General features: G+C 72.5%; 59 protein-coding genes and 2 pseudogenes (1 of these 61 running past the window's edge). 27 read left to right on the forward strand and 34 right to left on the reverse strand.

Annotated features, from left to right (window positions below; all coding sequences use genetic code 11):
* Nucleotides 1-605: 605 nt before the first annotated feature.
* Nucleotides 606-1,490, reverse strand: coding sequence for a hypothetical protein (locus ACFYUV_RS48715; RefSeq protein WP_387682423.1), 885 nt, complete (start codon nt 1,488-1,490; stop codon nt 606-608).
* A gap of 74 nt (nt 1,491-1,564) precedes the next feature.
* On the opposite strand from ACFYUV_RS48715, the gene ACFYUV_RS48720 reads away from it, so the two are divergent.
* Both ACFYUV_RS48720 and ACFYUV_RS48725 read left to right on the forward strand, forming a co-directional pair.
* Nucleotides 1,565-2,044, forward strand: coding sequence for a SigE family RNA polymerase sigma factor (locus ACFYUV_RS48720; RefSeq protein WP_387682426.1), 480 nt, complete (start codon nt 1,565-1,567; stop codon nt 2,042-2,044).
* Nucleotides 2,041-3,081 (forward strand): hypothetical protein, encoded by a 1,041-nt coding sequence (locus tag ACFYUV_RS48725; protein WP_387682429.1) that lies wholly within the window; start codon nt 2,041-2,043, stop codon nt 3,079-3,081. Before ACFYUV_RS48720 ends, ACFYUV_RS48725 begins: the two co-directional genes overlap by 4 nt.
* Nucleotides 3,082-3,242: 161 nt before the next feature.
* Here the strand turns inward: ACFYUV_RS48725 and ACFYUV_RS48730 are convergent, their stop codons facing one another.
* Entirely contained in the window at nt 3,243-4,757 is a 1,515-nt protein-coding gene (locus ACFYUV_RS48730) for a serine/threonine-protein kinase (protein WP_387682432.1), read from the reverse strand.
* Between the two features lie 238 nt (nt 4,758-4,995).
* Between ACFYUV_RS48730 and ACFYUV_RS48735 the strand changes: the two genes are divergently transcribed.
* Together ACFYUV_RS48735 and ACFYUV_RS48740 are read left to right on the forward strand one after the other, a co-directional pair.
* Entirely contained in the window at nt 4,996-6,198 is a 1,203-nt protein-coding gene (locus ACFYUV_RS48735) for a sensor histidine kinase (RefSeq protein ID WP_387682435.1), read from the forward strand.
* The gene (locus ACFYUV_RS48740; protein ID WP_387682438.1) at nt 6,195-6,857 is read left to right on the forward strand and encodes a response regulator; all 663 of its coding nucleotides are present in this window, start codon (nt 6,195-6,197) and stop codon (nt 6,855-6,857) included. Before ACFYUV_RS48735 ends, ACFYUV_RS48740 begins: the two co-directional genes overlap by 4 nt.
* A 31-nt stretch (nt 6,858-6,888) precedes the next feature.
* Here ACFYUV_RS48740 and ACFYUV_RS48745 read toward each other — a convergent pair whose 3' ends face one another.
* The 5 genes from ACFYUV_RS48745 to ACFYUV_RS48765 all read right to left on the reverse strand — a co-directional run bounded on the left by ACFYUV_RS48745 (nt 6,889) and on the right by ACFYUV_RS48765 (nt 11,195).
* Nucleotides 6,889-7,488 (reverse strand): TetR/AcrR family transcriptional regulator, encoded by a 600-nt coding sequence (locus tag ACFYUV_RS48745; RefSeq protein WP_387682440.1) that lies wholly within the window; start codon nt 7,486-7,488, stop codon nt 6,889-6,891.
* Nucleotides 7,458-8,975, reverse strand: a complete 1,518-nt coding sequence (locus ACFYUV_RS48750; protein WP_387682443.1) for an FAD-dependent monooxygenase — start codon at nt 8,973-8,975, stop codon at nt 7,458-7,460. The genes ACFYUV_RS48745 and ACFYUV_RS48750 overlap by 31 nt, the downstream gene beginning before the upstream one ends.
* 157 nt (nt 8,976-9,132) lie before the next feature.
* Nucleotides 9,133-10,116, reverse strand: coding sequence for a CU044_5270 family protein (locus tag ACFYUV_RS48755; RefSeq protein WP_387682446.1), 984 nt, complete (start codon nt 10,114-10,116; stop codon nt 9,133-9,135).
* A complete protein-coding gene (locus ACFYUV_RS48760; protein ID WP_387682449.1) occupies nt 10,116-10,826 on the reverse strand; it encodes an RNA polymerase sigma factor in 711 nt (236 codons plus the stop codon). Before ACFYUV_RS48760 ends, ACFYUV_RS48755 begins: the two co-directional genes overlap by 1 nt.
* Before the next feature lie 60 nt (nt 10,827-10,886).
* Nucleotides 10,887-11,195 (reverse strand): ArsR/SmtB family transcription factor, encoded by a 309-nt coding sequence (locus tag ACFYUV_RS48765; RefSeq protein WP_387682451.1) that lies wholly within the window; start codon nt 11,193-11,195, stop codon nt 10,887-10,889.
* A 62-nt stretch (nt 11,196-11,257) separates the two neighbouring features.
* On the opposite strand from ACFYUV_RS48765, the gene ACFYUV_RS48770 reads away from it, so the two are divergent.
* The 5 genes and pseudogenes from ACFYUV_RS48770 (at nt 11,258) to ACFYUV_RS48790 (ending at nt 15,998) form a co-directional block, all read left to right on the forward strand.
* Nucleotides 11,258-11,473 carry a hypothetical protein gene (locus ACFYUV_RS48770; RefSeq protein ID WP_387682454.1) on the forward strand — a complete coding sequence of 72 codons (216 nt, stop codon included), beginning with the start codon at nt 11,258-11,260 and terminating at the stop codon, nt 11,471-11,473.
* A gap of 27 nt (nt 11,474-11,500) precedes the next feature.
* Nucleotides 11,501-11,791, forward strand: a complete 291-nt coding sequence (locus ACFYUV_RS48775) for a hypothetical protein (RefSeq protein WP_387682456.1) — start codon at nt 11,501-11,503, stop codon at nt 11,789-11,791.
* Nucleotides 11,792-12,031: 240 nt separating this feature from the next.
* Nucleotides 12,032-12,259, forward strand: coding sequence for a hypothetical protein (locus ACFYUV_RS48780; RefSeq protein WP_387682458.1), 228 nt, complete (start codon nt 12,032-12,034; stop codon nt 12,257-12,259).
* A 91-nt stretch (nt 12,260-12,350) separates the two neighbouring features.
* Nucleotides 12,351-15,429, forward strand: a pseudogene (locus ACFYUV_RS48785) (Tn3 family transposase).
* A gap of 356 nt (nt 15,430-15,785) precedes the next feature.
* Entirely contained in the window at nt 15,786-15,998 is a 213-nt protein-coding gene (locus ACFYUV_RS48790; protein ID WP_387682461.1) for a cold-shock protein, read from the forward strand.
* A 300-nt stretch (nt 15,999-16,298) separates the two neighbouring features.
* Here ACFYUV_RS48790 and ACFYUV_RS48795 read toward each other — a convergent pair whose 3' ends face one another.
* Nucleotides 16,299-16,622, reverse strand: coding sequence for a hypothetical protein (locus ACFYUV_RS48795; protein WP_387682464.1), 324 nt, complete (start codon nt 16,620-16,622; stop codon nt 16,299-16,301).
* Nucleotides 16,623-16,727: 105 nt separating this feature from the next.
* Nucleotides 16,728-17,702: a tyrosine-type recombinase/integrase gene (locus tag ACFYUV_RS48800; protein WP_387682467.1), complete on the reverse strand. Its 975-nt coding sequence runs from the start codon at nt 17,700-17,702 to the stop codon at nt 16,728-16,730.
* A 215-nt stretch (nt 17,703-17,917) separates the two neighbouring features.
* Between ACFYUV_RS48800 and ACFYUV_RS48805 the strand changes: the two genes are divergently transcribed.
* Nucleotides 17,918-18,166 (forward strand): hypothetical protein, encoded by a 249-nt coding sequence (locus ACFYUV_RS48805; protein ID WP_387682470.1) that lies wholly within the window; start codon nt 17,918-17,920, stop codon nt 18,164-18,166.
* Nucleotides 18,167-18,236: 70 nt separating this feature from the next.
* Here ACFYUV_RS48805 and ACFYUV_RS48810 read toward each other — a convergent pair whose 3' ends face one another.
* From ACFYUV_RS48810 to vanY-N, 7 genes and pseudogenes are all read right to left on the reverse strand, one after another.
* Nucleotides 18,237-18,698 (reverse strand): hypothetical protein, encoded by a 462-nt coding sequence (locus tag ACFYUV_RS48810; RefSeq protein ID WP_387682473.1) that lies wholly within the window; start codon nt 18,696-18,698, stop codon nt 18,237-18,239.
* A 70-nt stretch (nt 18,699-18,768) separates the two neighbouring features.
* Entirely contained in the window at nt 18,769-19,233 is a 465-nt protein-coding gene (locus ACFYUV_RS48815; protein ID WP_387682475.1) for a hypothetical protein, read from the reverse strand.
* Nucleotides 19,234-19,359: 126 nt separating this feature from the next.
* On the reverse strand, nt 19,360-20,331 hold the full coding sequence (locus tag ACFYUV_RS48820; RefSeq protein WP_387682478.1) for an ArsR family transcriptional regulator: 972 nt from the start codon (nt 20,329-20,331) through the stop codon (nt 19,360-19,362).
* Between the two features lie 69 nt (nt 20,332-20,400).
* Nucleotides 20,401-20,685: pseudogene (locus ACFYUV_RS48825) on the reverse strand (YybH family protein); the annotation flags it as partial.
* A gap of 98 nt (nt 20,686-20,783) precedes the next feature.
* A complete protein-coding gene (locus tag ACFYUV_RS48830) occupies nt 20,784-21,569 on the reverse strand; it encodes a LuxR C-terminal-related transcriptional regulator (RefSeq protein ID WP_387682481.1) in 786 nt (261 codons plus the stop codon).
* Nucleotides 21,570-21,695: 126 nt separating this feature from the next.
* Complete coding sequence (locus ACFYUV_RS48835) at nt 21,696-24,944, reverse strand: BTAD domain-containing putative transcriptional regulator (protein WP_387682484.1); 3,249 nt, start codon at nt 24,942-24,944, stop codon at nt 21,696-21,698.
* Between the two features lie 234 nt (nt 24,945-25,178).
* Entirely contained in the window at nt 25,179-25,751 is a 573-nt protein-coding gene (gene vanY-N, locus ACFYUV_RS48840; protein ID WP_387682487.1) for a D,D-peptidase/D,D-carboxypeptidase VanY-N, read from the reverse strand.
* Nucleotides 25,752-25,942: 191 nt separating this feature from the next.
* On the opposite strand from vanY-N, the gene ACFYUV_RS48845 reads away from it, so the two are divergent.
* From ACFYUV_RS48845 to ACFYUV_RS48855, 3 genes are read left to right on the forward strand one after another with little or no spacing between them, the layout of a single operon-like run.
* Nucleotides 25,943-26,617, forward strand: coding sequence for a response regulator transcription factor (locus tag ACFYUV_RS48845; protein WP_358302179.1), 675 nt, complete (start codon nt 25,943-25,945; stop codon nt 26,615-26,617).
* A gap of 7 nt (nt 26,618-26,624) precedes the next feature.
* A complete protein-coding gene (locus ACFYUV_RS48850; RefSeq protein ID WP_387682490.1) occupies nt 26,625-28,145 on the forward strand; it encodes an ATP-binding protein in 1,521 nt (506 codons plus the stop codon).
* Nucleotides 28,142-28,618, forward strand: a complete 477-nt coding sequence (locus ACFYUV_RS48855; protein WP_387682493.1) for a hypothetical protein — start codon at nt 28,142-28,144, stop codon at nt 28,616-28,618. The genes ACFYUV_RS48850 and ACFYUV_RS48855 overlap by 4 nt, the downstream gene beginning before the upstream one ends.
* Before the next feature lie 78 nt (nt 28,619-28,696).
* On the opposite strand, the gene ACFYUV_RS48860 is transcribed toward ACFYUV_RS48855, so the two are convergent.
* The 3 genes from ACFYUV_RS48860 to ACFYUV_RS48870 are packed head-to-tail and all read right to left on the reverse strand — an operon-like array spanning nt 28,697 to nt 30,215.
* On the reverse strand, nt 28,697-29,107 hold the full coding sequence (locus ACFYUV_RS48860) for a DUF2871 domain-containing protein (protein WP_387682495.1): 411 nt from the start codon (nt 29,105-29,107) through the stop codon (nt 28,697-28,699).
* 59 nt (nt 29,108-29,166) lie between these two features.
* Complete coding sequence (locus ACFYUV_RS48865) at nt 29,167-29,655, reverse strand: sigma-70 family RNA polymerase sigma factor (protein WP_357986656.1); 489 nt, start codon at nt 29,653-29,655, stop codon at nt 29,167-29,169.
* Nucleotides 29,652-30,215 (reverse strand): hypothetical protein, encoded by a 564-nt coding sequence (locus ACFYUV_RS48870; protein WP_387682499.1) that lies wholly within the window; start codon nt 30,213-30,215, stop codon nt 29,652-29,654. Before ACFYUV_RS48870 ends, ACFYUV_RS48865 begins: the two co-directional genes overlap by 4 nt.
* A 72-nt stretch (nt 30,216-30,287) precedes the next feature.
* Here ACFYUV_RS48870 and ACFYUV_RS48875 point away from each other — a divergent pair, with 72 nt between their 5' ends.
* Entirely contained in the window at nt 30,288-30,722 is a 435-nt protein-coding gene (locus ACFYUV_RS48875; protein WP_387682502.1) for a DUF3995 domain-containing protein, read from the forward strand.
* Here ACFYUV_RS48875 and ACFYUV_RS48880 read toward each other — a convergent pair.
* Nucleotides 30,719-31,351, reverse strand: a complete 633-nt coding sequence (locus ACFYUV_RS48880; RefSeq protein ID WP_387682505.1) for a TetR/AcrR family transcriptional regulator — start codon at nt 31,349-31,351, stop codon at nt 30,719-30,721. The genes ACFYUV_RS48875 and ACFYUV_RS48880 overlap by 4 nt on opposite strands.
* A gap of 60 nt (nt 31,352-31,411) precedes the next feature.
* Here ACFYUV_RS48880 and ACFYUV_RS48885 point away from each other — a divergent pair, with 60 nt between their 5' ends.
* The 4 genes from ACFYUV_RS48885 to ACFYUV_RS48900 all read left to right on the forward strand — a co-directional run bounded on the left by ACFYUV_RS48885 (nt 31,412) and on the right by ACFYUV_RS48900 (nt 34,235).
* Nucleotides 31,412-31,702 carry an antibiotic biosynthesis monooxygenase gene (locus ACFYUV_RS48885; RefSeq protein WP_387682508.1) on the forward strand — a complete coding sequence of 97 codons (291 nt, stop codon included), beginning with the start codon at nt 31,412-31,414 and terminating at the stop codon, nt 31,700-31,702.
* Between the two features lie 64 nt (nt 31,703-31,766).
* Nucleotides 31,767-32,684, forward strand: coding sequence for an ATP-binding cassette domain-containing protein (locus tag ACFYUV_RS48890; RefSeq protein WP_387682511.1), 918 nt, complete (start codon nt 31,767-31,769; stop codon nt 32,682-32,684).
* Entirely contained in the window at nt 32,674-33,441 is a 768-nt protein-coding gene (locus tag ACFYUV_RS48895; RefSeq protein ID WP_387682514.1) for an ABC transporter permease, read from the forward strand. Before ACFYUV_RS48890 ends, ACFYUV_RS48895 begins: the two co-directional genes overlap by 11 nt.
* Nucleotides 33,438-34,235: an ABC transporter permease gene (locus ACFYUV_RS48900; RefSeq protein WP_387682517.1), complete on the forward strand. Its 798-nt coding sequence runs from the start codon at nt 33,438-33,440 to the stop codon at nt 34,233-34,235. Before ACFYUV_RS48895 ends, ACFYUV_RS48900 begins: the two co-directional genes overlap by 4 nt.
* A 44-nt stretch (nt 34,236-34,279) precedes the next feature.
* Here ACFYUV_RS48900 and ACFYUV_RS48905 read toward each other — a convergent pair whose 3' ends face one another.
* Nucleotides 34,280-35,026 carry a hypothetical protein gene (locus ACFYUV_RS48905; RefSeq protein WP_387682520.1) on the reverse strand — a complete coding sequence of 249 codons (747 nt, stop codon included), beginning with the start codon at nt 35,024-35,026 and terminating at the stop codon, nt 34,280-34,282.
* Between the two features lie 144 nt (nt 35,027-35,170).
* Here ACFYUV_RS48905 and ACFYUV_RS48910 point away from each other — a divergent pair, with 144 nt between their 5' ends.
* Nucleotides 35,171-35,998, forward strand: a complete 828-nt coding sequence (locus tag ACFYUV_RS48910; protein WP_387682523.1) for a hypothetical protein — start codon at nt 35,171-35,173, stop codon at nt 35,996-35,998.
* An 8-nt stretch (nt 35,999-36,006) separates the two neighbouring features.
* Here the strand turns inward: ACFYUV_RS48910 and ACFYUV_RS48915 are convergent, their stop codons facing one another.
* The 5 genes from ACFYUV_RS48915 to ACFYUV_RS48935 all read right to left on the reverse strand — a co-directional run bounded on the left by ACFYUV_RS48915 (nt 36,007) and on the right by ACFYUV_RS48935 (nt 40,365).
* Nucleotides 36,007-36,732 carry a hypothetical protein gene (locus ACFYUV_RS48915; protein WP_387682526.1) on the reverse strand — a complete coding sequence of 242 codons (726 nt, stop codon included), beginning with the start codon at nt 36,730-36,732 and terminating at the stop codon, nt 36,007-36,009.
* A 252-nt stretch (nt 36,733-36,984) separates the two neighbouring features.
* Nucleotides 36,985-37,887 carry an alpha/beta fold hydrolase gene (locus ACFYUV_RS48920; RefSeq protein ID WP_387682529.1) on the reverse strand — a complete coding sequence of 301 codons (903 nt, stop codon included), beginning with the start codon at nt 37,885-37,887 and terminating at the stop codon, nt 36,985-36,987.
* Nucleotides 37,888-37,984: 97 nt separating this feature from the next.
* The gene (locus ACFYUV_RS48925; protein ID WP_387682532.1) at nt 37,985-38,947 is read right to left on the reverse strand and encodes an ankyrin repeat domain-containing protein; all 963 of its coding nucleotides are present in this window, start codon (nt 38,945-38,947) and stop codon (nt 37,985-37,987) included.
* Between the two features lie 159 nt (nt 38,948-39,106).
* On the reverse strand, nt 39,107-39,859 hold the full coding sequence (locus ACFYUV_RS48930; RefSeq protein WP_387682535.1) for an SDR family oxidoreductase: 753 nt from the start codon (nt 39,857-39,859) through the stop codon (nt 39,107-39,109).
* Between the two features lie 14 nt (nt 39,860-39,873).
* A complete protein-coding gene (locus ACFYUV_RS48935) occupies nt 39,874-40,365 on the reverse strand; it encodes a carboxymuconolactone decarboxylase family protein (RefSeq protein ID WP_387682538.1) in 492 nt (163 codons plus the stop codon).
* Nucleotides 40,366-40,581: 216 nt separating this feature from the next.
* Between ACFYUV_RS48935 and ACFYUV_RS48940 the strand changes: the two genes are divergently transcribed.
* Nucleotides 40,582-41,490 (forward strand): RNA polymerase sigma-70 factor, encoded by a 909-nt coding sequence (locus ACFYUV_RS48940; protein WP_387682540.1) that lies wholly within the window; start codon nt 40,582-40,584, stop codon nt 41,488-41,490.
* Nucleotides 41,491-41,500: 10 nt separating this feature from the next.
* Here the strand turns inward: ACFYUV_RS48940 and ACFYUV_RS48945 are convergent, their stop codons facing one another.
* Both ACFYUV_RS48945 and ACFYUV_RS48950 read right to left on the reverse strand, forming a co-directional pair.
* Nucleotides 41,501-42,244: a VOC family protein gene (locus ACFYUV_RS48945; protein WP_387682543.1), complete on the reverse strand. Its 744-nt coding sequence runs from the start codon at nt 42,242-42,244 to the stop codon at nt 41,501-41,503.
* Between the two features lie 46 nt (nt 42,245-42,290).
* Nucleotides 42,291-43,064 carry an alpha/beta fold hydrolase gene (locus tag ACFYUV_RS48950; RefSeq protein WP_387682545.1) on the reverse strand — a complete coding sequence of 258 codons (774 nt, stop codon included), beginning with the start codon at nt 43,062-43,064 and terminating at the stop codon, nt 42,291-42,293.
* Between the two features lie 132 nt (nt 43,065-43,196).
* Here ACFYUV_RS48950 and ACFYUV_RS48955 point away from each other — a divergent pair, with 132 nt between their 5' ends.
* A complete protein-coding gene (locus tag ACFYUV_RS48955) occupies nt 43,197-43,448 on the forward strand; it encodes a hypothetical protein (RefSeq protein WP_387682548.1) in 252 nt (83 codons plus the stop codon).
* A 42-nt stretch (nt 43,449-43,490) separates the two neighbouring features.
* Entirely contained in the window at nt 43,491-43,919 is a 429-nt protein-coding gene (locus ACFYUV_RS48960; RefSeq protein WP_387682551.1) for an NUDIX domain-containing protein, read from the forward strand.
* 148 nt (nt 43,920-44,067) lie between these two features.
* Here the strand turns inward: ACFYUV_RS48960 and ACFYUV_RS48965 are convergent, their stop codons facing one another.
* Nucleotides 44,068-45,225 (reverse strand): MFS transporter, encoded by a 1,158-nt coding sequence (locus ACFYUV_RS48965; RefSeq protein ID WP_387682554.1) that lies wholly within the window; start codon nt 45,223-45,225, stop codon nt 44,068-44,070.
* 129 nt (nt 45,226-45,354) lie between these two features.
* Here ACFYUV_RS48965 and ACFYUV_RS48970 point away from each other — a divergent pair, with 129 nt between their 5' ends.
* Nucleotides 45,355-45,723, forward strand: a complete 369-nt coding sequence (locus ACFYUV_RS48970; protein ID WP_387682556.1) for an ArsR/SmtB family transcription factor — start codon at nt 45,355-45,357, stop codon at nt 45,721-45,723.
* Here the strand turns inward: ACFYUV_RS48970 and ACFYUV_RS48975 are convergent.
* The 4 genes from ACFYUV_RS48975 to ACFYUV_RS48990 all read right to left on the reverse strand — a co-directional run bounded on the left by ACFYUV_RS48975 (nt 45,720) and on the right by ACFYUV_RS48990 (nt 49,310).
* Nucleotides 45,720-46,772, reverse strand: a complete 1,053-nt coding sequence (locus ACFYUV_RS48975; RefSeq protein ID WP_387682714.1) for a serine hydrolase domain-containing protein — start codon at nt 46,770-46,772, stop codon at nt 45,720-45,722. The two genes, ACFYUV_RS48970 and ACFYUV_RS48975, sit on opposite strands and share 4 nt — an antisense overlap.
* Nucleotides 46,773-46,986: 214 nt before the next feature.
* Entirely contained in the window at nt 46,987-47,442 is a 456-nt protein-coding gene (locus ACFYUV_RS48980; protein ID WP_387682559.1) for a hypothetical protein, read from the reverse strand.
* Between the two features lie 97 nt (nt 47,443-47,539).
* On the reverse strand, nt 47,540-48,448 hold the full coding sequence (locus tag ACFYUV_RS48985) for an SDR family NAD(P)-dependent oxidoreductase (RefSeq protein ID WP_387682561.1): 909 nt from the start codon (nt 48,446-48,448) through the stop codon (nt 47,540-47,542).
* A gap of 34 nt (nt 48,449-48,482) precedes the next feature.
* Nucleotides 48,483-49,310: an SDR family NAD(P)-dependent oxidoreductase gene (locus ACFYUV_RS48990; protein WP_387682563.1), complete on the reverse strand. Its 828-nt coding sequence runs from the start codon at nt 49,308-49,310 to the stop codon at nt 48,483-48,485.
* Nucleotides 49,311-49,425: 115 nt separating this feature from the next.
* On the opposite strand from ACFYUV_RS48990, the gene ACFYUV_RS48995 reads away from it, so the two are divergent.
* From ACFYUV_RS48995 to ACFYUV_RS49005, 3 genes are all read left to right on the forward strand, one after another.
* Nucleotides 49,426-50,007 (forward strand): TetR/AcrR family transcriptional regulator, encoded by a 582-nt coding sequence (locus ACFYUV_RS48995; protein WP_387682566.1) that lies wholly within the window; start codon nt 49,426-49,428, stop codon nt 50,005-50,007.
* A 109-nt stretch (nt 50,008-50,116) separates the two neighbouring features.
* Nucleotides 50,117-50,356 carry a hypothetical protein gene (locus tag ACFYUV_RS49000; protein ID WP_387682569.1) on the forward strand — a complete coding sequence of 80 codons (240 nt, stop codon included), beginning with the start codon at nt 50,117-50,119 and terminating at the stop codon, nt 50,354-50,356.
* Between the two features lie 93 nt (nt 50,357-50,449).
* Nucleotides 50,450-50,656 carry a hypothetical protein gene (locus ACFYUV_RS49005; protein WP_387682572.1) on the forward strand — a complete coding sequence of 69 codons (207 nt, stop codon included), beginning with the start codon at nt 50,450-50,452 and terminating at the stop codon, nt 50,654-50,656.
* Nucleotides 50,657-50,668: 12 nt separating this feature from the next.
* Here ACFYUV_RS49005 and ACFYUV_RS49010 read toward each other — a convergent pair whose 3' ends face one another.
* On the reverse strand, nt 50,669-54,100 hold the full coding sequence (locus tag ACFYUV_RS49010) for a BTAD domain-containing putative transcriptional regulator (protein ID WP_387682575.1): 3,432 nt from the start codon (nt 54,098-54,100) through the stop codon (nt 50,669-50,671).
* A 157-nt stretch (nt 54,101-54,257) separates the two neighbouring features.
* Between ACFYUV_RS49010 and ACFYUV_RS49015 the strand changes: the two genes are divergently transcribed.
* Nucleotides 54,258-54,473, forward strand: the 5' portion of a protein-coding gene (locus ACFYUV_RS49015; protein WP_387682578.1) for a sensor histidine kinase. 987 nt of this gene lie beyond the right edge of the window; only the first 216 of its 1,203 coding nucleotides appear in the window; the start codon lies at nt 54,258-54,260; the stop codon falls past the right edge of the window.

Genomic DNA, 54,473 nt, shown 5'->3' on the forward strand with positions numbered 1-54,473 from the left:
GGGTGGCTCCGGGCGGGGCGGCACTCGCGGGTGACGCGGGAAGCGTCAGGGTCGCGGCCGTGGCCAGGCCGGCGACCGCCGCGAGTAAGGCTTTGCGTTTCACGCTGTGGTGCTCCTTTCGGCAGGCTCCCTTCGGGCCGTTGCCGCCTTTGGGCGTGCGCGGGTCACCACGCGGTCAGGGGTCTCCTGGATCGCGGGAGGTGAAAGGGGGCATGGGGGGTGATAAAGGGTGACGGATACAGCAAGCGAACCGTTTCGCCTTGTTGCCGCCAGACGCTAAGCGCTGCTTGACTGCTCGAAAATACGTATGTCCATCGGTAGGCATACCGACATTTCTGTTACCGCTGGTCACACCCATCCACGTGCCAGAATCGGCCGTCATGCCGGACAATCGGGCAGGGAAAGTCCGGCATTCCGGGCCCACTGAAGGGCGAATCGGCCGACGGCGACCGGCTCGGCGACGCCCGATGGGGGCGGCGGCGTCACCGCTGTTCGGCGGGACCGGAACCGGCGCCGGCGCATCCGCCCGCGTCCCCGTGACCCCCGCCTAACCGGCACCGGACGGAAACGTCACGCCCAGGATGCATCCGGCACGGCCCGGGTGTTCAGTACGGTTCCGGGGCGAGACAGCTTCCGCTCTCATGAACCTGGTCCTGGGGCGGCGGCGCGACGGACACGTCGTTGCCCCAGTCGGTGAAGTCGATCTCGGTCACGCTGCTCCTGGGCACGCCCTCCTCGGCCGAGGGGTCGGGCGTGACGAGACGGACCCGGCGGGGAAGCCGGTCCGGCCCGACCCACAGCTGCCACGAGACCCGTGCCGCGCGGTACTGCTCCCGCAGTACTTCCGTCATGGCCGGGTCGTCGCCTCGGGCCGGGGTGCTGAGCTCGGTCTGCGCGGCGCTTCCGGCATGGACGACGGTGGTGACCTCGTCGACGACCCCGCCGGAGGAGGGCGCAGGCGCCGCGAGCCTCTCCAGCACCTCGGGTGACAGGACCGCCCGCGCGTCGAGTGCCCCGGCGAGCCGCGCCGCCGTCCCGCACTCGGGGCTGCTGTGGTGCAGCCAGCTCTTGCCGGCGGGAACGTCCCTCCGGTCGGCTCGCTGCTCGTAGGTGTCGGAGCCGCCGATGGAGATCGCCCTGGTCGTCATACCGGACAGGTCGTCCGGGATGACGTTCTTCAGGTCCTCGGGGACGTCGGTCCGGTGGAAGGTCGTGGTCAGGTCGGCGGCGGCCGTACCGAGGCGCAGGATTCCGGTGGTCCGGCTCTCGCTGTACTCGCCGATGTCGACGGGCACGATGAGGTCTTCCGCCGCCCGAGGCGCGTTGCCGTAGGTCAGCCGGACGACCTTGGTGATCTTGACTCCGGCTCCGTCCTTCGCCTGCCGGGCCACCGCCTCGGCGGGCGTCCGGGCCGCCGTCGCGTCCTGTCCGCCGCATCCGGCCGTCAGGGTGAGCACGAGCAGGGTCGGCGCGATCCTCGATAAAGGCACCCGGTGATCATAGGAGAAGGCGGGATCGGCGCGGTGAGGCAACCTGATCGCGCCGGCACCGCGTCAGTACGGGTGTGCCAGACAGGAAGCTCTTTGACAACTTCGTGGCCTCGCGGTCCGACCGGTTGCTGCGGACGGCGTACCTGCTGACCCGCGACTGGGGAACGGCCGAGGACCTGCTCCAGGAGTGCCTGGCCAAGGCGTGGTTCGCCTGGTCGCGCATCGAGGAGCCCGAGGCGTACGTGCGGCGGGTGCTCGTGACGACCTACACCTCGTGGTGGCGGCGGCGATGGCGCGGCGAGGTGCCGAGCGGCACGCTGCCCGAGGAGGGGGTGCCCGACGCCGAGCGGTCCGGGCGGGAGGAGCTGTGGGAGGCGGTGGGAAGGCTGCCCGCCAAGCAGCGCGCGGTGATCGTGCTGCGGTTCTACGAGGACCTGTCGGTGCAGGAGGTGACCAGGATCCTGGGCTGCCATGACGGCACGGTCAAGAGCCAGACCGCCAAGGCGCTGGCCAAGCTGCGCGTGGACGAGTCGATCGTGAAGGAGTGCCGATGAGCGTGCAGGACCTGCGTGAGATGTTGCGGGAGCGAGCCGAGGGACCCGCGCCCGCGATCCCGGACCGTCACGAGCTCGTCCGCCGCCGTGTGCGGCGTACCTGGCGGCGCAGGGTCCTGGCCTCCGCCGCCGCGACGGTGGCGGCGACGGTGGCCGCGGGCGCGGCCGTGCTCTCCCTGCTGCCCGGTGACGCCGTGCCGCGGCACGAGCCCGCGACCTCGGCCTCCGCCGTGGCCCCCGCCCCGGAGCCGCTGCCGGAACGGTTCACCGCCCACGACGGCACCGGCTACCGGCGGCTGGCGACGGCGACGGTCAGGACGGACGGCGCGCGCAAGACGTCGGTCACGATCCCGGTCACCGGCAGGCCGCTGGACGTGGCCGCGCTGTGCGACGGCTCGTTCGGCGCCACGGCGCCGAGGATCTCCGTGGCGGGCCGCGCCGCCGGCGCCTCCCCGCCCATCTCCCCCTGCCTGAAGGGCATGGAGCTGGTCCCGTTGCCGGTGCCCGCCGGGGCCGGCCAGGTCACGGTGACGTTCGACACGACCACCCGGGGCGGGGGGTGCACACGGCAGGAGAAGGGGGCGCCGTGCGTCACCCCTGAGCCCGTCAAGGCGGTCTGGAGCCTGGCCGTCTACGAATGGACGCCTCCCGCGCGGCCGGTCGAGCCCGAACCGCTCAGAGCCTTCCCCAAGCGGCTGCCGAGCTGGGAGCTGGCCGGCGCGACGCAGGACCGGATCTGGCCGCGGGACGGGACGGCCACGGTCACGGTCCGGGGCGACGGCGGCAGGATGGGCATCGAGGCGCTCTGCGCCGGTGACCTGGCCAGGCGGATGTGGTTCACGTACCGGATCGAGGGCGGCGACGAGGAGGTGGTCACCTGCAGCCAGTGGACGAGCGGCCCGTACCCGATGGCGATGAATGAGCTGACCGTGCCGGAGGGCAGGCGGGTCACCGTCACCGTGCGGGCGGGCATCTGGGGCGAGGGCGCCAACCGCCCGGTCCGCTGGGCCTTGGCCGTCTACCGCAAGCGCTCCTGATCGTCGCCCCGCGGGTCGGTGACCGGGCGCCTGCCGGCCTGATGACGACGTTCGCCGGCGGCGGGGCAGCCGCCCGGACCGCCTCGGCGACGTGGGCCTGCATCACGTGCCCCGCCCCCGGCCGGCGACGGACGAGACAGGCGGTTCCTCCGACACCCGGGTCACCCCGATGACTGCGACGGGCCGAGATCGTTGAAGAAGCACGCGTCGGAGATCTCGGTCAGGTGCCCGAGCTTGTCCTTCGTCACCGCCTGCCGGTACGTGTCCACGTCGTCGGCGCGAAGCGCCTTCAGGGCCTTCTTGGCGGTGTCGATGTCGTTCCGGAGCGCGGTCTTGAGCGCCGGGCGGACCGCCTTGGCCAGATTGGCCTGCTGAAGGTCGATGATCTCGTTGAGCAGGTTCTCGGTCGGCGGCAGCGGCACCGTTCCGCTGACCGGGACCTGGGTCCACTTCTCCATGACGCCGGTCTGGTTCTCGCACCCCGGCGGTATCCCGTGGCCCTTCGTGCCGGGCTGGTCGGCGGCGGCCGCCGTCTGCTCTGCCGCCGTGCCGGACGAGCCCGCCTGCGGGGTCTGGTCGCCGTCTCCCGAGACGGCCACGACGACGGCGACCGCGGCGATCACCACAGCGAGCCCTGCACCGCCCGCGATGAGCAGCTTGCGGTTCCGCGGTCCGCCGGGGCCGGTTCCGCTCCGGCCGGGCCGTGACGGGTCGTGGAAGGCGGGCGCCTGCTCCTGCAACGTGGGCGGCGGCGGAGGCGGGAGGTTCTCGGTGCGCGCCGACGGGCCGGACGGAGCGGAACCGGCGTCCGGGAAGGGCAGCCGCGGCGGCACGGATTGAGGGCCGGCCGGGGGCGGCGGGGTGTTCGGCAGGCGAGGCTGCCCGAGGGCGTCGATCATGGCCAGGGCCTCGGCGGCGGTGGGGCGGTTGGCCGGGGCCTTGTCCAGCAGGCGGGTGATCAGCGTCCCGAGGCCGCCGGCGTCGCGGGGCACGGGCGGCTCCCCCAGCAGCACCGCGGTGAGCGTCTCCGTCGGGGTGTCCCGGTGGAACGGGGACACCCCTTCCAGCGCCTGGTACAGCGTCACCCCGAGCGAGTACAGGTCGCCGGCGCCGCCGCTGTCCACGCCGTTGAACCGTTCCGGCGCGATGTACTCCAGCGAGCCCATCAGCCCGCCGCTCTTGGTGAGGGCGGTGTCGCCCTGTTGCACGGCGATCCCGAAGTCGGTGAGCAGCACGCGGCCGTCGCGGGCGATCAGCACGTTCGCCGGTTTCACGTCCCGGTGCACGATGCCGGAGGCGTGGGCCGTGCGCAGGGCGTCCAGCAGGCCCCTGGCGGCCGACGCGACGACGCCGGGCGGCAGGGGGCCGTCCCGGGCGATCAGCTCGGCGAGGGTGCCGCCGTCGACCAGTTCCATGACGATCCACGGCGCCTGGTCCTCGATCACCACGTCGTGGACGGTGACGATGTGCGGATGCGAGCGCAGCCGGGCGGCGTTGCGCGCCTCCCGCTCGGCGCGGCGCAGCCGTTGCGCGTGCTCCTCGTCGGAGGTGGCCGACGGGAGCCAGACCTCCTTCACCGCCACGGACACGTCGAGAGACTCGTCGTGCGCCTTCCAGACCCGTCCGAAGCCTCCGCCGCCCAGAACGGACTCCAGCCGGTACCGTCCGCCGATCACACGTCCTGGTTGTGTCTGCGCGGCCACCATGCTCCCTCGTCGATGATCAAGTTGTGGCAGCCTATCCAGGCGTGCTCGCGCGTATCTGCCGAATGTCCAGACTCGTGACCCATTCGCACGCTGCCGGAGCGGCCGACGCGGCGCGTCACCTGTCCCCCTCGGCCGCTGGCTATCCTGTGGCAGGTCGAGCCGGGCACGGCTCCCCCACCACGAGCCCACCGGAAGGCGACGACCGACCGTGACAGCCCCTCCGCGCCGGAGCGCCTGGCCGGCCACGACGGTGGCGGCGCACGCGGTCCTGGCGTTCCTGACGGTGATCGTCCTGGTGGGCGCCTGGTACCTGGGCGCGGCCTGGTGGCAGGTCCTGGCCGCGGCGGGCGCCGCCGTCCTGCTCCATGCGGGGGCGGTGGCGGCGGCCCGGCGGCCGTGGGCGGGGTACGCGATCGGCGCGCTGGCCATGCTCGTCCTGGTGCTGACGCCCTCCCCGGGATGGTCGCTGAACCTGCTGCCCTCGGCGGTGTGCTTCCCCTTCGCGTTGTGGCGGCTGACCGGCCTGGTCCCGGTCAGGTCCTCGGTTCCGGCGTTGGCGGTCGCGGCGCTCGGGATCGTCCTGAACGAGGTGGTGGGGTGGGCGCGGCTGCCCGCCGACCCGCTGTGGATTCGCCTGATCGAGGGCGGGCTGCTGACGCTCGTGGTCGGCGGGGTGTGGCTCGCGGCCCTGCTGGTCCGGCGCAGGCGCGAGGCCGCCCGACGGGCCGAGGACGAACGGCTGGCCGCGGCGCTCGCCGGTGAACGGGCCGGGATCCGCCGCGACCTGCACGACGTGATCGCCCACACGGTCACCGTCATGGTCGCGCGGATCGAGGCCGCGGCGGTGACGACGGCGGATGCGGCGACCCGGCGCGAACTCGGCGACATCGCCGAGACCGGGCGGGACGCCCACCAGGGACTGCGCGCGATGCTGGCCACCTTGGGCCCGCCCGCCGGGGGCCCGCCCGCCATGGGCGCGGCCGGCGCGGCGTCGCGCGCCGGATCCCGGCCCGGCCAGGCGCCGATCTCGCTCGACGTGCTGCCCGACCTGGTGGCCTCGGCGGCGAGCCCGCTGCACGCGGTGACGCTGGCGGAGGCGGGTGAGCGGCGGCCGCTGAGCCTCAGCGCCGAGGTCGCGGCGGTGCGGACCGTGCAGGAGGGCGTCACCAACGCGCTGCGCCACCTGGAACCGCCGGTCGCGGTGAGCGTCAGCCTGCGCTGGAGTCCGGCCGAGGTGGTGGTGGAGGTCCGCGACGACGGCGGCGGCGCGCTTCGCGGCGCCCGCGGCCAGGGGACCGGCTTGATGGGGATCGAGGAACGGGTGCGCACCGCGGGCGGCACACTGTCGATCGACGACGGGGACGACGGATGGGTGCTGCGGGCGCGGCTCCCCACGAAGGAGGGGGCATGAGCGTGATCCGGGTCATGCTCGTCGACGATCAGGAGCTGCTGCGGGCCTCGCTGCGCACGGTCCTGTCGGCCGACGAGCGCATCGAGGTCACCCACGACGTCGCCGACGGCGGCCAGGCGATCGAGGTCGTCCGGCGGCACCGCCTCGACGTGGTGCTGATGGACATCCGCATGCCGCGCCTGGACGGTGTCGCCGCCACGGCGGAGATCGTGCGGATCGCTCCGGCGACCCGGGTGCTCATGCTGACGACGTTCGACGACGACGAACTGGTCGTGGCGGCCGTCCGGGCCGGCGCCAGCGGCTACCTGACCAAGGACGTCCGGCCCGCCGCGCTGGCCCAGGCGGTGTGCGACGTCGCGTCCGGCACGGCGGCGCTGGCCCCGGGGGTGGCCGCGACGATCCTGGGCCTCCTGCGGCAGACGCCGATGCGCAGGACGGCGGCCCTGGACGGCCTCACCCCGCGCGAGGTCGAGATCTTCGGCCTGCTGGCACGCGGCAGGTCCAACGCCGAGATCCGCGCGGAGCTGGTGCTGAGCGAGAACACGGTGAAGTCGCACGTCCGGGCCGTCCTGCAGAAGCTGGGCCTGCGCGACCGCGTGCACGCGGTGATCCACGCCTACGAGAACGGGCTCGTGGGCCGCGACGATCTGCCCGGCTGAGCGTGCAGGGAGGGACGGCGGCCGCGCGGTGTCAGGGCCGGTACCCGATGTGCCCCAGCAGGGTCCGCAACCGGCGCTCGATCTGTTCGGCGGTCACGTCGTCGGCGTGCTGGAGCAGGACGGACCCGATCGAGCCGGCCAGGATGTCCTGGACGACGCCCGGGTCGGTGCCGGCCGGAAGGTGACCGGCCTCGACGGCCTGCCGCGCGACCTGGGCCACGGCGTCCAGCCGGGGCCGCAGGTAGCGCTCGGTGTAGGCGGCCACCAGCTTCGGGTAGTCGACCGAGGCGCCGATGACGCGGGCCATCAGCGCGCGGAAGCGGGGACGGCTGAGCAGCTCGGCGACGGAGCCGACCAGTTCCTCGATCGACCGCCCGGCCGGGGCGGCGTCGATGTCGGGGGCACGGGCGTGCTCCAAGGCGGCCATCAGGAGGTCCTCCTTGGCCCGCCAGCGCCGGTAGACGGTCAGTTTCGCCACGCCGGCGCGCTGGGCGACCGCTTCCACGCTGGTGCCCGCCGCGCCGCGTTCGATCAGCAGGTCCAGCGCCGCCTCCAGGATGGCGGCGTCGTTTCCCGGATCGCGGGGACGGCCGTGGCGTTCTACGCCGGCCACAGCACCTTGTTCAGCCATGTGGCCAGTCTGTCGGGTGCCGGACGGTGACGCCAACCGATGTGCCCGTCGGGGCGGATCAGCGTCACGTCGGGCGAGCCGGGCTCCACCGGCGTGAGCGCGAGGACCAGGTCGGCGCCCAACTCCGCCGCGGCGGCCGCGGCGTGGCGGGCGGCGACGTGCCGATCATCGGCGAGCACGACCCAGCGTCCGCCGATGGCGGCGTGCAGGGTGGTGCCGTCGCCGTCCGGGCGCCGGCAGGCGAGGTCGGGCATCCGGTCGCCGGGACGCGGTCCGGGCATCCACCGGTGCTCGGCCGGGGCCAGCGGTCCTCCTCGGTAGCTGATGCCGAGCTGGGAGGCGGCCAGCCACAGCCGGCGCTGCACGGCGGGCAGCCGCACGACCGGCAGGACGACGTGGTCGCGCAGCAGGCGCTTCCAGGGGGCGTTGGGCAGCATGATGTCCACGGCGGTGCTGGTGGCGCGCAGGACCTTGCGGGCCAGCGGCCGGCGTTCGCCTTCGTAGGTGTCGAGCAGCCGCCGGTCGGCGCGGCCGCGGGCGACCAGCACCAGCTTCCAGGCCAGGTTCTCGGCGTCGCCGAGGCCGGTGTTCTGTCCCTGGCCGCCGGTGGGGCTCTGGATGTGCGCCGCGTCGCCGGCCAGGAGGATCCGGCCGCGCCGGTAGGCGTCGGCCAGCCGGCGGTGGATGCGGAACTCCGAGGCCCAGCGGAGGTCGGTGACCGTGTCGAGGCCGATCCCGCTGCGGCGGGAGAACTCGCTCAGCACCCGGTCGCCGATCTCGCGTTCGGACAGCCGGTCCGGCAGCTGCGACGGCGGTTCGGTGAACACCCGCCAGGTGTCGTCGGGCAGCGCGGTGACCGACAGCATGCGGCCGGCCTCCATCCAGGTCGTGCTGCCGTTCCTGTCCAGCGGCCACCGGGCCTGCACGTCGACCATCAGCAGGCGTTCAAGGAGTTTGCGGCCGGGGAAGCCGATGCCGGCGAGCTTGCGCACGGTGCTGTGCGCGCCGTCACAGCCGATCAGCCAGTGGGTCCGGATCGGGCGCTCGGCGCCGTCGGCCGTGCGGACGGTGGCGGTGACGCCGGCGCCGTCCTGCCGGGCCGCGACCAGGCGGGTGTCCCACTCCACCTGGCCGCCCAGTTCGGCCAGACGTCGCCGCAGCGTGCCCTCGATCTCGGCCTGCGAGATCAGCAGGGTCTGTTTCGGCTGGTCGGCGACGGCCTGGCCGACGTGGAGGCGCAGCACGGTGCGGGTGCCCTCGTTGTAGGACATGGTGAGCGAGGACCGGGAGCGCTGGGGCAGGTCGCCGAGCGCGCCGATGCGTTCCAGGACCTCCCTGCCGCGTGGTTGCAGGCCGAGGGCGCGGGAGGTGGTGGCGGGGGCGGGGGCGGCGTCGACGACGCGGACGGGGATGTCATGCAGGGCCAGGTGGACGGCCAGGGCCAGCCCGGTGGGGCCGGCGCCCGCGATGAGCACGGTGTCAGTCACTTAGTAAACGATACGGTACCGATTACTAAGTCGGGAAGGGGGTCGGGCAACTCCTGACTCCGGCCCGGGAGCCGATCCCGACCACTGCGGGCCGGACTCCCCTTGAGCCCGGCGGCCGGTGCCCGGCCCTCGTCACGGGCACCGGCCAGGGGCTCGGCTAGGGAAGGTCGCCCGCCTCGTCCACGATGCCGACCGACACCCGGGCCCTGGAGGTGATCACCTCGCCCTCGGGCAACCCGCTGTAGTACGGGTCGGGCGACTCGGCCCCGCCGACGTAGACGCGGCGCGCCCCGAGCAGGTCGAAGGTGGTCGGGTCGATGATGACCTCCTGGCGGACCCCGTCGTCGCGGGTGTAGATCGCCACGCCCTGCCGGCCCAGCAGATCGCGCACCGGCTCCACGCCGACGTCGTCCAGCCGGGACAGGACGGTGTAGAGCGCGGCGCGCAGGCGAGCCGCCGGAGCGCCTTCTTCCAGGATGCTCAGGATCTGGTGGGACACCGCCCGCGCCGGCGGCAGAGCGATCTGGCTGGTGTCCTTCTTCAGGCGCTCGGCCAGGGCGGAGGGCTCCAGCGGCAGCGAGCGCAGGTAGGCGGGGTCGAACCGCAGACGGGGGTCCGCCCCGCCCCGGCGGCGTTCGATCGTCTTGCCGCCTTCCTTGCGCATGGCCCTTTCCCGGCCGTCGCCCCGCGTCCATCTCTCGACGGTCTCCCGCGAGTCCGCCCGGCCCGCGCCGGCCGGTGGCGCGGTGGCTCCGGCCGTCAGCCTGGGCGAGGTGTAGGTGTCCCATTTGACGTAGACCCACTGGTCGGCTCGCGGGTAGACGTCCGGCTGGCCGGCCGCCGCCGCCGTCGCGTGCTCGGCCAGGGTCTGCGCGTTGGCCACCGGCAGCCATGCCGGGGCGCCGGCGGACTGCGTCCCCCGGCCGTCCGGGGCGAGGCTCTGCACCACCGTGACGCCCGCCGCGATCGTGGCGCCGAACGCGCCCACCGCGGCCACCCGCAGCACCACACGCCGGACCCGGCGGGCCGGTGGCTCCGGGGCCAGCGCGGCCAGCATCCGGCGCCGGGCGTGACGCAGATCGCCCGCCTCGCTCTGCCGCACCTCCGAGCGCAGGTCGCGGACCATGTCCAGATCGTTCATCAGACCTCCTCGATCACGTCGGTGGGGTTGCTGCCGCCCAGGGCGTGGGCGATCTTGCGGCGGGCGCGCGACAGCCGGGACCGCACGGTGCCGATGGGCACGTTCAGCGCCTGCGCCGTCTCCTCGTAGCTGAGGTCGCCCCAGGAGACCAGCAGCAGGACGTCGCGCTCGCCCTTGCCCAGCGCGGCCAGGGCGGCCGCGAGCGGTCTGCGGGTCTCCGAGGCGGAGACGCGGGCGACCACCCGCTCGTCGAAGGCCACCGCCACGGGGTCCTCCCCGGTTCGGGCGAGCGCCCGGAATCCGCGGGTCTCGGCCCTTCGATGGGTGCCGATGATGTTCGTGGCGATGCCGTACAGCCAGGGCAGGGCGTCCTGGCGATCCAGGGCGTACTTGTGGCGCTTCTCGAACGCCCTGGTGAACGTCTCGGCCACCACGTCCTCGGCCTGATCGGGCCCGAGCCGCCGGACGACGTAACGATGCAGGACGGCGGCATGCCGCTCGAACAGCTCGGCGAAACGCTCCGGCTCGGCCAGCGACGCCTCGATGACCGCCGAGTCCTGCGCGGGCCCATCGAGGGCTCTTTCGCAGGCTGTTTGTAAGGCTGTTGGGACCTTCGGCTGGACCGGCGCCGGGACGTCCGCCCGAAGCGGCGCCCGCGCGTCCGCCGGAGGACCTGCCAGGACGGGTTCGTCGTGTGGAAGGGATGTCACGACGGTACTTATCCGCATGCGGGAGAAAGGTTCCATCCAGGATCCCGCCGGGGGTCGGGATCACTGCTGGCGGTGGATCAGGTCGCCGCCCAGCCGGGTGAGCTGGTGGATGACCATGTTGGCGTGCCGGGTGCTGGTGATGAGCCCGGCCCGTTGCAGCACCTGGGCGTGCGTGCTGGCCGACGACAGCGAGGCGCCGGTCCGGCGGGCCAGCTCGCTGGTGGTGCGGCCGTCGGTGGCGGCGATGCAGCGCAGGACGCGGGCCCGGGTGGCGCCGAGCAGGTCGGGCAGCGCGTCGTCGGGGACGTCGTCGGGCATCTCGTGCTGGATCGGGAACACCAGGATGGGCGGCAGGCTGGGGTCGGCCACCGCGACCGGGGTGAAGCGCCCGAAGTAGGAGGGGATGGGCGTCAGGCCGCGTCCTTGCAGGCATGGCGGTGCGGCGGGAGCCGAAGGCGACCTGGCAGTACCGCTCGCCGAGCCGGGCCAGGTCGCGGATGGAGCGCCGGTTGCCGCGGGCCAGGTCGTCCAGCGTGGCGGGGACGGGCACGTACGGGCGCAGCCGGTCGACCTCGTGCCGCACCCGCGCCGACGGGGTGTCGGCCAGGACGTCCAGGCCCTGCCGGAACCCGCTCAGCGACTCGTAGGGGGTCAGGAAGTCGGGGAAGTACGCCTTGAGCGGCACCAGCGGCACCAGCCGCTCCCGCACCGGTTTGAGCAGCCCGGCCTCGGCCAGGTCCGCGCGGGCCTGCCGCCGCCAGCCGGACAGCGCGCTCGCCCCGCCCGGACGCTGCAGGATGTGCAGACTGAGTGCCATTTCCCACATCATGTCCGCCCGGCCGGCGACGCGTACGCGGGCCAGGTCCTCGCCGGTGAAGACGATCCGCAAGGTCCCCTTGATCATGATCACATCGTCGGCCGTCAAAATCACCGTCAGATCAAACCTGATCGACGGCGGCCGCTGACCTGCGTGTTCCCACTCATGCCGGATCCGGGTGACCATCCCGGACCCGTCGCGATGAAACCAGCACGCGGGGCGTCGAAGGAGGGGCCGCAGGATTCGCCCGCCGCCGTCTGCGCTGCCGCCTGACGGCAACCCGTCGGGGGCGATTTGTGCGAACTATCACATTGATCACGAGTTGCGTGTAGCAGAAGTGAGCCGGTGGTACTCAAGATCACAACACTGGGCAATCGAAGGGATCTTCGTGCGAGCACGCAAGCCGGCGATCCTCCTGGCCGCCGCGGCCCTGACCTCCACCACCACCCTGACCTCCACCACCGCCCTGGCGGCGACCGCCGCCCCGGCCGGCGCGGCCGGCCCCTGCGGCAGCGGCTACACCCGGGTCGGCATCTACAACATCGGCATCGAGAAGTACGGGTACCGCACCGGCATCCTGGGGGTTGAGGAACATCGGAACGGAAACCGGCGCTAAGCCCTCCCTGCTATCCGGAGCCCGTTGACCTGCGGTTCCGTGCTGGTCGAACCTCTGGCAGTCGTGTTGATCAACTGCCTGGAGGTCCGGGGTGCCGGTCGAGTTTCTGACGGATGAGCAGGCCGCGGGGTACGCGGCGTTCCGAGGGGCGCCGGCCCGCGCGGAGCTGGAGCGGTTCTTCTTCCTGGACGACGCGGACCGGGAGCTGGTCGAGTCGAAGCGGCGCTCGCACAACAGGCTCGGCTTCGCCGCCCAGCTGGCGACGGTGCGCTACCTCGGGGTGTTCCTGGACGACCCGACCGACATCCCGGTGGAAGTCGCTGACTACCTGGCCGAGCAGCTGGGGATCGAGGACCCCTCGGTACTCAAGGCCTACGGCGAGCGGGAGAACACCCGGCTTGACCACGTGCGGGAGCTGCGGCGGTTGCTGGAGTACCGGGAGTTCGCCGAGGTCGAGCCCGAGGTGCGGGCGTGGGTGGACGCGCGGGCCTGGACCACCGGGGAGGGGCCGAAGGCGCTGTTCGACGCGGCGGTGGGGTGGCTGCGCGAGCGACGGGTGCTGCTGCCGGGAGTGACGACGCTGGCCCGGCTGGTGGCGTCGGTGCGGGAGGAGGCGAACCAGCGGCTGTGGGACACCCTGCACGGCATGCTGACGCCGGGCCAGCGGGCGGTGCTGGACGATCTGCTGACGGTGCCGGCCGGGCAGCGGGTCTCGGAGCTGGACCGGCTGCGGCGCGGGCCGGTGCGGGTGTCGGGGCCGCAGATGAAGGCCGCGCTGGAGCGCGCCGAGGAGATCGCCGCGCTGGGCCTAGGCGAGGTGGACGTGGCCGGGGTGCCGCCGCGCCGGCTGGCGGAGCTGTCCCGGTATGGCGTGGACGGCAAGGCGTCGCTGCTGCGGCGCCACGGCGATTCCCGGCGCCTGGCCACGCTGCTGGCCACCGCGGTGTACCTGACGACGCGGGCGGTGGACGACGCCCTGGACCTGCTGGAGGTGCTGGTCGCCACCCGGCTGCTGGCGCGGGCGGAGCGGGACACGGCGAAGGAGAAGCTGCGGACCCTGCCGAAGGTCGAGCGGGCCGGCGCCAAACTCGCCGTCGCGCTGCAGGTCGTGTTCGACACCACGGCCGAGCAGGTGGACACCGATACCGGGGAGGTCACCGAGCCGAAGGTGGCCACCCTGGCGGCGATGTGGGAGGAGATCGAGGCGGTGGTGACCCGTGATGAGCTGGCGGCGGCGATCGCCGCGATGTTCGAGCTGACGCCGCCTCTGGACTCGGACGCCGACGAGGCGTGGCGGCGGGTGCTGGTCACCCGGTTCGCCACGGTGCGGCCGTTCTTGAAGCTGCTGGTGAAGGTGGTGGACTTCGGAGCCACCCCGGAGGGCGCGGCGGTGGTGAAGGCGCTCAAGTCGCTGCCGGAGCTGATGGGCCGCAAGAAGGTGGGCCAGGCCGAGATCGACACCGAGCTGCTGTCCGGTTCGTGGAGGCGGCTGGTGCTGGCCGCGCCGCACCTGGAGCCGGGCGAGGCGGACTGGAAGGCGTACACGTTCTGCGTGCTGGAGCAGGCCCACCGGCTGCTGCGGCGCAAGGAGGTGTTCGCCAAGAACTCCTCGAAGTGGGGCGACCCGCGCGCGAAGCTGCTGTCCGGTGAGGCGTGGGAGGCGGCGAAGCCGACCGTGCTGGCCTCCCTGGGCCTGCTCGAGACGGCGGGCGAGCACTTGGCCCGGCGGGCCGCGCTGCTGGACGGCACCTACCGGGAGGTGGCTTCCCGGGTGCCGGCGAATGCGCAGATCGTCTTCGACGACGACGGCCGGCTGCACTTCGCGGCGCTGGAGCCCGAGCCGGAGCCCGCCTCGCTGCTGGAGCTGCGGGCGCAGGTGAACTCGATGCTGCCCCGGGTGGACCTGCCGGAGGTGCTGCTGGAGGTGTTCTCCTGGACCGGCGCGGACCAGGCGTTCACCTCGGTGACCGGCGGCGAGGCCCGCCTCAAGGACTTGCACGTGACGATCGCCGCGCTGCTGGTCGCGCACGGCTGCAACGTCGGCTACACCCCGGTGATCGGCGGGCCGGACGCGCTCAAGTACGGGCGGCTGTCCCACGTGGACCAGACGTACCTGCGGCTGGAGACCTACCGGCAGGCCAACGCCGCCCTCATCGCGGCCCAGGCGTCGATCCCGCTCGCGCAAGCGTGGGGCGGCGGTCTGGTCGCCTCGGTGGACGGGATGCGGTTCGTCGTGCCGGTGCCCTCGGTGTACGCCAGGCCGAACCCGAAGTACTTCGGGGCCTCGACTGGCGGAGGCGGGCGGCGAGCCGGGGCGACGTGGCTCAACCTGATCAACGACCAGGCCGCAGGTCTCGGCGGGAAGGTGGTGGCCGGCACCCCCGCGCGACTCCCTGTACGTGCTGGACGTCCTTTACGACCGCGACGGCGGCCGGCGCCCGGAGGTGATCGTCACCGACACCGCCAGCTACAGCGACATCGTCTTCGGCCTGCTCACCCTGGCCGGGTTCACCTACGCGCCGCCGCTGGCCGACTTGCCCGACCAGAAGATGTGGCGCATCGACCGCACCGCCGACTACGGCCCCTTCCAGGACGCGGCCCGCGGCCGGGTCGACCTGGACCGGATCGAGCGGCACTGGGAGGACGTGCTGCGGATCATCGGCTCCATCCACACCGGCGCGGTGCGGGCCTACGACGTGATCCGGATGCTCTCCCGCGACGGCCGGCCCACCCAGCTCGGCGACGCGATCGCCCACTACGGCCGGATCGCCAAGACCCTGCACATCCTGCGGCTCGCGGACGAGCCCTCCTACCGGCGCCAGATCAAGACCCAGGCCAATCTCCAGGAAGGCCGACACGCGCTCGCCCGCAAGATCTTCCACGGCCGCGCCGGCCAGCTCTACCAGAACTACCAGGAGGGCATGGAGGACCAGATCGGCGCGCTCGGCTTGGTCCTCAACGCCCTGGTGCTCTTCAACACCCGCTACATGGACGCCGCCCTCGACCAACTCCGCGCCGAGGGCTTCAAGGTCCGCGGCGATGACGTGGCCCGCCTCTCCCCGTTCGTGCGCCACCACGTCAACATGCTCGGCCGGTACTCCTTCCAGCTGCCGGAGCTACCCGGGGGCCTGCGTCCCCTGCGCGACCCGGGCGCAGTCGGCGAGTGGTGAGAGCCATCCCTGAGCTGAACGCAAGCTCAGAGGCCCGACCCGCCAGGGTGGTGGAAAACCGCGGGACCAGCGGCGCCCTGTGGAAGTGCGATCCTGGCGCCTGTGCGGGATCTCTTGATCGTCAGCGAGGCCCTCGTGAACGTGGAACCTGTGACCCTGGCTCCAGGGACGCCGTCGTGGCTCTCCGGCATGAGAGAGCCGACGCCAGGGCGGACATCAGGCGTTGATACGCCCGAGCGGACCGACATTTTCCAGCCAGACGCGCTGAACTCTGCAGCCTTCTTCCCATCACTGGGGATGATCAGCTCGTCGGGCGCTGCATGGCCGGCCCGAGCATGGGATTCGAGGGAGTGGATATGACGCAACGGCAGTCCGGCACCGTGAAGTGGTTCAACGACGAGAAGGGGTTCGGCTTCATCACCCCCGAAAGCGGTCCGGACCTCTTCGTGCACTTCAGGGCGGTCCAGGGAAGCGGTTTCAAGAGTCTTCGTGAAGGTCAGAAGGTGACCTTCGTCGCGGTGCAGGGTCAGAAGGGGATGCAAGCGGACGAGGTCATTGCAGAGGACTGAGTCTCTGATCAGGGAAGCGTTGAGCCTGCCTGCCCACACGCAAGGGCGGTCCCGGCCGGGTGGCCGCGACCGCCCTTCGCGCGCGTCGTCCCCAGGCTGAGGTGCCGAAGTCCGCGACCAGAACATGGCCCGCGTCTCCTCGGCCATCAGCATCAAAGGGGGCGGCTTCCCCACAGGGCCTTCGCGTGGTCGTCCAGGGCAGCCCCCCTTCTCCCACGGGCACCACGTTCAGGGCCGATTCGAGACGGCGATCTCATCGGCCGCGCTCATGGTCGAGGCGGCACCGAAGGGTGCGCCGTACTACATTCCCCCATTAGCCATGCCGAAGACGTTGGGGCCCAGCGCAGCCGCTGCCGACGCGTTCATCCACAGGGCCTGGGGCTGCGTCACCAGCGCGTAGCTACGGGCGAGTTCCCCCAACACCTTGGCCGCCTGCTCCGGTTCCAGGCCCGCGGCGGACTGCGCCTGCTGGCCGATGGCACTCAATAGCTGGTCGCGGGCCTCGGCAACCGCGGGTTCCTCCGGCGGCACGTCGACAGCGGCCCGCACCCCCGGCGGCACGGTGATTGGCGCCGGGCCCCGGCCCTCCGCAGCGGCCTGCTCTACCGTCGTGCTGTCAGGCATGATCTCTCCTAGTGGCTTTGAGTCCTCGGCTACTGCTGCCTGAGCACACTATCCAGCGATCCGCACTGTCATGCAGCGTTCAAGCTGGTTACTCCGAACGGGTCATCAGCGTCGGCTGTCGCCGGGGGCGAGCAGGCTGGTGACCACGGCGATCGCCTCGGGGGATGGCTTGAAGTACCGGCGCACGTTCTCCGTCTTCCTGTGCCGGGACTTGGCCATCAGCATCAGCTCGGAGGCGCCCTGCTCGCCGAGGTGGGTCAGGCCGGAGTGGCGGTACTCATGCAGGTCCCAGCCGGTGCCCGGCCCCGCGTGCGCGGTGTGCTGGTCGAGCAGCGCGCGGGCCTGGCCGTAGGACAGCCGGGCGAGGCCAGTGTCTGGGCAGACGTCCCGCGCGGAGACGACCTTCCCGGGGCCGGGGCGGCGGTGGGTGACGAACACCGGCCCGTGAGTGCGGCCTTTGATCAGGCGGGGCAGCAGCCGGGCGGTGCCGGCGTCCCAGAACACCGTCTCCAGCACGTAGTCGGAGCGAGCGGCGCCGCGGCGGCGGACCTTGGGCTGGGCACCCTTGGACTTCACCGGGCAGCGGCGGCCGGCCAGGTCCAGCTCCTCGATGTTGACGTCCAGGACCTCCTCGGAGCGGGCGCACGTCTCGTAGAGCATCCGCCACAGCGTCTTCTCCCGCAGGTGGACGTCCCGGCGGGCGATCAGCCGGTCGATCGCCATCTTGGAGCGCACCGGGGTGTCGGAGTCCGGCGGCGGCAGCCGCTTCGCCCAGGCCGGGACCGCCGACCCGTCGTAGCCGCGCTCGACGCACCAGCCGGTCCAGGACAGCACCGCGCCGCGGCGGGCGTTCCAGGTGTTCACCGCCGAGCTGCCCCACAGCAGCTCCAGTGCCTCTCCGATCTCGTCGTCCGCGACGGCGGCGAGCGGCCGGCCCTCGCCAAGGTGCTCGGCGGTCTTCCCGACGGCGATGCCGTAGTTCCGGACGGTGTTCGGGTTGGTGAGCGAGTCGAGGAAGGCGTCGGCCGCCGCCCGGACGGTCAGTGCCTTCCCGGTCGGCAGCAGCAGGACCGCAGGCACCGTCACTCCCTTGCCACAGATAACAGGGCCGCTTCACGCAGCGTGCAGAGAACGTACCCGCAGGTCGCGCTCAGTGATACCGCAGATAATAGGGCGTTATCTGCGGAACGACTTCACAACCACCCCGGCACCGACGACCCGTCAGCCGCTCACCTGGACCAATCCGGGCTTAGCGCCGGTTTCCGTTCCGATGTTCCTCAACCCCCATCCTGGAGGTGTACTACAGCTCCGGCACCGGCAAGAACTGCGCACTCACCTACGGCGACGGCCCCTACGCCAACACCACGAGCTGGAAGGGCGTCGTGATCTCCAGGGGCGACGGCAGCGGGAAGGACAGCGACGCCGGAAACTACCAGTACTACGCCGGCCCCGTGTACGTCTCGGCGGCCGGGCAGTGCATCGACGTCGAGGGCATCTCGCCGTCGTGGACGAGCGTCAAGCTCGACAACGTGCACTGCGGCTGAGACCAGCCCCACCGGCGTTGAACGGCGCCCCGCGGACGGCGCCGTTCCGCCGCCTCGGCCGCACGGCGAGTCAGTCCAGCGGTGTCCCGCCCACGGCCGCGAGCAGCAGGACGGGGAACTCCGGATCGGCCTGACCGACGGCGAGCGCGACCCACCGGCCCGCGTCCGGCCGGCGCCAGGCGAGCATCGTGCCGGTGAGCTGGCCCAGCTCGTCCAGCGGCGCGGGCGCCGCGGCCTCGCCTTGCGCGTACGGCCACAGATCGACCACCCAAGGGGACCCCCAGCGCTCCGTCAGAGCGGCCACCAGCTCCTGGAGGGCGGCGTCGATCTCCGCCTGGGCCGCCTCGACGACCTCCTCGCCACGGTCGTCCCAGAAGTCACGGCTGGCCATCAGGTAGCACACATGGTGGTCCGGGCCGCTGGAACGGTATCCCTCCCACACCTCCCGCGACGTCCCCTCCCGTTCCTCCGTCTCCGGGAAGGGACGGGCCAGAAGGGCGTCCACGACGGCGAGTCGATCATGCAGAGCCATCCCATGAGGATAGGGTTCCGCAGCGCGGTCCCTTCGGCGCGGCGACCGCGAACTCCCGGGCCGGCGGAGTTCACTTGTAGTACTGCACCCAGTACTCGACCGTGTGCTTCTTGTCGAGGGAGAAGGTCGCCCAGTACTTCGAGTGGCCGGCGTTGCCGATGCGGACGATGCCGTACTTGCCGTTGCAGCGCCACGTGCCGGACTTGGCGACCCGCTCGCCACCGCCCCAGCGGCGCAGGAACCACAGGTCGACCTTGATCCCCGTGTCGTTGCCCCAGCAGCGGGCCTTGACCTGCATCACGCGCACCCCCGACGGCCGGCTCCACGCCGCGGTCGAGAAATATCCCCTGTACGGACCCAGCACCTCGTGCCGCTGGGTGTGCCAGCTCGCCAGGGCGCTACCCGCCTCGGCGGTGCCCGCCTGGGACGTGACCTGGCTGCGCGCGGCCGGCGCCGCGACGGCGGGAGCGGCCGTCAGCACGGCCAGGCCGGAGACGGTGGCCGCGAGGGCGAGGACGGTTCTCGTGGGACGCATCGGCGCCTGCCTTTCGAGGTCGAATCAGGTGTTCCGTTCGAACGCGAAGGTATGGCCGCAGGCGTTGAGGATGCGTTGAGCGCACGTTGAACCGGCCCGCGACGATCCGGCCAGGCGGCGTCGCCGTCAGCCGGCGTCCGGGGAGCCGTTCAGGAGGGCCTGGCCGAGCGGCGTCAAAGTGTGCAGGACCGAGCTGCCCGTCCGGACGGTCGAGACGAGCCCGGCGTTGCGCAGGACCGTGGTGTGCTGACTGGCCGAGCCGAGGGAGACACCGACGCGTTCGGCCACGAACGTCGTGGTGGCCGGGCTGCGCAACGTGGCCAGCACCGCCGCACGGGTACGGCCCAGCAGGGGCGTCAGCACGTCGTCCGCGCCGGCCGGCCCGCCCGTGACGCACATCGGGTACACCAGCACCGTGGCCGCGTCCGGCCGGTACATCACCATCGGACGGGGCGCGAAATAGGACGGGATCAGCAGCAGCCCCCGCCCGCGCAACGCGACGTCGTGATCGCCGTCGACCGGGATGTGCAGGGTCGGCGGCCGCCAGCGGCACCCGGGATGCAGCGTGGCCAGCAGGGCGTCCACCCCGCCGCGCAGCAGGGTCTCCGAACGCAGGGCCCGGTCCGCGCCGGCCTCCGCCTGGATCTGCGACCACAAGGGCTCCACCGACGAGCCGAAGAAGCCGCGCAGGTCGTCGGCGAGGGTCTGGCGCGCCCCGCGGCTGCCGCCGGCCAGTTCCCGCGCCCAGCGCCCCGCCCGCTGGGCGGGCGACAACGCGCCCAGATCGACCGCCAGGTAGGAGCTCGGCGTCCGGCTGGCCAGCTCGACGCCGGCGGCGAAGTCACCGGCGTCCGGCTGGAGCAGGAACGCCGGCACCGAACTCCGCGGCGGGACCAGGGGCGCCAGCACCCCCGCCCGCTCGGCCAGGCTTCCTCCCACCTGCCGCAACAGCCGGCGCGCCGCGGGCCGCGTCCAGCTCCTGCTCGTCGGCGCGCCGAGCAGCAGGCGCACACTCAGCACCGTCTCCCACAAGGCGTTGGGGGCCGGGGCGAACGTGATCTTGCGCAGGTCGGCGTCGGAGAAGTGCACACGGATCATGACGAAGGATTCTCACCGAGCCGGCTCCCTCCGGCCAAGGAGACCGCCTCCCCGGCGGGCGCGCCCGCGTCAGACCGGCTCGCCGTCCGGCGCGAACCACGCCTGCAAGGTAGCCGGGTCGATCGGCACCGAGACGTGCTCGTGCGTGATCAGCCAGCCCTGTCCCGTCCGCCGGAAACCGAGGGACGACCTGACCCAGATCGAGGTCTGCAGGCCGTTCCTGCGCCGCCCGCTGTCGCGGTGGAGCATGTGCGCGAACGCGACCTCCCCGCCCGCCGCGACCACCAGCTCGCGCGTCTCCAGCGCGATGGGCCCGTCGTACTCCGCGAACCAGCGGACGAAGTTGCCGCGAAGTTCACGTTGTCCATGGCCGCAACGCTAGGCCGCGGCCCCGCCGGCCCGAATCCGTGACGCCACGGTAGTCGCCCCCGTAGTCGCCACGGGCGTCGCGGTCACACCAGGCGCGCGAGCTCCTGCCGCGAGGCGACGCCGAGCTTCGGATAGGCCTTGTAGAGGTGGTACTCCACGGTCCGGTGACTGAGGAACAGCTGCGCGGCGATGTCGCGGTTGCTCACCCCCGCCGCGGCCAGCCGTACCACCTGGAGCTCCTGCGGGGTGAGCGCCGCCAGCGCGTCGGCGGGCGGCCCCTCGGGCGAGCTCTCCCCGGTGGCGCGCAGCTCGGCCCGGGCACGCCCGGCCCACGGCGCGGCGCCGAGCCGATCGAAGATCTCCAGAGCCGAGCGCAGCGGCGAGCGCGCCTCGGCCCTGCGCCGCGCGCGGCGCAGCCACTCGCCGTACAGCAGCTCGGTGCGGGCGCGTTCGAACGGCCGGCCGCCGCGCCGGTGCAGCCGTACGGCCTGCGCGTAGTGCTCGCCCGCCTCCCCGGCCGGGCCCAGCAGGGCACGGCAGCGCAGCGCGACCGCCTGCGCCCACGGCTGCCGGCCCGCCTCGGCCCACGCCGCGAACCGGGCATAGGCCCCCGCCGCCCGGTCCGCCGCCTCGACCCGGACGGCCGCCTCCACCAGATCCGGCGCGGCCGAGACGGCACTCACCCCGTCGAGCTCACGAAACGCCTGCTCATACCGCCCCGAAGTGAGATGAAACAGTCCCCGATGCACGGGATCGGAACCGTGTTCCGGGCCGCCCTCGATGGCCGCGATCCGGGCGGTGATCGCGGTGAGCTGCCCGATCCGGTGGCTCTGCCCGGTGTCCCTGGCCAGGTCGACGGCCTCGGCCACGGCGCCCCCTGGCGCACCTCACCGGCCCAGGTGAGCCAGGCCGTCACAAACAGCTGACACACGCTCCGACCCCGCGATGGCCCCCTACGACAGCGATCACCTGGCCCGCGTCTGCCGCATCACCCGCTAGAAGGACGCACGACAGGCAATCGCCCGCGACCGGGCCTCAGCAGCCCAATGAGGAGCGTTCCACAGGTCCGCGACGACGGCGGCCCGGGCGAAGTGCGCGGCGGCCTCCGGACGGCCCAGAAAGACGGCCAGCTCACCCAGGGTGTAGGCCACCGGACGCAACGCCATCGACAGACTCTCCGCACCCGCCGGAGGACCATCACGATACGCAAGCAACACCTCGTAAATCTCCTCGGCGGCGTCCCGATCGCCCAAGGCCACGACGGCCATCGCACGCAACGAAGTGAGGAACGTGAAGAAGAAATCCCGACGAATCGGACCGGGAGGCGTGCGAACCTCCCGGGCCTCGACATCCAGCCCATTGGCGTGCAGCGCCAGCGCCAGCAGATCCGACGTCATCGAACCCAGCACGCCGTGCAGAGCACGCACCTCCTCCAGATGCCCACCCAGCGTGCCCTCGTTCAGCCAGATCGCGGCCAACGCCAGCTGAAGAAAACCCACAGCGTGCACCGACCCGATCCGCCGCATCCCCTCGCCGGCCTCCACATAAAGAGCCTCCGCATCAGCGAACCGGCCCTCGACGAGCGCCAGACCCGCCAACGTGATCTCCGCAACCGCGATCGCCTCACGCATCCGATACGCGCGCGCAAGCTCCAGAGCCTCCCCGATCACCCGGCGCATCGTCACAGGATCATTGGCCGCAGCCGCGACACCGGCATGATTGAGCAGCCCAGAGACACGATAAACCGGCAGGTCGTGCTCGACCCCGATCTCCACCAACTCCCGGCACAACCCCACATCACCCAGAACCTCGGCCAAGATCTCCAAAGCCGCCGCCCGCAACCGAGGTTCGGTGGCGAGATCGAGCGCCTCCCGCGCCGCCTCCACCACCGACGGATCATCCTCGCCGACCAACTCGTGCGCATACGCCGACAGCAACCGCGACCGCACCGAAGGAGCCAACTCCCCCTTCAACAGCCCACTCAGACGATCAACCACAGGCCGATCCACCGTGCCGTACGTCCGAGCCTGCCACGGAGTCGGCTCCGTCCACGCCGTGAACGCCGCGATCATCAGATCCACCCGCCCCAACGACTCCGCGTACTCCACAGCCACACGCCGCGTCTCACGGGCCGCAGCAACGGCCCCCGCCCGGATCTGCGCCCGCAACAGCCTGCCGAGCAGCTCCACACGCTCCTCCGGCCCGGCCGAAAGAGCCACCGCATCAGCCAGAAGACCAGCCGCCACATCATGGGCATAACGCGCCTCGGCAAGCTCCGCCGCCCGCACACAATAGCCAACAGCCTTCGGCGAGCCCGCCCGCGCGAAATGATGAGCCAGCGCCGCGACATCGTCGCCCCCCTCAAGAGCGGCGCCGATCCGGGCATGCATCCGGGTGGCACGCAACCCGCTCAGATCAGCGAGAAGCGTGTCCCTCACAAGAGCATGCACAAAACGGACCAGACCCGGACCAGGCTCATCCAGAAGCCCCGCGACGACACCCGCCTCCAACGCATCCAACACCCCGTCCTCGTCCACATCAGCAGCCTTGACCAGGACGTCCACCGAACTCTCCCGGCCCGCCACCGCAGCCAGCCGCAACACCGACACCCCACCCTCCGGCAAACGCGCGAACCGACGACGCAGCACGTCCCGAACCCCCTCGGGAACCTCCGACAACGCCACCAACGCACCCTCACCGCTCAGCAACCGGGCACTCTCCCGCACATAAAACGGATTGCCACCCGTACGCTCCGCGATCCCCGCCACCGTCTCGTCATCGGCCTCGCACTCAGCCCGCACCAGCCGCGCCACGGCCTCCTCGTCCAACCCCGGCAACGCCACACGGACAGGCGCCACCCGCGCCAGAGAGGCCAGCGCCTCACCGAGACGCCCACCCTCCTCCGCACGGTACGCCACCACCACCAGAACCGGCGCCCGCAACCCCACACACCCGCCCAGCAGCTCCAACGTGGCCGCATCCGCCCCATGCAGATCATCCAGCACCACCGCCACCGGACGCTCCGAGGCGACCGCCGCAAGCCACCCCCACACAGCCCGACGCAGACGGAACCGCCCAGCGGTGGCATCACCGTCCACCGGCCCGCCATCAGCCAGCAGCGGCGCCAGATCGCGCGCGAACTCACCAGGAGACGCAGACGCGGCAACAGCGCCCAGCACCTCGGTCCACGCCCACGCAGGCGGCGCACCATCCACCTCCGGACAGCGACCGACGGCCACCAACCACCCCTCACGTTCCAGCCGCCTGCCGAAATGATCCAGCAACGTCGACTTGCCCAGCCCCGCCTCACCAGTGACACAGGCGACACGAACTCCATCGCTCACCGCCTCGGCAGCAGCCGCGACCAACGCCGACACCTGCGCCTCACGCCCGACGAACGACGCACCGATCACCGGAACCGTCCCCTCGGCGGCGGCCACCCGCGGCACCGGCGCGACCGGCGAAGCCGGCGCAGGCACGGTCGCACGCAGCACCTCCATACGCCGAGTGAGAATCGCCTCCTCCAACGCCACCAGCTCAGGACCCGGATCAAGCCCAAGCTCCTCAGCGAAAATGCCACGAGCACGGCGCAGCGTCGCCAACGCGTCCGCCTGACGCCCACTGCTCCACAACGCCAAGGCGTGCAACCGCCACCCCTCCTCACGAAGAGGCTCCTCACGAGTGAGCCGCTCGGCCTCGGCAACCACCACAGCAGGATCACCGACACGCAGACCCGCCGCCACATGCAGCTCGGCCGCCACCGAACGCAGCTCGTTCAACCGCGCCGTCTCGGCCGCCGCCCACGGCTCGTCCGCCACCTCGGCGAACGCCGGCCCCTGCCACAACCCCAGCGCCTCACCCAGCCGAGCCCGCGCGACACCCGCGTCACCGTCCGCACGCGCCCGCCCCAGCAACCCCTCGAACCGCCAGGCATCCACCGCCTCCGACGGCAACCGCAACGCATAACCCGGCGCCGCACTCACCAGCAACCGAGCCGGCGAACGCGGCGGACGCCCAGGCTCCAGCAACCGCCGCAGGTTCGACACGTACGCCTGCAACGACAACAACGCCCGAGCGGGCGCCTCCCCACCCCACAGATCCTCGATCATCCGATCGACCGGCACCACCTGCCCGCGCGCCGCCACCAGCAACGCCAGCACACCCCGCTGCCGCGGCCCGCCCAAAGGAACCGGCTCGCCGCCGACCTCAGCCGCCAGAGCGCCCAGAACCCGGATGAAGACCATGATCTGCACATCGTATGCGGACGTCCCGAATGACCTGCAAACACCCAGGAGCACGCTGAACACACCCCAACTGCGGGCGATCAAGCGAGCACCGGACCCGTACAACGCGTTCCGGGCGAACTACCCGGTGCTCGAAGGTGTTGTTGGTGGATGAGGACGGGCGAAGCCCGTGCCTTTATAGGAGGTGGGATTTGTGAACCAGTCCGTCGCCTTTACAATGTAGATCATATCTGGTCAGCTCCGGCGCCTGTTCTCCTCCGCGTGACCGACCCCGGGGTGGGGCCGTCGGCGCGGGGGTGTGCCGCCGTACTCCGGGTGGTGCTCGAAGTGCCACCACTCGTTGTCGAACATGCGGTAGAGGTCGTAGCGGGCGCCGTGCTCCTCCAGCCAGCGCGCGCCTTCGTGCGGGCGCACGTCCAGGGCGATGCCCTTGACGTGGTTGGACTCCGTCGGCGGCAGGACGAGCATGCGCGCCAGCGCCGGGGAGCCGGTGCGGCGCACCTCCTCCTCGAACATCCGGAGCTGCACGAGCGGATCACGGTATCCCGAGGTGAGGCCGAGCAGCTGGCCGTGACGCCAGAGCGCCTCGGTGCGCGCCGCGGTGAACGCCGCCAGGGCGCCGTCGGTGAGCCCGGTCAGGTCCTCGGCGGGGAAGCGCATCCGTAACGCCCACTGGCAGGCCAGCTCGCGGGCCCGGCCGGGGCGGCGGACGAGCGCCGCGGGCAGCAGGAGCCGCGCGAGCACCAGCGTCACCACGGCGAACAGCCGATCTCGGGGCCGAGCTGGGATGGTGCGTGGTTCGTTCATGACGAACTACGATTGGCGCCGAATATGAGTGGGTCGTCTGCCGAATGTCACCGTTTGTCGACGGCCACCACGCCGGCACCACCGTGACACAACGATGACATGGCGCTGACAGGACGGGGACATCACCGGCCGACAGTGGACGGAGTTGACCGGCGACTGAGGTTACGGAGCGAGCTGTGGTACTCGGCGGCGTGTCGCGAGTGTTGTTGATCGAGGACGACCCGGCCGTGCGGGAGGGCCTTGAGCTGGCCCTGACCCGGCACGGGCATCGGGTGGGCGCCGTGGAGTCCGGCGAGGAGGGGCTGGAGCGGCTGCGCGCCGACCGTCCCGACGTCGTCGTGCTCGATCTGATGTTGCCCGGCATGAACGGGTTCGAGGTCTGCCGCCGCATCCGGGCCATCGGCGAGGTGCCGATCATCATGCTGACCGCGCGCGGCGACGACATCGACGTGGTGGCGGGGCTGGAGGCGGGCGCCGACGACTACGTGGTCAAACCGGTGCAGCCCAGGGTGCTCGAAGCGCGTATCCGCGCCGTGCTCCGGCGGATCGGCCGCGACCAGGCGGAACTGGAGCGGCACGGTGAGCTGACCATCGATCGGGCCGGGCTGGTGGTCACCAAGCGCGGCGCCCCGATCGGGCTCACCCCGGCCGAGCTGCGCCTGCTGCTGGAGCTCTCCGGCACGCCGGGCCGGGTGCACAGCCGCCAGCAACTGCTGGACTCGGTGTGGGAGCACGGGTACTTCGGCGACTCGCGGCTGGTGGACGCGTGCGTGCAGCGGCTCCGCGCGAAGATCGAGGACGACTCGGCCTCCCCCGTCTACGTGCAGACGGTGCGGGGGTTCGGTTACCGGTTCGGGCCGGTGTGAACCGGCGGTGACGCCCGTGCCGAGCCCGGGGCTGCGTGCCCGGCTGTTGTTCGCGTTCGCGCTGCTGTGCGTGGTCACCACGGCGGCGGTGACCGGCGGGCTCTACGTCCAGGCCCGCACCGACATCCTGCAACGGGCCCAGGACGCCGCGCTGCAGGCGACGAGAGCGCGCCTGGAGACGCTCTTCCCGTTGCGCACCCCGGCTCCGGACCGGACCGAGCTCGGCAGGATCGCCGCCACCATGGCCGAGCGGGACAGCTACGCGCTCGCCGTCTACGGCGGGCTGGACGCGCAGGCCGGCCCGCCGTCCGACCGGGCGCCGGGCCTGATGCGGAACCCGCCGCCGGGGAGCGGGGGACGCGACGAGAACGTGCCGGCCCTGGAGGCCGAGGACCTGAGGCCCCAGGCCCTTTCCGTGAGCCTGCGGCGGAAGGTGGCCGAAGGCGAGATGGCCTGGCAACGGGTGGTGCGGGAGGGCAGGCCCTTCCTGATCATCGGCGCGCCGTTGCTGATCACCGAGGGTGACCGGTGGAGGGTGTCCGGCATCGAGATCTACACCACCCGCAGCCTGCTTCCCGAGCAGCGCAGCATCGACTTGCTCGCCAGCCGCGCCTGGCTCAGCGGCGGGGCGGCCATGGCGTTCGCGGTGGTCGTGGCGTTGCTGGCCACCCGCAGCGTGCTGCGCCCGGTGCGCGAGCTCGGCCGGGCGGCCCGCCTGCTGGGCGAGGGCGAGCTGCGGACCAGGGTCGCGGTCCGCGGTTCCGACGAGCTGGCCGACGTGGCGCGCACCTTCAACGACACCGCCGCGGAGCTGGAACGGCACGTCATGCAGCTGCGTGCGATGGAGGCCGACGCCCGCCGGTTCGTGGCCGACGTCTCGCACGAGCTGCGCACCCCCCTGGCCGCGCTCGCCGCCGTCGCCGAGGTCCTCGACGACGAGGCGGCCGAGCTGCCCGAGCCCGCCGGCCGGGCGGCCAAGCTGGTCAGCCAGGAGACGCTCAACCTCACCGCGCTGGTGAACGACCTCATCGAGATCAGCAGGTTCGACTCCGGCGTCGCGGCCCTGTCGCTGAACGAGGTGGACGTGGCCGAGCTGGTGCCCGCGACCCTGCGCGTCCGGGGCTGGTCGGACGCGGTGCGCACCGAGCTTCCCTCCTCGGTGACGGCGAGGCTGGACCCGCGCCGCGTGGACGTCATCCTCGCCAACCTCGTCGGCAACGCCCTGCGGCACGGCGAGCCGCCGGTGTCGGTGCGGTTGTCCGCCGACCCGCAGTGGATCACTGTCGAGGTCCGCGACCACGGTCCGGGGCTGGAGGAGGCGGTGCTGCCGCACGCGTTCGACCGGTTCTACAAGGCCAGCGCGGCGCGGGCCAGGTCCGAGGGCAGCGGCCTGGGCCTGGCCATCGCGCTGGAGAACGCGCGCCTGCACCGGGGCGACCTCACCGTCGCCAACGCCCCCGACGGCGGCGCCCTGTTCACGCTACGCCTGCCACGCAGGACCCCCGAGCAGGACGGAGCAGCCGGATGAGGGCCGCACTCCCCCGCCGCGCGCTCGCCGCGGGTCTCCTGGCGCTGGTCGCGGGCTGCGGCGTGCGTCCCAGCGACGTCATCGCCGTCGGCCAGCCGCCGAAGGGAACCGTCGCGCTGACCACGACGATCATCCTCTACCTGGTGAAGGACGGGCGGCTCAGCGCCGTGACGCGGCCGAGCGCCCGCCCGCTGTTCCGGACCGAGAGGCTCGCGCTGCTGGCGGCCGGGCCCATCGAGAAGGAGCGGGCGCTCGGGCTCAGCACCGAGGTGCCGCCGGAAGCCGATCCGTTCCTGGTGACCGTCAAGGCGCGCGACCGCATGGTGCTGACCCCGTCCGCGCCGGGCGGTGACCTGTCCCCCCTGGCCGTGCAGCAGATCGTGTGCACGGCCGCCGCGTTGCCGGACAGCCCTGCCCGCATCGCCGTCGCGGGGGCACGCACGAGCGTCGACCCCCGCGACTGCCCGGCCTGACCGCCGTCGGCGACGGTCGCCGGCGTCCCGGGCGGCCTGAGCTCCGGCAGGCGAACGGCCGGTGGGACGTGACCGCGGTCAGCTCTTGGCGGGGATGCGCTTGCCGAGGTTGACGAAGAACAGGACCAAACCGACCGTCAGCACGATGTGCCCCAGCCCCGCCATCCCGGTGATCGCCGGGCTGGTCTCGGCGCCCAGCACCGTCTGGGTGCCGTGCACCAGCATCATCGCCACCGTCAGCGCCAGCCCGCCGTTGTAGACCCAGAAGAACCAGGTGAACAGCCTGCCGCCGGCGCTCAGCGTGAACACCTTCTCCAGCACCAGCACGATCAGGAAGAACAGCATGCCGAGAGCGAGCAGGTGGGTGTGCACCACACCGAGCTGGGTGTCGCCGGTGAAGTCGTTGAGCTTGGTGATCTCGCGATAGTAGAGGCCGGTGATGACGCCGACGATCATGTAGATGTGCGCCGCATGGTAGATCTTTCTCACGGTTGAGACCTTAGAGGTTGTTTTGCCACCATTCGTACCGGCGTCCCCGCCGGACGAGCTCAGCCCTGCCAGGCCCGGCGGAAGCTCGCCCGGGCCCGGTGCAGCCGGGACTTGACCGTGCCCGACGGCACCCGCAACATCCGCGCCGCGACGTCCTCCGGCACCCCTTCCAGGTCGCGCAGCACCAGCACCGCCCGATGCTCCGGCGACAGGCGCTCCAGCACGTCCCGAATGTCCACGGCACGCTCGACGTCGTGCGGCGAGGGCACGCCGGCCAGCTCCGCCGGGCTGGACCGCCCGTCGCGCCGGGCGATCCGGACGGCCTCGCGCACGGCTATCGCCCGCGCCCAGCCGAGCAGGGCCTCGGGTTCGCGCAGGTCACGCAGATGCCGGAAGATCGCGATCAGCGCCTCCTGCACGGCGTCCGGCCCGCTGTCCAACGCGATGGGCCCGCAGATCCGGCCCAGGTACGGCGTCAGCTCGGCGAGCAGGTCGTTCATCGCCATCGTGTCGCCCCGCTGGGCGGCGAGCACCCGGGCCGCCGTCACGACGCGCCCCCGGAGTCCCTGGCCGCCGCGCCGCCCGCCGCCCCGCCGGCGTCCCGGGCCGCTTCCACACCCGCGTCCCCACCCGCGTCCCCACCCGCGTCCCCGGCCGTGACCCGGGACGCGAGCCTGGCCAGCGCCTTCTCCCCCGCCGCCCGCACGCCCCACGGCACCAGCGCCGCGCGGCCCGGGACGCGCACCCCGCCCGTCTGCGCGACCAGCGTCCCCTCCGGCACGGCGGTCGCGGCCAGGCCGACGAGCAGGAACCGGCTCTGCATCCAGCACCAGCCCGGCCGCAGGTCGACGTCGAACCGGGCGCGCATGCCGTACCGGCTGCGGGCCCTGGCCACGAGACGGCCGTCGTCCGGGCCCGCGGACTCGACGGTGAGCTGCCGCATGTCGGGTTCGAACGTGCCGAATTCCATCTCCAGATCGCTCACCACGGCCCAGACCGCCGCGAAGGGTGCGGGAATGACGCGCTCGGCGACGGACGCCCCGGGAATGGCCGCGGCCAGCGCGCGCAGGCGGCGTACGGGGTCCAGATCGGCAACAGGCCAGCTCATGTCCATCCAGAGGCGGGAGGGGCGCGAAAGGTTCCATGGAACCATTACGGATTTCGCCGACTCCTGCCTGGCATGAACATTCCACGCCTCGGCGCCCTGACCGCCGCCGTCCTGCTCACCGACGCCGCCGCGCACCTGTACTGGCTGACCGGCCGCACGTGGCCCGCCCGCGACGTCAGCTCCCTCTCCCTGGCGGTGCTGAACTTCGAGGTGCCGTTCACCCCGCGCGTGCTGGTGCCGCTCGTCGTCGTGCTCGGCGCCGGGGCGGCGGCGGTGCTGGTGTGCTCACGCGGTCGTGGCGGCCTGCCCGCCCGCCTGGTCACGGCCGCCGTCGCCGCCGGGACCCTGGTGCGGGCGGCGGCCGGGCTGGTGTGGATCGCCGGCGTCGGCGCGGACACCGGGACCCCGTTCTACTGGCTCAACCTGTTCCTCTACACGCCTGTCTGCGTGTTCATGGCCACGGCGGCGGCCCTGGTCGCCGCCCGCCGCGGCTCCCGGCGGCTCTAGCCGGAGCAGAGCTGGGCGCGCAGGGTGCGGAAGGCCCATTGCTCCCAGCGCTCCCGCGGCCAGCCGCGGCCGTGCACGAACAGCAGGTACAGCTCGGGGCTGAGCAGGCCGTACAGCAGGTCGGCGGCCTCCTGCGCGGACACCCCGGCCCGCGCCCCGGGCTTGCCCACCAGGGCCTTGGCCGCCTCCTGCTGGACGACGTAGCGGGGATCGACGTCGTCCGGCCACAGCGCCGCCACCTCCGGGTCGCCGGCGACCGCCGCCTCCAGGACCTTGCCGATCGGCGCGACGCGCTCCAGGACGGAGCTGGTGCCGGCGACGTAGGCGCGCAGCAGGTCCTGGGCGGTGCCGGCGGCCAGCGCCGCGGCGTACCAGGGCCGGTCCATGGTGGCCACCGGCTCGTCGTCGCCCGCGATCGTGACGTCGACCAGCTCCTTGAGCAGGGCGCGCTTGTTGCCGAAGACGAAGTAGATCGTCTGCACCGCGACCCCGGCCTTCTCGGCCACGTCCTGGAGGTTCGTGGCGCCGTATCCGTCGCGGACGAACAGCTCCGACGCCGCCTCGAGGATGCGCCGGCGCGTCTCCTTCGCCTTCTGGGCCCGCTTGTTCGGCCGCTTGACATCGCTCATGGCTAGAGTCTATCTCTAGATTCAGTCACTAGAAGCCAACTCTAGAGAGAAGGTCTAGCCATGCCGGTCATCAGCGTCACCCGCTTCCAGGCCGATCCCGCGGACGCCGAGGAGGTCCAGGCCCGGCACGCCGCCCTGGTCACCGCCATCAGAGCCACCGCGCCCGGCCTCACCGAGGCCCGCCTCGGCCGCCTGGACGACGACACGTGGGTCGGCGTCTGGCGCTGGAACTCGGCCGCCGCCCTGCGGGCGGCCCGCCAGGCCGCGCCCGGCACCCCCGCGGCCGTCGCGGCGTTCGAGGTGGTCCGCGACGTCACGGCGCAGGACATCGAGGTCCTGGCCGAGCTGTGACGGCCCGCCCCGGCTCCCGGCCGCGAGGCCGCGGGCCGGGGCTTTCCCGAATCGAGGAGATGACATGATCGAAATCGACGCGTTGACCAAGGTGTACGGATCGGCGCAGGTCCGGGCGGTCGACGAGGTGTCCCTGCGCGTCCCCGCCGGGTCGGTCGTCGGGTTCCTGGGCCCCAACGGCGCGGGCAAGACCACGACCATCAAGATGCTGGCCGGGCTGCTGTCCCCCACCTCCGGCCGGGTCCGGCTGGCCGGGTTCGACGTGACCCGGCAGCGCCGGTCCGCGATGGCGTGCTTCGGCGCGGTGCTGGAGGGCTCCCGCAACGTCTACTGGACCCTGTCGGCCTGGCAGAACCTCATGTACTTCGGCCGGCTGAAGGGCCTGCGCAAGGCCCGGGTCGCCGAGCGCGCCGAGGATCTGCTGACCGATCTCGGCCTGTGGGAACGCCGCCACGAGAAGGTGGGCGGCTTCTCCCGGGGCATGCAGCAGAAGGTCGCGATCGCCGTCGCCCTGATCGCCGACCCGCCCGTCGTGCTGCTGGACGAACCGACGCTCGGCCTGGACGTCGAGGCCACCCGCACCGTCCGGAACTGGATCGCCGAGCAGGCCCGCGAGCTGGGCACCACCGTCCTGCTCACCACCCACCAGCTCGACATCGCCCAGGAGCTGTGCGACCGGGTGGCCGTCATGCGCCAGGGGCGGCTCGTGGCCGACCTGCCCACCCGCGAGCTGCTGGCCCGCTTCCGCGAACGCGACCGGTACGAGATCCGCGTCGAGGGAGCCGCGCCTCCCGGCTTCGACGCCGACACCCGTGACGGCGTCACCACCATCCGCGTGCGGGTGAGCGATCCGGCCGAGGTGTACGACGTGGTCAGGCGGCTGCGCGCGCACGGAGCCGTCCTGGAGTCGCTGACGCAGGTCCAGCCCGGCCTGGAGGACGTGTTCCTGGCCCTGGTGAACGAGCCGTCCCATGCTGCCTGACGTCCTGCGCGCCGAGATCGGCAAGGGCCTGCGCGTGCAGCTCGCCCACCCGGCCGGGCACGTCGTCACGCTGCTGATCAGCACCATGATGTATCTCGGTCTGCAATTCGTGCTGGGCCAGGGTGAGCTGCGCCAGGATCTGCTGCCGCCCACCTTGGTCGCGATCGGCGGCTACTGGTTCCTGCAGTACGCCGGCCTGGTGATGGTGGCCGACCTCGTCGAGGAGATCCGCGCCGGGACCTTCGCCCAGTCCCAGATGAGCCCGGCGCCACCGTGGTTGCCGATGTTCGGCCGGCTGCTCACCGCGTCGGTGTTCGGGCTGGCCGTGGCCGCCGTCGCCGCTCTCGTGCCGATGCTCCTGGCGCAGATCGCCGTCCCGTTGCGCTGGGCCGCGCTGCTGCCCGCCGCGCTGCTCGGGGTCGACGCGCTGGCCTTCACCTTCCTGCTGGCCGCCCTCGCCCTGGTCTCACCGGCGGTCGGCGCCCTGCAGTCGTTGTTCACCTCGCTGGTGCTGCTGCTCAACGGTTCGTTCCTGCCGCTGCACCTGTATCCGGACTGGCTGGCCGCGGCGGCCCGGCTGCTGCCCACCACGCTGGGCGTCGAGGCGCTCAACCGGACGCTGTTCGAGGGCGGCACCCTGGCCGGGCTGTGGACCGGCGGCACGCTGCCCTGGCTGCTGGCCCACACCCTCGTCCTCGCCGCCGTGGCCGGCCTGCTGTTCGTCCGCAACCACCGGCGAGCCCTGGAGGCGTCATGACCTTCGTCCGCGGATTCGCCGCCGAAGTCCGCAAGGGGATGATCGGCCTGCTCGCCGGATGGCGCGAGGTCCTCCTGGAGATGATCACCTTCCCGCTGTTCTACCTGCTCGTCGTGCTGTTCATGGGACGCGGGCAGCTGCGCGCCGACCTGCTGCCGCCGGTGTTGCTCGGCATGGTGGCGCTGACGTTCGTCCACGAGCAGGTCAACCGGGTGTTCTGGAGCTACCTGGGCGACATCCGGTCCGGCGTGCTGGAGCAGACCTACCTGACCCCGCTGCCCTCGGCCGCGAGCATCCTCGGCCGCCAGGTGGCCGCCGTGATCGCGGCCGTGCCCGCCGCGCTGGCCGTCCTGGCCACCGGGGTCGCCGCCGTCGCCCTCCAGGGCGGGCGGCTGCCCCTCGACGCGCAGGTGATCGTGCCGCTGGCCGCCATCGTGCTGGGCACCTGCGGGCTCGCGCTCATCCTGTGCGGCCTGTGCCTGGTGTTGCGGCGCATCGAGATCGTCACCCAGCTGTCCGTGGCCCTCTACGCCGTCGCGGGCGGCACCCTGGTCCCGCTGGCGGCCCTGCCCGAACCGGTCGCCTTCCTCAGCCGGCTGGTGGTGCCCATCGCGCCCGGCATCGAGGCGATGCGCGACATCCTGCTCGGCGGGCATTCCCTGGCCGCCCTCCCGACCGGCTGGGGCCTCGGCTGGCTGCTGGCCCAGCCGCTGCTGATCACGGCGGCCGGGGTGGTCCTGTTCCACCGGCTGGAGAACGTCGCCCGCCATCGCGGCACCCTGGCCCGCTCCTGAGGACCCCGCCGCCTGGGCCGGTGGGCCGGGCGGCGGGTGAGCGGTCAGGGGCCGACCCGCCGGACGGTGATCTCGTACTGGTCCACGGCGCCCTCCCACCGGGCCACCAGCGCGCCGCCCTCGTCCCTGGCCGTGCGCATGTCCTGACGGCACAGGGCCAGTTCGTCGGAGCGGGGATCGCAGAACGCGCGCAGGTGCGCCCGGAGCCCGGCGTGCTCCACGGCCGCGACGGCCGCCGCCGTCTCGGGGTCGCCCCCTTCGTACGGCACCAGGCTGTCGAAGCCGTCGCCGATGCCGGTGGCGACGCGGAGGGCGTCGAGGAGCGTGCCGTCCGAGGCGATGGTGGCGCTCGTCACGGACCAGGCCCCGGCCGGCAGGCCGACCCCGTGGCGGGCCGTCAGGCGCGCCAGCTCGGCGCCGCCGACCTGGGGCCAGCGGTCGGAACCGGCGAGCTTGACGGCCGCCAGCTCGTCCCCGAAGTCGGCCGGCAACTCCGCCGCGGCGTCGATCTCGAACAACGACCGGCTCGGGTCGAACCGCAGCTCGGGGTAGCCGACCTCGTCGAGCAGCAGCAGGTTCTCGCTGGAGATCGTCGCGCGGCCGGCGAGGGCGGCCGGCTCCAGCCACGCCGGATCCCTGTTGAAGCCCGTCTCGTCGAGCCAGTTGCCGGTGTAGCAGGCCGCGTACTCGGCCTCGGGGTCGAAGCCGGAGAGCGGATGGCCCAGCAGGACGCCGAAGGCCTGCCTCAGCGACGACTCCCAGTCGTCATCGGTGGTGGGGGCGGACGTCACGTTCGCGCCTTTCGTCAGTGGGGGGATCGTGACGCGCGGCGCGCCCGCCGTCTGGCGTCACTGCTCATGATCAATTGTAGAGTGAGGCATTCGTCCCCCTCCCCCTTCGGGAAGCGTCCTGTGTTACGTCGTCACCGTTCGGCCGTGCCCGCCCTGCTTCTCACCGTTCTGTACGGTGCCGCCCTGACGGTCGCCGCCGTCGTCGCCCTGGTCTCCGGTGAGCTCGGCCCGTTGTGGGGGCTGACGCTGTTCTCGGCCGCGGCCGAAGGCGTCACGGCCACCGGGCCGAACCTGTTCCTCCTGGCCCTGGCCGGGCTGTCCTGGTCCTGGGGGATCTGGCAGATCCTGCGCGGGCCGCCGGCGGGGCCGCCGCCCCCGCGGGACCCCGACACCCTGCGGTTGCGCCTGGCGCTGTACGCCTCGGCGGCCACGACGTTCCTGCTCCACCTCACCGCGTCGATGCAGGCCGACACGACGGTGATCGACTCCGCGGTGATGTGCGTGCTCGTGGTGCTGTTCATGCGGGTGCTGGGCCGCGGCCGGCCGTACATGCGGGGCGCCGGGCTGCTGGGGTACGGCGGGTTCACCGTCATCGGCGTGCTCGGCCTCCTCGGCCGGCCCGTCCCGGAGGGGGGCGAGCTGGTCTGCGGCCTGGCCGGTCTGGTCTGGACGGTGCTGGTCCTGCGGGCCCAGGGCTCCGACGACCGCTGGGGCACGGCGACCGTCGCGTACGGCGTCGCCGCCCTGGTGACGCCGCTGATCCTGGTGCTGGCGGCGTTGCCGTTCGCCGGCGGGGAAGGCGCGGCCGGGGCTCTCGGCGTGGTGTCGAGCGTCCTGATGATGATCTGGCTGGCCCGCTCCGCCCACGACCTTGCCGCCCCGCGCCGCCCCGCGCCGCCGACCGGCCCGACCGGCCCCCGAGGCCACGCCGGAGGCCTGAGCTCGGGGCGAGCCGGTGAACCGAGCCGGTGAACCGGGGCTCAGCGTCTGCGCTGCCTGGTCCTCTCGGTCCTGTCGGCCGCGGAGGTCCCCCGCGGCAACGACGGCCTGGCCAGGGGCGCCAGCGCCGGCCCCTGCCACTGCCGGGGCCGCGGCCGCGCCGCCCCCGACCCCGTTCCCTTGTCGTCGTCGGGATTCCCGCCGTCGATGGACAGGATGCGGCCCCTGAACTTGGGGTGCCTGGTCTCCCAGTACCGCCAGCCCTCCACCCTGGACGGCACGTTGGCTATCCCCGAGCCGACCTCGAACTGCTTGCAGGTGCCGAGGACCGACCAAGCCGACCAGCCGATGCGGTAGCCGAAAACGCGGTACCACATATTGCCGTACATCCCTTTAGTGATAGTCCGGCTGTATTCATGGCCGGTGAAGACCATATGCCGCTCTTCGAGGTGTGGCACGCCCATCTTGCGCAGGTTACGCACCAGATCTCCGGTCGTGATCGAGAACTGCTGCTCGTTCTCCGTCTCCCGGAACGCCCTCACCTCGTATTCCCGGGTCACCGTCACCGTGATGGTGCCGCCGGGGCCGTCAATGTAGCGGGTACGGGGAATGAAGAAGTTCCTCGGCGAGAGCGAACGGATTTTGAAGAAGGTGTGCGGGTCGCACCGCCCGTCGCCGTCCGCGTGCGCGGCCAGGGTCATGGCGGGGGTCACGGCGGGGATCATGGCCAGGACGAGGGCCGTCGAGAGCGAGCCGCGCACGGCCACTCGTGTCATGCTCCGCCCAAGACGAGGCGCCGCCGGCCGGGTGGGGTTGCTGAGGGCATTTGCTCGTATTTTGGGTGAGAACATGTACCGTTCCTTTCGGAATGCAGCCCGTAGTCGCTATCCGAACCCATAGACCGGAATGCGGCCCTTCCGCACGCCGATCAGGGCATCTGGACCGGTACGATGTTTACACTTGCCACGAATCACTCATCGACGCCACACCGAAACCGCATTCCCGGTGACCGGCAAGATTCAGTTGTCGGAATGCCATGGCTCAGGGGCATCGCTCAGCGAAATCGTTCCCTCGGACCCCGGGACGCGCGACCGCGTGAAGGCCCGGATCCGTTCGGCGACGACCTCGGGGGCGTTCAGGTCGGGGGCGTTGTGGTCGAGCCCGGCGATGATCTCGTGCCGGGCGTCGGGCATGAGGCGGGCCAGGCGAGCCGGCACATCGGTGAGGTAACCGGGGGACCTGTCGCCGCCGAGCAGCAGCGCCGGGGAGCCGACGGCGGCGTACCTGGCGCCGTCGGAGTCCAGGCGGACGATCTCGCCGATCTCGGCGGGGGTGGTCGCCATCATCGCCCGCGTGTCGCGCCCCTCCGCCCCGCGCAGCATCAGGAACGCCAGCGCGCGGAACACAGGCGCCGGCGCGTCGCCGACCGGAACAAGGCGGGTGGCCTTGAGGAAGGCCGCCATCGCCGCGGTGTGCCTGCCCTGCGCCAGCAGCCGCTCGAACGCCGGCAGCCAGCCGGCGGGGAAGGAGCCGTCGATGCTGACGCCCGGTTCGTAGACCATGAGCGCGGCCACCCTGCGCCGCAACCCGAGGTGCAGGGCGACGAGACCGCCGTAGCTGTGGCCGAAGACCAGGCGCGCGCCCGTGCGGTCCATGACGGCCAGCGCGTCGTCGACCTCGGTGTCCACGCCGTACGCCGGGCCCTGCGGGCCGCTGCCGCCGCGTCCGCGCCGTTCGATCACGTGCACGCTGTGCGTGCCGGACAGTGCTCGCGCCAGCGCCCCGTAGTGGTGGGCGCGCCGGTTGTTCCCGGGGATCACCAGCAGCCCCGGCCCCCGCCCCGCGCTGAGCACGGCGATCGTCGTGCCGTCCTTCGAGGTCACGTCCGCGCTGCGCCACCGCATCGACTTCTTGCCGCCCATCACGCCCTGCCTTCACGTCGGTGGAGACAGCAGCCTGGCCGCCGGGGCTGTCACCCGGCTGGCAGGACGCTGGCACCGGCGCCCGGGAGGAGAACGCTCAGGCCCAGTAGTCGCCGTCGGGCAACCGCAGGTACGTGTCCGGTTCCGTGAGCGAGCGGGCGTCGGCCGGGCGCAGCCCCGCGCCGGCGAAGCAGTACGCCTCGGCGCACCCGTCGTACAGGTACGTGCGCAGGATCTCCTCCGGCGAGTCCTCCGGGGAGGCGTCGCCGCCGCCCGGATGGGTGTCCCATTCCTCGGCCTCGCCGTCGCGGTAGACCCTGCCCTGGTTGCCGCTCTTGGGATTGGCGTACATGCCGTAGGCGACCGTGCCCGCCGACAGCGCCTTCATGACGCCGGGCGTGGCGGCCATGTACCCCCACTCCTGGAAGACGACGCAGCCGCCCGGCACGTCGGTGACGCCGACGAACCGCAGCGCGTCGTCCTCGAACGGATCCTCCTCGACCTCTTCGAGCTCCTCCTCCGTGGCGGGTTCGGCGGCAAGCCGGCGCGCCGCCTCCGCCGCGCTGACACCGCGCACGCACGTCAGGCTGAAGCCGTCGCCGTCGAGGCCCTCCAGAACGCCGACCAGGCGCGCGGCCTCCGCCACGGCCGCCGTCTCGGCCTCGGTGAGCCGGGCGTGGCCGGGCGGGAACGGGAAGAACAGGCCGGGCGTCGGACCGGCCAGGCTGAGCCGGCCGGGCGACCAGCCGCCCATCATCGGCCGCCACGGGTCGGCTCCGGCGGCGACCAGCGCACGGGCGTTGTCCGGCTGGTCATGGAAGACCGCCTCCCAGAGCGCGGTGCGGCCCTCGCACTCGGCGTCGACGTCGGCGACCCGGGCGGCCAGCTCGGCGACCACCTCCGGCGAACCGCGCTCGGCGGCGACGTGCAGGGGACGCTCGTCGAAGTACGCGCCTTCGTCGGGGTCGGCGCCCGCGGCCAGCCTGGCGCGGACCAGAGGGAGGTTCCTCCAGCCGTCCCACCCCAGATCGGACCAGCCGGGGGTTTCCTGTGCGGTCATGACAGCTCCTTCAAGATCCGTTATGCGGAGACGAGCGGTGTCATCATGGCGCAGGGCACGGACAATTTTCGAAGATCATCCAGACGGCGACCTTCCGGGACGCCCGCACAGGGAACCCCTTGCCCCCGGCGTCCCACCGAGGACAAGGGCGGGGCCGGATCAGGGCTGGGCGTCCAGCCACTCCCGGAAGGTCGGGCCGGCGAGCCTGGCGTGCGGGCCGGGCAGGAACGCGCCGGCGGCGGCCAGATCGGCATCGGGCACGCCCGCGCCGTCGACGCCCACGACCTTGACACCCCGGCGGGCGCCCAGGAGCCGGGCCGCCTCCGCCAGCGTCTCCCTGCGCGGACCGGCGATCTCGGGGATCGGCGTGCCGGGCACGGTCGCGGCGACGGCCAGGTCGACCAGCTCCTCGGCCACGACGCGGCAGGCCACGAGCTGGGTGGGCAGCTCCGGGACATAGGCCACGTCACCGGGCTGCCAGTCCAGCAGCTGCGCCACGAACTCGTGGAACTGCGCCGCCCGCAGCACGCGGACGGGAAGCGGCCCGGCCGGCAGCAGCTCCTCGTGCACCCTCTTGGCGGCCAGGAAACCAGCAGTGGCCTTGTCGGCCCCGATGATGGAGGCCACGACGATCCGCGCGACCCCCGCCCGGCGGCCGTACTCGTGCAGGTTGCGGGCCGAGGCGCGGAAGAACTCCGTCGCCGCCTCCTGGTCGGAGGAGTGCCAGGAGGCGACGTCGATGACGACCTGCGCCCCCGTCAGCGCCTCGGCGAGGCCCTGACCGGTGACGACGTCCACGCCGGTGGCGCGGGACATCGGCACGACCCGGTGGCCCCTCTCGGTCAGGACGTCGACGACGTGGCGGCCCAGCCGGCCGGTCGCCCCGGCCACCGCGAACGTGGTGATGCTCATGTCAGGCGCCTTTCTCACTCGCTGTAGTTCCGGCCGGGCGGCATGCCGGGGATCGGCTTGGCGATGAGGGCCGCCGGGGTGAAGAAGCCGATGTGGGCGATCGCCATGACCAGCGACCACATCGCCCTGTCGTCGTACAGCGCCGACGCCCTGGCGTACAGCTCGTCGCTGACGCGCTCCCCCGACGGGTTCGGCGTGAGGACCGCCTCCACCAGCTCCAGCGCGACGCGTTCCGCCTCGGTGAAACAGGTGGCGTCCCGCCAGGTGGCCACGGCGGTGATGCGCTCCTCCGGCTCCCCCAGCCCGCGCAGGCCGGCGGTCTCCCTGACGGTGAAGTACGTGCTGCCCAGCAGCTGCCCGGCGCGCAGCTGCAGCAGCGCGATGGTCACCGGGGGGATCACCCCGTTCCGCAGGGCCTTGTGCAGCCCCTCGCCGACCACCGCCAGCTCGGGGAGAAAAGGGAGGGGGTTGGGCATACGCGACCGCCGGCCGGTCGTCGTGGACATGGACATGAGGAAGACTTCCCTTCGCGTTCTCGACTCGTCGTCGCGCCGCGCGGATCGTCCGCGCGGCGTCCTGACGACCACGAGACGCCGCCGCCCCGGCCCCCGTAACACCGGCGCCCCTGTGACGTAGGCCACCGGCCGGACGTGTTACGCGGCGGCGCACGACGGCGTCTTGTGCGTGTGGCAGTGCACAGAACGGACAGGCAGGAGCGGGACATGACCGATCACGACGAACACGCCGGGCCGCCCGGCTCCGCCACCCAGGTGTTCGTCGCCCACCGCAACCTGCTGTTCACCGTCGCCTACGAGATGCTCGGCTCGGCCGCCGACGCCGAGGACGTCCTGCAGGAGACCTGGCTGCGATGGGCGGACGTCGACCTCGCCGCCGTCCGGGAGGAGCGCGCCTACCTGGTGCGGATCGTCACCCGGCAGGCGCTCGACCGGCTGCGCGCGCTGGGCCGGCGCAAGGAGTCCTACGTCGGGCCGTGGCTGCCCGAGCCGCTGCTGACCGCCCCCGACGTGGCCGAGGACGTCGAGCTCGCCGAGAGCGTCTCCATGGCGATGCTGCTGGTGCTGGAGACGCTGCAGCCGACCGAGCGGGCGGTGTTCGTGCTGCGCGAGGTGTTCGAGCTGGACTACGACGAGATCGCCGAAGCCGTCGGCAGGAGCCCGTCAGCGGTCCGCCAGATCGCCTACCGGGCGCGGGCGCACGTCGCCGCCCGCCGGCCGCGCGGCACCACCTCCCCGGCCGAGACCCGGGCCGCGCTCCAGGCCTTCCAGCGGGCGGTCGAGACCGGCGAGCTGCAGAGCCTGCTCGACGTCCTCGCGCCGGACGTCGTCGCCCTGAGCGACGGCGGCGGCCGCCGGCACGCCCTGCTGCGGCCTGTCGTGGGCATCGACAACGTGGCCCGCCTGCTGGCCGCGGGCTGGTGGAAGCACGACGCGGACAGATCGGTCGAGCTGGTGCAGATCAACGGCGGGCCCGGGCTGCTCGTGCGGATCGACGGCGAGATCGACGGAGTCGTGGCGGTGCGCGTGGAGAACGGCTACGTCACCGGCGCCTACCACGTGCGCAATCCCGACAAGCTAGCGCGGATGGGACGGGAGACCACCGTGACCCGCTGAGCGTCGCGGGTCAGCGCGGGGCGCCCAGGACGCAGAACTCGTTGCCCTCCGGATCGGCCATCACGACCCACGGCACGTCGCCCTGGCCCACGTCGGCGGGCTTCGCGCCGAGCTCCGCCAGCCGGGCCACCTCCGCCGCCTGATGGGCGCCGCGGTGCGGCAGCAGGTCGATGTGCACCCGGTTCCACACGGTCTTCGGGCCGGGCGTCGTGCGCAGGAACTCCAGGTAGGGCCCGACCCCCTCGGGCGCACGCAGCCGCGCGTGAGCGTCGCTCACCTCGTGCACGGTCCAGCCCGCCGCCTCGCCCCAGAACCGGGCCATGGCCCGCGGGTCGGAACAGTCGACCACCACCGCGGCGATCGGCCCGGTGTCCCGGTAGATCTCCCGGGGCTCCAGCACGCAGAACACGTTGCCCTCCGGATCGGCCATGACGACCCACGGCACGTCGCCCTGGCCCACGTCGGCGGGCTTCGCGCCGAGCTCCGCCAGCCGGGCCACCAGCTCCGCCTGATGGGCCTCGGAGGTGGTGGCGAGATCGAGGTGCACGCGGTACCTCACCGTCTCGGGGTCGGGGACGGTGACGACGTCGACGCAGACGGCGCTGGGATCGGGCCAGGCGAAGCCCACGGGCTCGACGTTGGTCACGCCGGGGCCCTCGCCGGAGACGCCCCAGCCCAGCGCGTCCGCCCAGAACCGGCCGAGCGCCGCGTCGTCCCGGGCCTTGAAGTTCACCTGAACCAGCCGCAATGCCATGCAAAGCACCCTATGCCCGACGACCGCACCGCCGTCGGCACGCCTTTCAGCCGGCGAGCAGGACGGCCAGGAGCCGTTCCGGCGCGCGCAACGGCAGGTAGTGGTCGGCGGCGGCCACGATCTCCAGGCGCGCGCCCGGAATGCCCGCGACGAGCCGGCGGGCGATCACGCCGATCTCCGGGTGGTCGTGGTCGCCGACCACCACGGTCGTCGGCACCGCGACCCGGTCGAGGAACTCGACGGCGCCCACCTCCGCGAACAGGGCATGCCCCTTCTCGGCGGCCACCCGCAGCCCGGCGTTCTCGGTGACCATGTCGCGGATCGCCGCGTATCCCGGCGCCCGGTCGCCCAGCGAGGCCCAGAGCGTGAGCTCCATCTCGGCCAGGCGGCCGGGGTCGTCCCCGCGGTCGGCCGCCGCGTAGGCGTCCAGCTCAGGAGAGCGCGGCCAGTCGTGGCCACCGGCCGACGCCGCGACCAGGGTCAAGGAGCGCACCCGTTCCGGGTGCTCCAAGGTGAAGTCGAGCGCGACCTCCCCGCCCATGCTCAGCCCCACCAGCGCGGCCCGCTCGACGCCGAAGTGGTCGAGGACCGCGAGCAGGTCGTCCTCGTAGCGGAACGGCGCTGTCGGCGGCGTCGAACGGCCCAGGCCCCGCGCGTCGTACCGGATCACGGTGCGGTGGCGCGCGAGCTCGGGGAAGACGCCGTCCCACAGGCGGCTGTCGTGCACGGAGCCGTGCAGCAGGACCATGGGAGGACCGTCGCCGGCGCGCTCGGCCCACAGGCGGCCGTCACCGGAGACGGGGAGGTACTCGATCGTCATGGGAGCGATTCGACCACACTCCCCCATTCCAGGAGGACGACGTCCCGGCCGCGGAAATCATCCCCGAGGGGGACGGGGAATCAAGGATCGCTTTGACGACCGCGAAAGGGGACGACTTCTACCGTTCCCCCCATGGTCATCAACACGAACACCTTCCGCCGCGCCGCGACCGGCGTCGCACTTGTCCTGGTCACCCTCGCCTTCCCCGCCGCCGCCCAGGCGGCCACGGCGCAGACCTCCACCCCCGTCCTGGTCGGCGTCTACCCCACGTCGGACGCCTGCGCGCGGGCCGCCGCACCGTACACCGCCGCAGGGAAGACCGCTTCCTGCCGCCTGAACAGCATCTACGCCAAGCCCCCCTACTGGCTGCTGTACGTCTCGTAGACCACCCGGATCCCTCGGCTCGGCGTCTGCGATCATCAACGGATGCCCGAGCCGAGAATCCGCGTCGCCGCCTACGTCATCCGTCACCGGACCACCCCCGAACTCCTCGTCTTCGACCACGTCGACGCGCCCGAGGCCGGCACCCAGGTGCCGGCGGGCGGAGTCCTGCCGGACGAGAGCCTGGAACAGGCCGTCCTGCGGGAGGTCGCGGAGGAGACCGGCCTGACCGAGCTCACCGTCGTCGGGCCCATCGCGGTCGACCACAAACCTCGCCAGGACAACGGGCAGCCCCGGCACACGACGTTCTTCCACCTCACCGCCGCCCCCGACACCGCCGACGCCTGGCACCACCGGGTCCACGGCGACGGCACGGACGCCGGCATGGAGTTCGCGTGCCGCTTCGTCCCGCTACCGCTGACAGACCAGCTGGCCGACACCCAGGACGCCTGGCTCGGTCGCATCGAGGGATGAGGATGGACACCGGCCGGCGCGTCTGACACGATCGCCGGTCGGCCGGGGCACTGGAGGGCGGCCCTGGCCTGCGTGCCGGCCCGCGCCGCGCTGCGGGAGGCTGCCGCGTTCCTCCCCGGAGCCGCCGGGGCAGGCTGACCACCCGCGCTCAGGAGGGCCGGGGCACGGCGGGCGTACGGCGGCGGGCGGTCGTCAGATGGTAGAGCAGCGCCACGGCCGTGACGCCGGCGGCCGGCAGCCCCAACGCGGCGGGCACGACGGCGAACCACTCCTGGGCCAGCCCGCCCAGACCCCCGCCGAGAGCCATCCCGATGTAGATGGCCGAGGAGTTGAGCCCGAGCAGGACCGGCGCCGCGGCCGGGCCGAGCGCGATGAGCCGATGCTGCTGGGGCACGACGACGACGCCCAGGGCCACACCCCAGACCGCGGCCCATGCCAGGGTCGACACGAACGTGCCGGTCGCCACCGGCGTGAGGGCCAGCGCGACGGCGGCGACGGCGAGGGGCCCGGTCAGCACGTGCGCGGGGTCGTACCGGTCGACCAACCGTCCGGCGACGAGGTTCCCGGCCAGGACCCCGACCCCCCAGGCCAGCAGGACGGCGGCGAACAGCGGTTCGGAGCCGCCCGTCGCCTCCCGCAGGGCCGGCCCGATGTAGGTGTAGAGGGTGTAGGCGCCGAGGAAGACCAGCGTGGTGACGGCCAGCAGCGCCACGACCCGGCCCTCCTTCAGCGGACGCAGCCGCTCGCCCAGCGAGGCGGCGGGCAACCGCACCTCGGGCAGCCCGACGGCGATCCCCAGGGCCGCGACCAGGCCGCCCCCGGCGACCGCCCACAGGGTGACGTGCCAGTCGGCACGGCCGATCAGCGTGCCGAGCGGAAGGCCCGTCGCCGTCGCCGCCGTCAGCCCGCCCAGCACGAACGCCAGAGCCCTGCCCCGGCGTTCCGCAGGCGCGATCGCCCCCGCGGTGCTGGACGCAGCGGAGTTGATCATCCCGGCGCCCACCGCGGTGACGACGCGGGCGATCATCACCACCTCGTAACCGGTGCCCAGGGCGGTGACGGCGTTGCCGGCCACGAAGACGCCCAACGCGATCAGCAGCGCGGTCCGCCTGTCCAGCCCACCGGTGAGCGCGCCCATGATCGGCGCCGACAGGGCCATCACCAGGGCGAACACCGTCACCAACTGCCCGGCGGCGGGAGTGGAGACCCGCAGGTCGGCGGCGATGGCCGGGAGCAGGCCCGCGATCACGTAGCTGTCGGTGCCCACGGCGAAGGTCGCCAGGGCCAGAGGGAGAAGTCGTCGCAACACCGGACGGTGCCACCTTTCCACAGGGACCTCGGACGTATCGAGGGGAACCCTAGGGAATACATGGATACTTGTCCATATATCCATCAATTGGTAGCGTGACAGGCGTGCGGAACCCAGGGGGCGACCATGCGTGAGGTGTCACAACCGGCCACCGAGGCCATCCGGCTGGTGGAGGTGCTGCGCGCCCTGGCCGACCCCGTGCGCCTCGACCTCGTCCAGCGGCTCGACCGGATGGGCGAGGACCACTGCAACGCCATCGGCGCCGACATCGACGTGCACCAGACCACGCTGTCGCACCACTACCGGGTGCTGCGCGAGGCCGGCGTGACATGGACGACGGTGCAGGGCCGCGCCCGGCTGGTCCGGCTGCGCCGGGAGGACCTCGACACCCTCTTCCCCGGCCTGCTCGACTCCGTGCTCGCCGCACAACGCCGCACCCCCGACACCACGAAGTCGCCGACGCCGCACTCGGCCATCCCGACCGAGTCCCCTTAAGGGCACAGCGCAGAGGTCAGCAAGGCCATGGCCGCCTGATGAGGATCGCCGGAGAACGGCGTGATCGACAACGTGACCTGCCGCGAACCGTCGGCCGAGCTGAACGCCACCGTGAGATAGCCCGGAGCTCCGCCGCCATGGCCGAACGCCGTGCCGCAGGGAAGAGGCGCCAGCTCCAACCCCAGCCCATACCCCTCGGTCGTGCCGGGATCCTTCATCTCCTTCAGCAGATCAGGGCGCAGCAGCTTGCCCTGGAACAGGGCGCGGTAGAACCGGTTGACGTCCCCGGTGGTGGAGACGATCTCACCCGCCGCCCCGGCCATCGTGGGATTGAACCGTGTGACGTCAACAGGGACGACCCCGCCACCCGTGGTGACCGGCACATATGCGTGGGCATGCGGCCCGTGCACCTCCGGCGAGGCTCCCGGCACGCGGGTGTGCCGCAGCCCGAGCGGCCGCAGGATCCGCTCCCTGATCTCCGTCGCGTACGGCCTGCCGGTCACCCCCTCGATCAGCATGCCGAGCACGATGTAGTTGGTGTTGGAGTACCTGTACGCGGACCCGGGCGGAAAATCGCGCGGGAGCTTCTCCGCTCTCTCCACCAGTTCACGTGCCGACCAGGTGCGGTAACGCTCCTTGGGGATACCCGCCTCGTCCATCATGCCCGTGGAGTACTCGGGAAGGCCGCTGGTGTGCTGGAGGAGGTGCCTGATCGTGATGTCGGCGCCCCCGTCCACGAGCCCCGGCAGCCACCGCTCCACACTGTCGGACAGGTGCAGCCTTCCCTCCCCCACCAGCTGAAGCACCACGCTCGCCGTGAACGACTTGGTCACACTCCCGGCCCGGAAGCGCCCGTCCACCGGGGCCGACCGGGCACTGTTCATCGTCGCCCTGCCACTGGCGGCTCGCCAGGTCCTGTCCCCGTCGCGAACCTCGGCGATCGCGGCCACCGCACCGCCCGCGACGACCTTGTCCAGCATCGCCCGCAAACTCGGGCCCTCCGCCGCCGCCGCCGTGGCGGCCATGGCGGGCGTCGCCGTCAACGACACGGTCAAGCACGCCACGACGGCCGCACTGGTACGTCTTCCCCTCACGTCACTCCTCCGATTCGGCGGAGTCCGGCTCTCGGCCTCCGCCGTACCAAGATCCGGCACGAGAGGGCGGCACGGCGTCGGAGTAATCCCCTACGGAAACCCTGAATCCCCACCGACGACCTCCGCCCTGGGAAGGACGCCCTGTCGGCCTTCTGGCCGGCCGGCAGGGCTACGAGGCGAGCAGATCGAAATGGAAGCCGACGAAGAACAGCCCCAAGGACACCCACTTCAACGTCATCGGAAGCTCCGGATCCTGCAACGTCCGGCCGGCCCTGACCGCGAGCAGGCCCGCGGCCCCGCCGAGCATCGACCCGAGCAGCAGCCCCAGATACCAGGGCACGTCGGTCTGCTCCTCGACCAACGCGACAGCCGCCCCTGTGACGAGACCGACGATGAAGGGCCCCCCGGTGGGCCTTTTCGCCATGAACCGGGTCAGCCGCGCGCCATAGCGGCTCAGCCTCTCCGGTCCCACCAGGTCGACGACGACCGCCGCGCCGGACACGAACGAGAGGATCTTGCCGAAGCGGCCCCACCAGATCATCGGCAGGCCGAGCAGATCGTTGCCGAGCGTGGACCTGCCGTGCAGCCACAACCCCCACGCGTCGAAGTAGCTGATGTCCGCCACGACCGGAGCATAGAAGCGGGCTCCGGCGACGCCTAGGTCTGTCGGTGCTCGGTTTTTGCCGGGTGGGATTCGCGTGAGCGAATCCCGGCAACCGCCTTTACATTGTAGATTCGGTAAGGGTGCTCGCGCTCAGCCGGGCGCACAGGTCCCACACGGCGTTCTGGTTGCGTTCGTCGAGCGCGCTGGCCGGCAGCGGCTTGCGGCGGCACCGGTCGTCGAAGTAGGCGCCGGTCAGGCCCTCCACCTCCGTGCTCGCGGCCAGATGGATGCTGGAGCGGGCCGATCGGGTCAGGTCCGACAGGAAGAGCGGCGCGACGACCTTCAGCACCAGAGGCGCGATCGGCCGGTAGAGCCTCGGGAACGCGCCGATCGGGGTCGCCCTGTTCATCGGCGTGTAGCCGTGCCCGGGGTAGACCACGTTGGCCGTCACCCCCGTGCCGCGCAGTTCCCGGGCGAGCCGGGCGGTCAGCGCCATCGTCATGGTCTTGGTGTGGTTGTAGTGGCTGAACGTCCACCCGATGAAGCGCCGCTCCCCCAGCAGGTTGTCGTGCTCGATGGGCCCGCCGGGGATGCCGCCCGTCAGGTTGACGACCCGGGCGCGGCCGGCGCGCCTCAGCTGCGGCAGCAGCAGGTGGGTGAGGGTGAACGGGGCGAGGACGTGCGCCGCGAACATCTTCTCCACGCCGTCGTCGGTCAGCTCGCGGCGCGGCCGGTTCAGGCCGACGTTGTTGACCAGGACGTCCAGCGTGTCGTGGCGCTCGGCGACCTGGGAGGCGATCTGGCGCAGGCCCTGGAGGCCGGTGAGGTCGGCGGCGAGGGCGTCCACCCGATCATGTCCGGCGCTGGCGCGGATCTCCTGCGCGGCGCGCTGCGCCTGGCCGCGGTCGATCCCCACCAGGACGACGGAGGCTCCGAGCTTGGCCAGGCCGCGCGCGGTCTCCATGCCGATGCCCCCGGTGCTGCCGGTGATCAGGGCGGTCCTGCCGGTCAGGTCGTTCAATGTCATCTCTGCTTGTCTCCTCTCGGTCGGGACGCTGGTGTCAGCGCGAGATCAGTTCTTGCGTCAGCTCATGGAGGCGCAGGGCGTCGTCCCGGTCGAAGGCGCGGCCGTCCAGCGGCAGCCGGCGCCTGCCCCAGTGGGCGGTGAAAGGCTCGGCCGGCGGGTCGTCCAGGAGCACGGTCATCGGCTCGATCGCCTTCGGCACCGACGTGGCGAACACGGTGAAGAACGCCCGTGTCGCCGCACGCAGCGGCTGCGGCAGGCTCGCGGGCATGCCGGTGGAGACCACGCCGGGGTTGTAGCCGACGTAGGAGACGCCGCTGCCGGCGTGCAGGACGCCGAAGGCGACTCCGAGCAGGTCGTTGGCCCGGAAGGACTGCAGGGTGGCCTTGGCGCCGCTGTAGGCCCGGGTCAGCTGCAGGTCGTCCCAGTGGATGCGGCCCAGCGGCACGCCGGGCGTGCCCACGTTCATGACGACCGGGCGCCGCGCGGCCCGCAGCACGTCGTGCAGGCCGTGGCTCAGCACGAAACGGCTGAGGTAGGCCAGCGCGAAGCTGTGCTCGAAGCCTTCGCCGGTGGTCGCGCGGCCGCCGAGGAGCCGGTAGCGCTGGGCGCAGAGGATCAGCTTGTCCACGACCGGATGGTCCGCGGCGAGGCGTTCGACGACGCCCCGGCAGGCGGCCAGCGAGGTGAGGTCGGCGCGTACGAACGTGGCCCGCCCGGCCAGCGCCTCGGCCTGCGCGAGCAGGGCCTCCCCCTTTCCGGCGGTGCTGCCGAGGGCCACCACGTGAGCGCCCTGCCGGAGGTGGTGAAGGGCCAGCCCCTTGCCGAGCCCGTCGGTGCCGCCAGTGATGATCACGGTCTGCATGTTCACCTGCTCTCGTCGGCACATCCACCGAAGTGGATATGACATATCCGCTTACGTGATGGAGCCTAACACGAAGCGGATATGCTGTATCCAGTTAGCCGACGGACGGGATGCCATGAGCGAAGAGACACCGGCGCTGCGCCGCGACGCCGAGCACAACCGGCAGCGCACCCTGGCGGCGGCGCGGGAGGTGTTCGCCGCACGCGGGCTGCAGGCCACACTCAACGACGTCGCCCACCACGCGGGGCTCGGCGTCGGCACCGTCTACCGCCGGTTCCCCAACAAGGAGGCCCTGGCCGAGGCCGTCTACGCCGGCAAGCTCGACGACATCCGCGCCGCGGCACAGGCCGCGCAGGCGGCACAGGACGCCTACCAAGCCCTCAGAGCCTTCATCGAACACGCCCTGGAACAGGCCGCGACCGACCGCGGGCTGCGCGAGCTGATGCGGCGGGGCGCGGGCGAGAGCGAGCTGATCGAGCGCGCCAGGGAAGGCATCGCCGAGTCCTGCGGCCGCCTCATCGCCCGTGCCAAGGAGCAGGGCACGCTGCGCGCCGACATCACGGTGGGCGACATCGCGCCCATCGTCTCGATGATCGACTCGGTGATGGACCTGCCGTCCACCGGCGCCGCGCAACCGTGGCGCCGCTACCTCGTACTCATCCTCGACGGCCTGCGCACCGGACGAAGCACGCCCTGAAGGCAGCGTTAAGGAGGCCGCCGCAGCCTTAAGGACGGCCCACAAGTGTTTCCCAAGTCTTCTCGCACATCTTGACGGCAGAACACCGTTCCTGAGGAGAAGAGGAAACATGAGCATTCGACGTCTGACCGCGGCCGCCCTCGTCGCGGGTGGGCTCGCTTTCGGCGCCGTGACCGGCTCCGCCATGCCTGCGTCGGCCGTGTCGGGGTCGTGGCACCTCGCGGGGTATTACCAGTACCGCGACCAGTGTGTGCGGGCCGGTTTCAGCGCCGTCACCAGCGGGGGCATCGTCCAGGATTTCCGGTGCGAGGTGTCCGGCTCGCGCTTCGCGCTCAGCCTCTTCTACTGATCAGCCTGACGGCGGCGGCCCGCTCGGCCGCCGCCGTGCGGCCGTTGCCGGGAACGTCCCGAATCCGATCAGGCATGAGGTTGTGGCGTGAGCATGAGCACGACAGGCACGGACGAGCGGGTGGGCGCGGATCGCCACCTGCTGGAGGACCTCGTGCGGGCCGCCCTGCGACGGTCCGCCGAGGACGGATGGGACGTCCGCCACCGCCCTCCGTGGACGTTCGTGCCAGGAGCTGATCGACCGGTCCCCCCCCTGTATGCCGACCTGGTCGGCCGCTGGCACGGCGACGGGACACGGTAGACCGGTGGCCCGTCAGGCCCCGGCGGCGTCGGTGCCGGCGTCCAGCGCGGTCTCCAGCACGCTCAGGAAGTGGTCGACCGGCCCTATGCAGGCCACCGCCGACCCCCCGGAGATCCGCCCGGCGTAGGGCAGCAGTTTCTCGTACGTCGTCCAGCAGGCCGCCACGTCGCCCGCGGCGGCCTGGGCCGCGCCCTGCAGGCAGGTCATGGTCAGCCACGACCAGTCCATCGGCGGAGCGGGCCACCCCTGCCCGGCCAGGGCCACGGCCTGGCTCCGGCGCCCCCGGGCGCACAGCTCCAGCACCCGGGCGTCGTGTTCCACGGTGGGGTGGATGCCGCTGATCAGGTCGATGAGCGGGCCCGCCTCGGCCATGGCGCCGCGCTGGTAGTGCAGCATGAGGCGGCCGTTCACCGCGACGGCGCCCGCGTACCACATGCCGATCCGCTTGGCCTGCCGTTCGGCCTCGCCGTACAGCGCGTCGGCCTCGGCGAACCGGCCGGCCAGGGTGAGCCGGTTGGCCCGCCACATGGTGTGCTGGAACCGCGGCCACGGCAGTTGCAGGTCGTCGAGCAGCGCCTCGCAGCGGGCGGCCGCCAGGTCGGCCCCGGCCAGGTCGTGCATCTCCAGCCGGTAGTGGGTGTCCATCATGTGGGCGAGCAGCTCGAAGCCCGGCGTCCGGGTCCGCGCGGCCAGGCCGTGCAGCTCGGCGGCGATCTCGATGAGCTCGGCGATGTGGGTCGCCTGCGGCACGGACAGCGCGCGCGCGTTCAGCGCCCGCATGAGCAGGTGCGGGTCCGCGATCCGGCGGGCCATCGCGACGGCCTCGGCCGACAGCGACAGGCATCGCAGGTCGTCGTCGCTGCCGTTGTAAAGTTCCTGCGCCAGGCCGCCGAGCAGCAGCGTCCGCTCGACGCCGTCGGTCTCGGGCAGTGCGCTCAGCGTGGCCTCGAACTGCTCGACCAGCCGCAGTTCCACCGGTTCGTACGGGTTGCGCAGCGTCCAGATGGCCGGCGCGTCCAGTGCGGTGAGCGCGCGGGCGGTCAGGGCGGGGCCGGCTTCGGCGCGCTGGGCCACGCGCAGGGCCTGGGCCCGCAGGTCGCGCGCGCCCATCGCGTCTCCGGCGTCCAGCAGGGCGCGCACCTGGTGCAGCAGGAGTTCCACGTGCTGGGCGGGGTCGCCGTCGCAGGCGCCGTGCGCGGCGACGGCCCGTCCCCACCAGGCGGCGGCCTCCTCGTGCGCCATGCGCCGGCTCGCCTGCCCGGCCGCCGCGCGGGCCCAGTGCGCCGTCTCCCGGTACGCCAGCGGCCCGGCCTGCACGGCGTGGTGGGCGATGACGGTCACGTCGGTGCTCGGCCTGGCCGACAGGGCCCGCATCACCTCCCGGTGGAGCACGCCCCTGCGCAGCGGCGGGACGCCGGCGATCAGCGTCTCCCTGACCAGGTCGTGGACGAACGTCATGACCCCGTCGCCGCTGGTGACCAGCCCGGCCTGGGCGGCCCAGTCGAGCAGCTCGTAGGTCTGCTCCGGCCACGACGCGCAGACCCGGAACACCTCGACGACCAGGCCGGGATCGAAGCTGCGGCCGATCAGGGCGGCCAGCTGGAGTATCTCCGTCGCCCGCGGCCCGAGCATGGCCAGCCGCCGGCGGATCAGGTCGGACACCGCGTCGGGCACGACCTCCAGGCCCTGCCCCTGCGCCATCAGCCGGACGCTCTCGCGGACGAAGAACGGGTTGCCGCCGGTACGCCGGGTCAGCAGCTGGGCCGTCGAGCCGTCCACCGGGACGCCCATCTCCCGGGCGAGCGTCCCGACGTCGGCGGCGTCGAGGCCGCTCAGCCGGATGCGCACGAGGTCGTAGCGGGCGAGCTGGTAGAGGACCTCGTCCACCGAGAGGTTGAAGGAAGCGGCGGGGGTGACCGTCCGGTCGTCGTGCGCCGCGTCGCGGAAGGCGGTGACCAGCAGCAGCGGGCGCTCGCCCGGGTACGCCTCGGACAGCACGGCGACGTCCCTGAGCAGTTCGAGCGTGGCGGAGTCCGCCCAGTGCAGGTCGTCCAGGACGATCACCAGGGGGCGGGCGCGCGCGGCCTCGACGAGCCACCGGGCGACGGCCCGGTTGCGGTGCGGCGAGGCCGGCGCGCCGGTGGGCCAGTCGTCGTCCAGCAGCCCGCTCAGCGCCTGGCGCTCGGCGGGCGGCACGGTCCCGGCCAGCGCGCGCAGCACCTGGAGCCACGGCCACAGCGGCGGCACGCCCTCCCCTCCGCGGCAGCGGCCCCACAGCACCAGATGTCCGAGGTCCACGCAGTCGTCCCGGAACGCCTGCAGCAGCCGGGTCTTGCCGATGCCGGGCTCGCCGCTGACCGCGGCTACCACGACGCCGTTGTGGTGCGCCGCGCCGGGCAGCGCCGTCAGCTCCGCCAGGCCCCGCTCGCGGCCGATCAGCCGTCCCCGCGCCGCGCGGCGCGGGGAGGCGTCCTCACCGGTGTGCGCGGCGGCCTCCTCACCGCCGCCCGCCACGGTGGCCTCCTCATCGCCACGCGCCACGGTGGCCGGAACGGCCTCGGTGCGGACGAGGGACAGCCGCACGGGCCCCGGCTCGGGCGGCGGGGTGATCGACCGCGCCTGCCGGAGGATGTCCTTCTCCAGTTCCCGCAGCTCGGGCCCGGGATCGAGGCCGAGCTGGTCGGCGATGACCTGCCGCGCCCTGCGTAACGTGGCCAGCGCGTCGGCCTGCCGCCCGGACCGGTAGAGAGCCAGGGCGCGCAACCACCACAGCCGTTCGCGCAGCGGGTGCTCCGCCGTCTCGGACTCCAGCTCGTGGATCACCGGCTGCGGGCGGCCGGCGTCCAGCAGCGCCTGGGCACGCGACTCGATCGCGTTCATGCGCAGCTCGCCCAGGCGGTGCACCTCCGCGGCGGCCCACAGCTCGTCGGCGAACTCGCCGTAGGGGACGCCGCGCCAGAGCCCGAGGGCCTCCTCCAGCAGGGGCAGCGCCTGCGCGGGCGGGCGCAGCTCGGCGTCGGTGACCAGCTTGGCGAAGCGCAGCGCGTCGACGTCCGTGGTGGCCAGGAGATAGCCGGGCCGGCGGGCCACCAGCAGCCGGGGCGGCGTGCGGGGCGGGCGTGCCGGCTCCAGCACCCGGCGCAGGTTCGACACGTAGACGTGCACGGATCCCACCGCGGTCGCCGGCGGCCTGCCCCGGTACAGGTCCTCGATCAGCGTGTCGGTGGAGACGACCGTCCCGGCCGCGGCCACCAGCCGGGCGAGCAGGGCGCGCTGCCGCGGCCCTCCGGGGCTGACCGGGCCGCGGGCGCCGAGGATCTCGAACGGCCCGAGCACCCGGAACCGCACGCCCGCCGCACCGGTCCCGTCGTCGGAGCCGTGCTGTCCGAGCCCTCCGAACCGTTCCCCATCGGCTGTCTCCTCGTGACGAGAGGTTCGCGACATCGCTCCATCGTGGCCGCTGCCGGGCCCGGTCTCGTCACTCGGGAGGGTGATGCGGAAATCAGTCCCGGGCGGGACGCGGGGGTCTGCAACTTTCGCGGCAGTAGATGTCCACCCTCGGTTTGATGCGCCGGGGGTGGTGCCGGGGTTAGCGTGACGGGTGCCCTTCACCGCCCCGTCCATCGTCCGGCGGGTGTTCGCGGTCCACCCGCTGCTGCTCGACGGCGCCGTGGCCCTGACGCTCGTCGTCGGCACCTGGCTGTGGGAGATGTTCGAGCCGGGCCGGGGCCGGCCGGGCGACGCCCTGTCGGTGGCCTTGACCGTGCTGGTCAACGCGCCGCTGGCGCTGCGCAGGGTGACGCCGGTGGCGGTGCTG

Source organism: Nonomuraea sp. NPDC003560 (genome assembly GCF_042878785.1).
Lineage (GTDB): Bacteria > Actinomycetota > Actinomycetes > Streptosporangiales > Streptosporangiaceae > Nonomuraea.

Coding starts and splice junctions, on each gene's coding strand:
- ACFYUV_RS48725 (WP_387682429.1), top strand. CDS start 2,041: ATGAGCGTGCAGGACCTGCGTGAGATGTTGCGGGAGCGAGCCGAGGGA.
- ACFYUV_RS48740 (WP_387682438.1), top strand. CDS start 6,195: ATGAGCGTGATCCGGGTCATGCTCGTCGACGATCAGGAGCTGCTGCGG.
- ACFYUV_RS48745 (WP_387682440.1), bottom strand. CDS start 7,488: ATGGCTGAACAAGGTGCTGTGGCCGGCGTAGAACGCCACGGCCGTCCC.
- ACFYUV_RS48755 (WP_387682446.1), bottom strand. CDS start 10,116: ATGAACGATCTGGACATGGTCCGCGACCTGCGCTCGGAGGTGCGGCAG.
- ACFYUV_RS48770 (WP_387682454.1), top strand. CDS start 11,258: ATGGCGGTGCGGCGGGAGCCGAAGGCGACCTGGCAGTACCGCTCGCCG.
- ACFYUV_RS48790 (WP_387682461.1), top strand. CDS start 15,786: ATGACGCAACGGCAGTCCGGCACCGTGAAGTGGTTCAACGACGAGAAG.
- ACFYUV_RS48795 (WP_387682464.1), bottom strand. CDS start 16,622: ATGCCTGACAGCACGACGGTAGAGCAGGCCGCTGCGGAGGGCCGGGGC.
- ACFYUV_RS48810 (WP_387682473.1), bottom strand. CDS start 18,698: ATGGCTCTGCATGATCGACTCGCCGTCGTGGACGCCCTTCTGGCCCGT.
- ACFYUV_RS48815 (WP_387682475.1), bottom strand. CDS start 19,233: ATGCGTCCCACGAGAACCGTCCTCGCCCTCGCGGCCACCGTCTCCGGC.
- ACFYUV_RS48820 (WP_387682478.1), bottom strand. CDS start 20,331: ATGATCCGTGTGCACTTCTCCGACGCCGACCTGCGCAAGATCACGTTC.
- ACFYUV_RS48835 (WP_387682484.1), bottom strand. CDS start 24,944: ATGGTCTTCATCCGGGTTCTGGGCGCTCTGGCGGCTGAGGTCGGCGGC.
- vanY-N (WP_387682487.1), bottom strand. CDS start 25,751: ATGAACGAACCACGCACCATCCCAGCTCGGCCCCGAGATCGGCTGTTC.
- ACFYUV_RS48855 (WP_387682493.1), top strand. CDS start 28,142: ATGAGGGCCGCACTCCCCCGCCGCGCGCTCGCCGCGGGTCTCCTGGCG.
- ACFYUV_RS48870 (WP_387682499.1), bottom strand. CDS start 30,215: ATGAGCTGGCCTGTTGCCGATCTGGACCCCGTACGCCGCCTGCGCGCG.
- ACFYUV_RS48875 (WP_387682502.1), top strand. CDS start 30,288: ATGAACATTCCACGCCTCGGCGCCCTGACCGCCGCCGTCCTGCTCACC.
- ACFYUV_RS48880 (WP_387682505.1), bottom strand. CDS start 31,351: ATGAGCGATGTCAAGCGGCCGAACAAGCGGGCCCAGAAGGCGAAGGAG.
- ACFYUV_RS48885 (WP_387682508.1), top strand. CDS start 31,412: ATGCCGGTCATCAGCGTCACCCGCTTCCAGGCCGATCCCGCGGACGCC.
- ACFYUV_RS48890 (WP_387682511.1), top strand. CDS start 31,767: ATGATCGAAATCGACGCGTTGACCAAGGTGTACGGATCGGCGCAGGTC.
- ACFYUV_RS48895 (WP_387682514.1), top strand. CDS start 32,674: ATGCTGCCTGACGTCCTGCGCGCCGAGATCGGCAAGGGCCTGCGCGTG.
- ACFYUV_RS48900 (WP_387682517.1), top strand. CDS start 33,438: ATGACCTTCGTCCGCGGATTCGCCGCCGAAGTCCGCAAGGGGATGATC.
- ACFYUV_RS48920 (WP_387682529.1), bottom strand. CDS start 37,887: ATGGGCGGCAAGAAGTCGATGCGGTGGCGCAGCGCGGACGTGACCTCG.
- ACFYUV_RS48925 (WP_387682532.1), bottom strand. CDS start 38,947: ATGACCGCACAGGAAACCCCCGGCTGGTCCGATCTGGGGTGGGACGGC.
- ACFYUV_RS48930 (WP_387682535.1), bottom strand. CDS start 39,859: ATGAGCATCACCACGTTCGCGGTGGCCGGGGCGACCGGCCGGCTGGGC.
- ACFYUV_RS48935 (WP_387682538.1), bottom strand. CDS start 40,365: ATGTCCACGACGACCGGCCGGCGGTCGCGTATGCCCAACCCCCTCCCT.
- ACFYUV_RS48940 (WP_387682540.1), top strand. CDS start 40,582: ATGACCGATCACGACGAACACGCCGGGCCGCCCGGCTCCGCCACCCAG.
- ACFYUV_RS48945 (WP_387682543.1), bottom strand. CDS start 42,244: ATGGCATTGCGGCTGGTTCAGGTGAACTTCAAGGCCCGGGACGACGCG.
- ACFYUV_RS48950 (WP_387682545.1), bottom strand. CDS start 43,064: ATGACGATCGAGTACCTCCCCGTCTCCGGTGACGGCCGCCTGTGGGCC.
- ACFYUV_RS48955 (WP_387682548.1), top strand. CDS start 43,197: ATGGTCATCAACACGAACACCTTCCGCCGCGCCGCGACCGGCGTCGCA.
- ACFYUV_RS48960 (WP_387682551.1), top strand. CDS start 43,491: ATGCCCGAGCCGAGAATCCGCGTCGCCGCCTACGTCATCCGTCACCGG.
- ACFYUV_RS48970 (WP_387682556.1), top strand. CDS start 45,355: ATGCGTGAGGTGTCACAACCGGCCACCGAGGCCATCCGGCTGGTGGAG.
- ACFYUV_RS48985 (WP_387682561.1), bottom strand. CDS start 48,448: ATGACATTGAACGACCTGACCGGCAGGACCGCCCTGATCACCGGCAGC.
- ACFYUV_RS48990 (WP_387682563.1), bottom strand. CDS start 49,310: ATGCAGACCGTGATCATCACTGGCGGCACCGACGGGCTCGGCAAGGGG.
- ACFYUV_RS48995 (WP_387682566.1), top strand. CDS start 49,426: ATGAGCGAAGAGACACCGGCGCTGCGCCGCGACGCCGAGCACAACCGG.
- ACFYUV_RS49000 (WP_387682569.1), top strand. CDS start 50,117: ATGAGCATTCGACGTCTGACCGCGGCCGCCCTCGTCGCGGGTGGGCTC.
- ACFYUV_RS49005 (WP_387682572.1), top strand. CDS start 50,450: ATGAGCACGACAGGCACGGACGAGCGGGTGGGCGCGGATCGCCACCTG.
- ACFYUV_RS49010 (WP_387682575.1), bottom strand. CDS start 54,100: ATGTCGCGAACCTCTCGTCACGAGGAGACAGCCGATGGGGAACGGTTC.